This is a genomic window from Marivita lacus (assembly GCF_014637725.1).
Classification (GTDB): Bacteria; Pseudomonadota; Alphaproteobacteria; order Rhodobacterales; family Rhodobacteraceae; genus Marivita; species Marivita lacus.
This window is the reverse complement of record NZ_BMFC01000016.1, coordinates 1-55815: the sequence shown is the minus strand read 5'-3', so window position 1 is coordinate 55815 and position 55815 is coordinate 1. Positions and strand designations below refer to the sequence as shown.

At 61.2% G+C, this 55815-nt stretch carries 59 protein-coding genes (1 of these 59 only partly in view); 10 read left to right on the top strand and 49 right to left on the bottom strand.

Annotated features, from left to right (window positions below; all coding sequences use genetic code 11):
- The 11 genes from IEV82_RS20275 to IEV82_RS20225 form a co-directional block, all read right to left on the bottom strand.
- Nucleotides 1–2796, bottom strand: partial view of a DUF4815 domain-containing protein gene (locus IEV82_RS20275; protein ID WP_188483903.1) — the 5' portion only. 408 nt of this gene lie to the left of the window's left edge; 2796 of the gene's 3204 nt are visible here — the first part of the coding sequence; its start codon is at nt 2794–2796; its stop codon lies beyond the left edge, outside the window.
- A 15-nt stretch (nt 2797–2811) separates the two neighbouring features.
- A complete protein-coding gene (locus IEV82_RS20270; RefSeq protein WP_188483902.1) occupies nt 2812–3507 on the bottom strand; it encodes a BW3TFN family phage tail fiber component in 696 nt (231 codons plus the stop codon).
- A gap of 12 nt (nt 3508–3519) precedes the next feature.
- Nucleotides 3520–4986: a phage tail protein gene (locus tag IEV82_RS20265; protein ID WP_188483901.1), complete on the bottom strand. Its 1467-nt coding sequence runs from the start codon at nt 4984–4986 to the stop codon at nt 3520–3522.
- A complete protein-coding gene (locus IEV82_RS20260) occupies nt 4983–5837 on the bottom strand; it encodes a baseplate assembly protein (RefSeq protein ID WP_188483900.1) in 855 nt (284 codons plus the stop codon). The genes IEV82_RS20265 and IEV82_RS20260 overlap by 4 nt, the downstream gene beginning before the upstream one ends.
- Nucleotides 5834–6256, bottom strand: a complete 423-nt coding sequence (locus IEV82_RS20255; RefSeq protein ID WP_188483899.1) for a GPW/gp25 family protein — start codon at nt 6254–6256, stop codon at nt 5834–5836. Before IEV82_RS20255 ends, IEV82_RS20260 begins: the two co-directional genes overlap by 4 nt.
- Nucleotides 6257–6544: 288 nt before the next feature.
- Complete coding sequence (locus IEV82_RS20250) at nt 6545–6838, bottom strand: hypothetical protein (protein ID WP_188483898.1); 294 nt, start codon at nt 6836–6838, stop codon at nt 6545–6547.
- A gap of 74 nt (nt 6839–6912) precedes the next feature.
- Entirely contained in the window at nt 6913–7212 is a 300-nt protein-coding gene (locus tag IEV82_RS20245) for a PAAR domain-containing protein (protein ID WP_188483897.1), read from the bottom strand.
- An 11-nt stretch (nt 7213–7223) separates the two neighbouring features.
- Nucleotides 7224–7736, bottom strand: a complete 513-nt coding sequence (locus IEV82_RS20240; RefSeq protein ID WP_229747938.1) for a phage baseplate assembly protein V — start codon at nt 7734–7736, stop codon at nt 7224–7226.
- Nucleotides 7736–8530: a hypothetical protein gene (locus IEV82_RS20235; RefSeq protein ID WP_188483896.1), complete on the bottom strand. Its 795-nt coding sequence runs from the start codon at nt 8528–8530 to the stop codon at nt 7736–7738. Before IEV82_RS20235 ends, IEV82_RS20240 begins: the two co-directional genes overlap by 1 nt.
- Nucleotides 8527–8940: a hypothetical protein gene (locus IEV82_RS20230; protein WP_188483895.1), complete on the bottom strand. Its 414-nt coding sequence runs from the start codon at nt 8938–8940 to the stop codon at nt 8527–8529. Before IEV82_RS20230 ends, IEV82_RS20235 begins: the two co-directional genes overlap by 4 nt.
- Before the next feature lie 336 nt (nt 8941–9276).
- Complete coding sequence (locus IEV82_RS20225) at nt 9277–10308, bottom strand: major capsid protein (RefSeq protein WP_229747937.1); 1032 nt, start codon at nt 10306–10308, stop codon at nt 9277–9279.
- Between the two features lie 87 nt (nt 10309–10395).
- On the opposite strand from IEV82_RS20225, the gene IEV82_RS20220 reads away from it, so the two are divergent.
- Together IEV82_RS20220 and IEV82_RS20215 are read left to right on the top strand one after the other, a co-directional pair.
- Nucleotides 10396–10650, top strand: a complete 255-nt coding sequence (locus tag IEV82_RS20220) for a type II toxin-antitoxin system HicA family toxin (RefSeq protein WP_188483894.1) — start codon at nt 10396–10398, stop codon at nt 10648–10650.
- The gene (locus IEV82_RS20215; RefSeq protein ID WP_188483893.1) at nt 10647–10979 is read left to right on the top strand and encodes a type II toxin-antitoxin system HicB family antitoxin; all 333 of its coding nucleotides are present in this window, start codon (nt 10647–10649) and stop codon (nt 10977–10979) included. The genes IEV82_RS20220 and IEV82_RS20215 overlap by 4 nt, the downstream gene beginning before the upstream one ends.
- Here the strand turns inward: IEV82_RS20215 and IEV82_RS20210 are convergent, their stop codons facing one another.
- The 23 genes from IEV82_RS20210 to IEV82_RS20100 form a co-directional block, all read right to left on the bottom strand.
- Entirely contained in the window at nt 10980–11351 is a 372-nt protein-coding gene (locus IEV82_RS20210) for a head decoration protein (RefSeq protein WP_188483892.1), read from the bottom strand. It lies immediately after the preceding gene.
- A gap of 16 nt (nt 11352–11367) precedes the next feature.
- A complete protein-coding gene (locus IEV82_RS20205) occupies nt 11368–12744 on the bottom strand; it encodes a S49 family peptidase (RefSeq protein WP_188483891.1) in 1377 nt (458 codons plus the stop codon).
- Complete coding sequence (locus IEV82_RS20200) at nt 12741–13001, bottom strand: hypothetical protein (RefSeq protein WP_188483890.1); 261 nt, start codon at nt 12999–13001, stop codon at nt 12741–12743. The genes IEV82_RS20205 and IEV82_RS20200 overlap by 4 nt, the downstream gene beginning before the upstream one ends.
- Nucleotides 12998–14605 (bottom strand): phage portal protein, encoded by a 1608-nt coding sequence (locus IEV82_RS20195; RefSeq protein WP_188483889.1) that lies wholly within the window; start codon nt 14603–14605, stop codon nt 12998–13000. The genes IEV82_RS20200 and IEV82_RS20195 overlap by 4 nt, the downstream gene beginning before the upstream one ends.
- A 1443-nt stretch (nt 14606–16048) precedes the next feature.
- Nucleotides 16049–18304, bottom strand: coding sequence for a PAS domain-containing sensor histidine kinase (locus IEV82_RS20190; RefSeq protein WP_229747936.1), 2256 nt, complete (start codon nt 18302–18304; stop codon nt 16049–16051).
- Between the two features lie 249 nt (nt 18305–18553).
- Nucleotides 18554–20608 carry a terminase gpA endonuclease subunit gene (locus IEV82_RS20185; RefSeq protein ID WP_188483888.1) on the bottom strand — a complete coding sequence of 685 codons (2055 nt, stop codon included), beginning with the start codon at nt 20606–20608 and terminating at the stop codon, nt 18554–18556.
- Nucleotides 20514–21011, bottom strand: coding sequence for a hypothetical protein (locus tag IEV82_RS20180; protein WP_188483887.1), 498 nt, complete (start codon nt 21009–21011; stop codon nt 20514–20516). The genes IEV82_RS20185 and IEV82_RS20180 overlap by 95 nt, the downstream gene beginning before the upstream one ends.
- 104 nt (nt 21012–21115) lie before the next feature.
- Complete coding sequence (locus IEV82_RS20175) at nt 21116–21511, bottom strand: hypothetical protein (RefSeq protein WP_188483886.1); 396 nt, start codon at nt 21509–21511, stop codon at nt 21116–21118.
- A 95-nt stretch (nt 21512–21606) separates the two neighbouring features.
- The gene (locus IEV82_RS20170) at nt 21607–21816 is read right to left on the bottom strand and encodes a hypothetical protein (protein ID WP_188483885.1); all 210 of its coding nucleotides are present in this window, start codon (nt 21814–21816) and stop codon (nt 21607–21609) included.
- 35 nt (nt 21817–21851) lie between these two features.
- On the bottom strand, nt 21852–22073 hold the full coding sequence (locus IEV82_RS20165) for a hypothetical protein (RefSeq protein ID WP_188483884.1): 222 nt from the start codon (nt 22071–22073) through the stop codon (nt 21852–21854).
- Nucleotides 22074–22166: 93 nt separating this feature from the next.
- Nucleotides 22167–22373, bottom strand: coding sequence for a hypothetical protein (locus IEV82_RS20160; RefSeq protein WP_188483883.1), 207 nt, complete (start codon nt 22371–22373; stop codon nt 22167–22169).
- Nucleotides 22374–22495: 122 nt separating this feature from the next.
- The gene (locus IEV82_RS20155; protein WP_188483882.1) at nt 22496–22696 is read right to left on the bottom strand and encodes a hypothetical protein; all 201 of its coding nucleotides are present in this window, start codon (nt 22694–22696) and stop codon (nt 22496–22498) included.
- Nucleotides 22697–22740: 44 nt separating this feature from the next.
- The gene (locus IEV82_RS20150; protein WP_188483881.1) at nt 22741–23064 is read right to left on the bottom strand and encodes a hypothetical protein; all 324 of its coding nucleotides are present in this window, start codon (nt 23062–23064) and stop codon (nt 22741–22743) included.
- A gap of 107 nt (nt 23065–23171) precedes the next feature.
- On the bottom strand, nt 23172–23438 hold the full coding sequence (locus IEV82_RS20145) for a hypothetical protein (protein WP_188483880.1): 267 nt from the start codon (nt 23436–23438) through the stop codon (nt 23172–23174).
- 198 nt (nt 23439–23636) lie between these two features.
- A complete protein-coding gene (locus IEV82_RS20140; protein ID WP_188483879.1) occupies nt 23637–24962 on the bottom strand; it encodes a site-specific DNA-methyltransferase in 1326 nt (441 codons plus the stop codon).
- Between the two features lie 569 nt (nt 24963–25531).
- Nucleotides 25532–26098, bottom strand: coding sequence for a hypothetical protein (locus tag IEV82_RS20135; protein WP_188483878.1), 567 nt, complete (start codon nt 26096–26098; stop codon nt 25532–25534).
- A 165-nt stretch (nt 26099–26263) separates the two neighbouring features.
- Nucleotides 26264–26857, bottom strand: coding sequence for a YeeE/YedE thiosulfate transporter family protein (locus tag IEV82_RS20130; RefSeq protein ID WP_188483877.1), 594 nt, complete (start codon nt 26855–26857; stop codon nt 26264–26266).
- A 3-nt stretch (nt 26858–26860) separates the two neighbouring features.
- Entirely contained in the window at nt 26861–27409 is a 549-nt protein-coding gene (locus tag IEV82_RS20125; RefSeq protein WP_188483876.1) for a YeeE/YedE thiosulfate transporter family protein, read from the bottom strand.
- 197 nt (nt 27410–27606) lie between these two features.
- The gene (locus IEV82_RS20120) at nt 27607–27885 is read right to left on the bottom strand and encodes a hypothetical protein (protein ID WP_188483875.1); all 279 of its coding nucleotides are present in this window, start codon (nt 27883–27885) and stop codon (nt 27607–27609) included.
- A 32-nt stretch (nt 27886–27917) separates the two neighbouring features.
- Nucleotides 27918–28673 carry a hypothetical protein gene (locus IEV82_RS20115; RefSeq protein WP_188483874.1) on the bottom strand — a complete coding sequence of 252 codons (756 nt, stop codon included), beginning with the start codon at nt 28671–28673 and terminating at the stop codon, nt 27918–27920.
- Nucleotides 28674–28889: 216 nt separating this feature from the next.
- A complete protein-coding gene (locus tag IEV82_RS20110; protein WP_188483873.1) occupies nt 28890–29108 on the bottom strand; it encodes a WGR domain-containing protein in 219 nt (72 codons plus the stop codon).
- A 152-nt stretch (nt 29109–29260) separates the two neighbouring features.
- Nucleotides 29261–29431, bottom strand: a complete 171-nt coding sequence (locus tag IEV82_RS20105) for a hypothetical protein (protein WP_188483872.1) — start codon at nt 29429–29431, stop codon at nt 29261–29263.
- Nucleotides 29432–29690: 259 nt separating this feature from the next.
- A complete protein-coding gene (locus tag IEV82_RS20100; protein WP_188483871.1) occupies nt 29691–30230 on the bottom strand; it encodes a hypothetical protein in 540 nt (179 codons plus the stop codon).
- A 140-nt stretch (nt 30231–30370) separates the two neighbouring features.
- Between IEV82_RS20100 and IEV82_RS20095 the strand changes: the two genes are divergently transcribed.
- Nucleotides 30371–30919: a DUF3489 domain-containing protein gene (locus IEV82_RS20095; protein WP_188483870.1), complete on the top strand. Its 549-nt coding sequence runs from the start codon at nt 30371–30373 to the stop codon at nt 30917–30919.
- A 9-nt stretch (nt 30920–30928) separates the two neighbouring features.
- Here the strand turns inward: IEV82_RS20095 and IEV82_RS20090 are convergent, their stop codons facing one another.
- From IEV82_RS20090 to katG, 8 genes are all read right to left on the bottom strand, one after another.
- The gene (locus IEV82_RS20090; protein ID WP_188483869.1) at nt 30929–31138 is read right to left on the bottom strand and encodes a DUF7220 family protein; all 210 of its coding nucleotides are present in this window, start codon (nt 31136–31138) and stop codon (nt 30929–30931) included.
- A gap of 585 nt (nt 31139–31723) precedes the next feature.
- On the bottom strand, nt 31724–32419 hold the full coding sequence (locus IEV82_RS20085; protein ID WP_188483868.1) for an ATP-binding cassette domain-containing protein: 696 nt from the start codon (nt 32417–32419) through the stop codon (nt 31724–31726).
- Between the two features lie 10 nt (nt 32420–32429).
- Nucleotides 32430–33602, bottom strand: a complete 1173-nt coding sequence (locus IEV82_RS20080; RefSeq protein WP_188483867.1) for an FtsX-like permease family protein — start codon at nt 33600–33602, stop codon at nt 32430–32432.
- Nucleotides 33599–34813, bottom strand: a complete 1215-nt coding sequence (locus tag IEV82_RS20075) for an HlyD family efflux transporter periplasmic adaptor subunit (protein ID WP_188483866.1) — start codon at nt 34811–34813, stop codon at nt 33599–33601. Before IEV82_RS20075 ends, IEV82_RS20080 begins: the two co-directional genes overlap by 4 nt.
- A 75-nt stretch (nt 34814–34888) precedes the next feature.
- Nucleotides 34889–35380, bottom strand: coding sequence for a cytochrome b (locus IEV82_RS20070; protein WP_188483865.1), 492 nt, complete (start codon nt 35378–35380; stop codon nt 34889–34891).
- A 66-nt stretch (nt 35381–35446) separates the two neighbouring features.
- The gene (locus tag IEV82_RS20065) at nt 35447–35848 is read right to left on the bottom strand and encodes a hypothetical protein (RefSeq protein ID WP_188483864.1); all 402 of its coding nucleotides are present in this window, start codon (nt 35846–35848) and stop codon (nt 35447–35449) included.
- A 5-nt stretch (nt 35849–35853) separates the two neighbouring features.
- On the bottom strand, nt 35854–36864 hold the full coding sequence (locus tag IEV82_RS20060) for a cytochrome-c peroxidase (RefSeq protein ID WP_188483922.1): 1011 nt from the start codon (nt 36862–36864) through the stop codon (nt 35854–35856).
- 193 nt (nt 36865–37057) lie between these two features.
- A complete protein-coding gene (gene katG / locus IEV82_RS20055) occupies nt 37058–39226 on the bottom strand; it encodes a catalase/peroxidase HPI (protein ID WP_188483863.1) in 2169 nt (722 codons plus the stop codon).
- A 121-nt stretch (nt 39227–39347) separates the two neighbouring features.
- On the opposite strand from katG, the gene IEV82_RS20050 reads away from it, so the two are divergent.
- Nucleotides 39348–40304 carry a hydrogen peroxide-inducible genes activator gene (locus tag IEV82_RS20050; protein ID WP_229747935.1) on the top strand — a complete coding sequence of 319 codons (957 nt, stop codon included), beginning with the start codon at nt 39348–39350 and terminating at the stop codon, nt 40302–40304.
- Here IEV82_RS20050 and IEV82_RS20045 read toward each other — a convergent pair.
- The 6 genes from IEV82_RS20045 to IEV82_RS20020 all read right to left on the bottom strand — a co-directional run bounded on the left by IEV82_RS20045 (nt 40301) and on the right by IEV82_RS20020 (nt 44589).
- Nucleotides 40301–41173 carry an MBL fold metallo-hydrolase gene (locus IEV82_RS20045; protein ID WP_188483862.1) on the bottom strand — a complete coding sequence of 291 codons (873 nt, stop codon included), beginning with the start codon at nt 41171–41173 and terminating at the stop codon, nt 40301–40303. The two genes, IEV82_RS20050 and IEV82_RS20045, sit on opposite strands and share 4 nt — an antisense overlap.
- A 750-nt stretch (nt 41174–41923) precedes the next feature.
- The gene (locus IEV82_RS20040) at nt 41924–42586 is read right to left on the bottom strand and encodes a hypothetical protein (RefSeq protein ID WP_188483861.1); all 663 of its coding nucleotides are present in this window, start codon (nt 42584–42586) and stop codon (nt 41924–41926) included.
- Nucleotides 42583–43632 (bottom strand): helix-turn-helix domain-containing protein, encoded by a 1050-nt coding sequence (locus IEV82_RS20035; protein ID WP_188483860.1) that lies wholly within the window; start codon nt 43630–43632, stop codon nt 42583–42585. The genes IEV82_RS20040 and IEV82_RS20035 overlap by 4 nt, the downstream gene beginning before the upstream one ends.
- Nucleotides 43629–44066 carry a VRR-NUC domain-containing protein gene (locus tag IEV82_RS20030; protein WP_188483859.1) on the bottom strand — a complete coding sequence of 146 codons (438 nt, stop codon included), beginning with the start codon at nt 44064–44066 and terminating at the stop codon, nt 43629–43631. Before IEV82_RS20030 ends, IEV82_RS20035 begins: the two co-directional genes overlap by 4 nt.
- Nucleotides 44063–44347, bottom strand: a complete 285-nt coding sequence (locus IEV82_RS20025) for a hypothetical protein (protein WP_188483858.1) — start codon at nt 44345–44347, stop codon at nt 44063–44065. Before IEV82_RS20025 ends, IEV82_RS20030 begins: the two co-directional genes overlap by 4 nt.
- Complete coding sequence (locus IEV82_RS20020) at nt 44344–44589, bottom strand: helix-turn-helix domain-containing protein (protein WP_188483857.1); 246 nt, start codon at nt 44587–44589, stop codon at nt 44344–44346. Before IEV82_RS20020 ends, IEV82_RS20025 begins: the two co-directional genes overlap by 4 nt.
- A 600-nt stretch (nt 44590–45189) precedes the next feature.
- On the opposite strand from IEV82_RS20020, the gene IEV82_RS20015 reads away from it, so the two are divergent.
- The gene (locus IEV82_RS20015) at nt 45190–46455 is read left to right on the top strand and encodes a tyrosine-type recombinase/integrase (protein WP_188483856.1); all 1266 of its coding nucleotides are present in this window, start codon (nt 45190–45192) and stop codon (nt 46453–46455) included.
- Between the two features lie 7 nt (nt 46456–46462).
- Here the strand turns inward: IEV82_RS20015 and IEV82_RS20010 are convergent, their stop codons facing one another.
- Nucleotides 46463–47059: a hypothetical protein gene (locus IEV82_RS20010; RefSeq protein WP_188483855.1), complete on the bottom strand. Its 597-nt coding sequence runs from the start codon at nt 47057–47059 to the stop codon at nt 46463–46465.
- Between the two features lie 218 nt (nt 47060–47277).
- Between IEV82_RS20010 and IEV82_RS20005 the strand changes: the two genes are divergently transcribed.
- The 5 genes from IEV82_RS20005 (at nt 47278) to IEV82_RS19985 (ending at nt 55212) form a co-directional block, all read left to right on the top strand.
- Nucleotides 47278–48270, top strand: a complete 993-nt coding sequence (locus IEV82_RS20005; protein ID WP_188483854.1) for a helix-turn-helix transcriptional regulator — start codon at nt 47278–47280, stop codon at nt 48268–48270.
- Nucleotides 48271–48359: 89 nt separating this feature from the next.
- A complete protein-coding gene (locus IEV82_RS20000; protein ID WP_188483853.1) occupies nt 48360–49673 on the top strand; it encodes a Y-family DNA polymerase in 1314 nt (437 codons plus the stop codon).
- 82 nt (nt 49674–49755) lie between these two features.
- Nucleotides 49756–51840, top strand: a complete 2085-nt coding sequence (locus tag IEV82_RS19995) for a Y4lR C-terminal helical domain-containing protein (protein ID WP_188483852.1) — start codon at nt 49756–49758, stop codon at nt 51838–51840.
- Between the two features lie 404 nt (nt 51841–52244).
- Nucleotides 52245–54344, top strand: coding sequence for an AAA family ATPase (locus tag IEV82_RS19990; RefSeq protein ID WP_188483851.1), 2100 nt, complete (start codon nt 52245–52247; stop codon nt 54342–54344).
- Between the two features lies 1 nt (nt 54345).
- A complete protein-coding gene (locus tag IEV82_RS19985) occupies nt 54346–55212 on the top strand; it encodes a hypothetical protein (protein WP_188483850.1) in 867 nt (288 codons plus the stop codon).
- Nucleotides 55213–55815 lie beyond the last annotated feature (603 nt).

Below are 55815 nucleotides of genomic sequence, written 5' to 3'. Positions count from 1 at the left end.
CGCCAGATTGAGCGCAGCACCTTCCGTCATGCGGAACACCTGGCCACCGCTGTCGCGCAGCACGAAGGTCACATCGGTCTCGGACGACATGCGCTCCACACCCGCCAGCGCGATGAAGTCGGTGCTCTCCGAGACCGTGATCTCCCCAAGCGCCACCGTCCGCGTCGTCTCGGTGAACCTTGCCGCCAGCAGCCGGAACTTCAGGTCCCGCTCCTGATGCGGGGTCCAGGTCGAGGCGTTGGAGGAGGACAGCAGCACGCCGATCCGGTAGGGCTGCGCCGTCACCCAGGTTTCCGTCTCGGCGTCATACTTGCCCAGCTCCGCCACCCGCAGGGCGTGGTCCGGATCGTCGGTCAGAAACACCAGCGCGTATTCGCGACCCGCCCGCAGCAAGGTCGGGTCAAACGCCACCCGGGTCGGCCCACCCAGAGTGACCGTCGCCATGTCGACCTCGCTCGAGGTCACGACAGTGTCGTTCGGAAACCCGACCGTGGTCTCGCGGATTTGCACGATCGTGGGCGCATCTGCGCTACCGATCGCGTCGAACCAGACGTCAAGCCCCGCCACCACCGTGTCTACATCCAGCACAAGCGTCTGCGCCAGCGGGTCCCACCGGCGGGGAGGCCGCGGTGGCGGAGGTGGCGGCGGCGGGCTCCAGCGCACCGTCCGCCGCGTCGTGACACTGCGGAAGGTGTTGGTGATGATCGTCCCGTTGGCGGTATATGTGCTTTCGCCGAACGATCCGGCCTCGCCCAGAAAGGTCACGCTCTTGGACCCGGTGGGCACGCCGGGCGGGATCGTGAAGGCGGAAATGAGCACACCGGCTCTGTCTGCCACGGGTGCAGGGTCTGGCGTCACGTCGAGCCCGTCGAATTCCACCCGCAGCAGCGCCTCGTTCGGGTCCATGCCGCGCAGCGTGACGCCAACGGAGCGTTGGCGGATGTCCAGCGCGGCGCGCGAGGTCGAGGACACAAGCTCGGTGCTGGTGGAGACCGACGTGCGGGACAAGCGCCCCGAGCCCGAGGTGAAGGCCCGGGTGATGGCGGAGGTCCATTGCGTCTCGACACGGGTCCAGTTGTCCACCGATGGCACCAGCGTGACCGCCGCCGGCACCGGCTCGAAGTTCATGTACGGGTTGATCTTCATCGCCCGCGTGCTGGCCAGCTGCTCAAGCACCGGTGTCAGCTCATAGGCGAGCGTCCACGTCGCCGAAGCTCCCTCTGGCGGTTCCTGAACCGCTGCCGTGATCGGCAGGGTCAGCTCGCCCCACAGCACCGCCGCGCTTTGCGGGATGCCCTGATCGCGCAGGTCGTCGTCGAGGAACGGGTCGACAAACACCCCGAGCTTGGAGGTGGGGTCGGTGATGTTGGCGTCATTGCGCAGCCGTTCGATGGCCACGAGCTGGAACAGGCCGCTGATCTGGCGTTGCATTGCGGCAAGGTCCGCAAAGGGCACGGCCCGGGTCGCGGTGTTGCGCACCAGTGGCACCCGGTCGGCAAACCAATCCAGCGCCACCTCCGCCAGAGGCAGCACGCTGCCCGGCAGCTGCGGGGGCTGCGGGTTGAGGGTCTGCGAGACGCCGCGCACCCGCGAGAGCTGACCGCCCGCGCTCATCACCAGCGCATCGATGCGCGGCAGCTTGTAGGCATAGTCGATGAACACCGTGGTCCCGGTCACGGCACCCGAGACGGTCACGGTCTCATCCGTCACAGCATCCGGGGCGATGCTGTCGATGTAGCGATAGGTGACCGAATAGGTCGACCCGGGGGCAGGCTCCGCGCCGCCCGGCGACCAGTCGATCCGCCCAGCCGAGACCACGTAATCCACCCCTTGCGTATAGGCGGTGCCGCCTTGTGACACGCTGAGGACCGCAACCACCGTGCTGTTCGCAAGCGGGTCCGATGCTCCGGTGAAGGCGCCATGGGTGACGGTCTCGGGGGTCTCGCGGGTGATGGTGACGTCCGTGACCTCGGCGATGGGGGCGAGATTGACCGGGATCACCGCGGTGCCGGTGCCGTCATCGGCAAAGCCATGCGGCTCGGCATTGACCCGGCGCAGGTCCGGATCGACGGCCCAGCGGAGACGTGTGGATTGCGGGCGCTCGACCTTGAGACCCCCGACATTGCCGACACCTTCGGCGAGCGAGAAGACGTACTCCGCCGCCGCATCGTCGCGGGTCAGATAGGTGAGCTCCAAGCCCGTGGCGACATAGGAGCCATTTGCCTCGCGGTCATAGCGGGCCACGGTTTGCAGCACCGCGTCGAGCTCGGGAGGCTGGATTTTGCTGTCCAGAGAGCCGTTCGTGACAGTATAGATTGCATGGAAGGCCCCGGTGCCGCCGTCGTTCTGCGTGCCGCTGTCCCAGCCCCAGAGGATCTGCTCCTTGCGACGTGCGGCGCCGGGTTCCTGATAGTTGCGGGTGCCCAGGGCCGGATCGCGCAGGGCCGGGTCCTCGAGCTCGGTGAGGATGGTCTCGACAAAGCGCACGCCGAGAGCGACCGTCCGGTCCACCGGGATGACGAAGCGGGCGCCACCAACAGGGCGCGCCGCGCCGCGCAGGTAGACGATGCCGGAGGCCAGGTTGACCTCACCTGTGGCGGGATCGACGGAGACGTCGCCATCGCGGATCAGGTCGCCTTCCTTGAAGATGGCGTCGCCGATCCTGGCGAGGCGGTCCGCGAGCCAGGTCTGGACTTCGTTCAGCTCGCGGCTTTGCAGGCCGTCGCCGGCGCGGAACATCAGCTCGGCATAGCCGGAGGCCGAATTGTAGAGATTGTAATAGCGGTCAAGCGCCACGGGTGGGCCTCCTGATTAGAACGTGACCACGAACTCGAAGGTCTCGCGGGTCGAGGGTTGGCGGATGATCGGGACGGTGTTCTGCACGATCAGCAGGATGCCGGGGTCGGTGATGGCGGCCGGCTCAAAATACCGCAGCCCCGCCGGGAGGGCGGGATCGGTGATGGTGCCCACAAAGAGGCCTTGCTCGCGGATCACCGCATCGGGGGCGTCCTCGAACTCGAAGCGCACCCGCACGAAAAGGTGGTTGGTGGGTGTGGCGGAGAGCGTGAAGCGGCCGGTGGGGGCGACAATCGCGCCTGCATCATCTGCAACCACGAAGGCCACTTCGTCCACCGCGCGGCGGCCGAGCTCACCCAGCAGGCCTGTCTGCGTCACATCGGGCGGGGGCGTGTCGATGGTGTAGCCTGCGCGTACCGTTGCCTCCGTGGGGATACCGCCAGTGACAATCCGCGTGACACGGCCGGTCGAGCTGTCCACCGTGTAATCTGTCCCGGCCGAATAGGTCGTGATCCCATCCGCAGAGGCAAGCGCCACGCCTGAGACGTAAGCGTGAGGCAACTGCAGCACATCGTTTGCGCCAAACGTCAGGGCCCCCTGCGGGGCGGTGCTGTCCCAGGCGGTGTTGCCTGTGCCCCAGGCAAGGTGGAGCGGGCGCTGGCGGATTGCGTCCGCCAGGGCTGCGCGCCCCGAGCGCGTCATGATAGCCATTAGGCCTCCTCGTCAGTCTGTGTTGGGTGTGTCCGTGCGGTGCATGGTCCCGACGAGGACCTGCACCTCGGACCAGGGCTGGTCGACGTAAGTGAGCGGCAGCCAGAACTGCCCGGCGTAAGTTGTGTCTCCGGTCACTTCACTGAACCGGATGGGAGACGCCGCCGGATCATAGACCTCAGGCAGCAGTGCCCGAGACGGATTGGTGGGCGTCAGAGCGAGACCGTCGCCCACCGCTCGCGCATCAGCTCGCAACACTTGAGCCGGTGTAAACCGCTCCGGATCGGCGACCCGCGCGTCCGCGCGCACTGCGTCGCGCACGCGCACCGCCAGCTCATAGGTCTCGGCAGCAAGCGCCCGCGAGGGCTGAGCGTACCAAACCGGCGGTAAAATCCGCCGCGTTTCCGAAAGGCGATAAACCTGTGATCGGCCGCCGATGACTTGGTACCGAACCGTGTTGCGCCATCTGAATGTGGCGTGCGGCAATGGCACGAGCGCAGACGCGACGGCCCTGCGTTCGAACATCTCCGTGCGCTGGATGCGCCGCACCTCGGACGGAGCGCCGGAGACCGCAGCCTCCTCGGAGAGCCGCCTGCGCCCCTCGTAGAACACCCAATCCACCGGGGGTGTTCGGCTGTTGGTATCCCCGAGGCGCATTCCCTCCGAAAGCACCATCTGCGCCCGCTGGAACCTGCGCACAGGCTCGAAGTCGGCAGGCTCGTCCGGAACCCCGTCGGTGTTGGCCAGCGTGAACAGGTGCGCGTGATAGATGAACGGGTTGGGAGTAGCCCGGTCATCGTCGAGCACGCTGTCCGACAGAACAAACCGACCCGGCAGGAACGCGCGCCTGACATGATCGACGAATATCCCTGCATGTGTCCGCATCTCCGGCGCGGGCACAGTCGCGGGAAACACGCGCCCAAACGACAGGCGCGTCTGCCCGTCTGTGTGACGCACGCCGCTGTAATCGCTGAGCAGTCCGTCACCGAGCCGCGTGTCGTCCAGCTTGATCCGCCGCAGGTCGTAGCCGTGAAAGATGCGCGCCAGCCGTGATCGCGCCGGTGCCGACAGGCGCGCCAGGGCGATGAGATCGTCGATGTCCTCAAGCGGTGGCACCGCATTCGTGTCGATCTGAAACGCGGCGAAGTGCTGCCCGGGCTCCTCCTGGAAGACCTGAACCCCGTCCAGATCGCGCCACGAGAAGGCAAGGCGCAAGGCCTCTGGCGTCCCGCGCAAGCGCTGCCAGCGCATACCCTCCCGCAGCGCCCGTTGCGGATCGCTCAGATACGGAAGGATGTCTCCCAGGCCGTACTCCCAGATCAGCCAGGGCACAAACGGATCGAAGCCGTCGAGCTTGGCCCGGGCGTTGGGCCGGATGGCCGGGGCGCGGGCATCCAGCGCCGTCGCGGCCTCCATCGCGCGCTCAAATGTGGTGGCACCCGGCGGGAGTAAAGATGGGTCTACTGACGGCTCTGTCATCGGTCACGCCCGCCGAACGTGATCTCGACGGCACCGAGGGCAACGCACTGCTCGGCACTGATCACCGTGTCGGTCGCAGGCGCTGTCAAATGCACCCGCTGCACCCCTGAAGGGTGGAGCTGTGCGTTGATCCAGGACCGGGTCAAATCCCAGCCAAGCCCGCGCGCCGCCGCAAAGCGCGCTGGGAAGTCGACGCGCAGCTGCTCGATCACCTGAGCGGGGGTGTCGGGATAGAGAAAAACCGTGGCGGCCACATCCACGGGCACGATGCTGGCCGAGACCACCTCGACCGTGTCGGTCAACACGCGCACATCATCGCGCAGCACAATTGCCCGCACAGCCGTGAGCAGGTCCTCGGACGACGCCCCGTCGTCCTCGGCCGAGAGCACGGCAATCCGCACGATGCCCGCGCTTGGGGAGGAGACAGCTGCGTCGGAGACCCGCTCGTCCGCCGTCAGGGCCCAGTACCGGTAATGCGCGGCACCTCCCGCATTGGACCAGCCCTGGATGCGCTGTTGCACCCGCAGGCGCAGCGCGGTGTCGGTCTCGTCCGTCAGGCGGGTAACGCCGTAGAAGCTGGCGAGATGATCAAGGTCGGTGGTCCCCGCAAAGGCCAGCAGGTTGGCACGTGCCGCGTCATTGACCCGTTGCCGCAGCAAGAGCTCGCGATAGGCGCAGACCTCGAGCAGCTTGCGCGCGGGCTCGCTTTGCAGGTCGATCACCGGCGCGATCGGCGGAAAGCGCGCAACCAGATCGTCGCGCATCGCCCGCAGGATGACCTCGAAGTCCAGCTCCTCGATGACGCCCGGAGCCGGAAGAGAGGACAGGTCGATCGTGCTGATGGTGCTCATGCCGTTCCCTTGTCTGCAACCGCGAGACCGACCTCGTCGGCGTCAATGACCAGGCTGCGCAAACCGGCGGAGGTGGGATCGCCCAGCAGGGCCCGGGGGCGGTATTCGCCAGAGATCGACAGGCGCACAACCCCGTTCTGGCTGACATCCTTCAGTCCAATCTCCGTCACCTTGAACCGGGGCTCCCATTGCTCGATCGCCGAGGTGAAGGCCGCAAGAAACAGCGGTACCTCCGATCTGTTGATCTGCCGCCCGAGCAGAGTGGGCACAAACGAGCCGTACCATTCGCGCATGACGCGCGCGCCAAACCGCGTCGTGAAGATGTCCTGCAGGGACTGCACCACATGCGACCAGCCCATGAGCGTACCGCCCGTGGCCGCGTTCAGGCCAACTGAGGGGTTGTTGTGATTTGGCACCATGCCGATGTGTCCCATTGACCGAAGACTGGACGTTCATCAGAAGCCGCTGCCGCAGGTGCAACGCGACTCGAGTGAAACGATCACAATGAAAAAATGCATGTATTGCGGTGGCACCTTCCGCGAGACCGATGAGACCTGCCCGAACTGCGAAGAACCCACAGCACCGATCCTGCGAAAGAAACCGGCTCCAAGGGAACTCGTGTTCCAGACCACGCGGACAAAGCAAGACGGTAAGGCAGACACAGCTGACAAAGACGGCGGCTGAGGACTGCAGGGTTGCAGCCCTGATTACATACCGCGCTCTTTGCTGTTTTTGGCGAGGCCATCACCGGTCTTGGGGTCTGCTGTCGCTTGGCGTTGCGCTGCCGCAGGCAGCGCACTCCCATCATCGGGTTTGTCCCCGGTCGACGCATCTGCGGTGCGCTCAGGCGCATCGGTGATCATGTCCAGTGGCCATAGCGTGCCAAGCCGAACCTCGTGCTCGGCCTGTTTCTCGGTCAGCGTCAGCACCGTGCCGACGCCGGTATTGTTGGTCCCGGCGACAAAACGCCCGGCTGTCTCGGTGATTGCGTAGCGTGGCATGTGATGTCCTTTCTTGTCTTTCATTGCGGGGAATTTTTGGAGCTGCAGCTTCCAACTCAGAGCTCAGTGACCAGTCATGCGCCGGCAAAAACATCCGGCGATCCGCCGGTGATGGCGCCTGCGTCGATGGCGTCACCGACGCGGGCAATTGAAATTCCGTTGACGAACACCGTGGCACTGCCGCGTGTGATCGGAACCGTGTGCGGGAGGCACAGTTTCCCGACGAGGCGCGTGTGCGACGCGGAGGGGTCGCCGCGGCGCGACACCCGGATGCCGTTGGCAAAGACGTTTCCGCTCCCGCCCGCAATCGTGCTCGCCCCGTCACAAGGGTGGCCCGTTGCAAACGGGTCCCCGATCCGCGCCACTGCTGGCATCTGCGCCTCCGTCAGTTGAGATCGATGCGCGCGCCCGTGATCTTCACGCCCGCATCTGTCATCTCGATGCTGCTGCCGCCCGTGGAGAGCGTGACCTTTGCCGAGCTCAGCTCGAACCGCGTGCCGCCCACATCGACCCGCACCAGATCATCCGCCAGCGTCATGCGGACATTGCCATAGGTCACGACATTCTCGTCGCCCGCCGTGGACGGGCTTGGGTTGCCGCTGTGATGGGTCAGAGGCAGCGCCACCGCCTGCTGGAAATCCCCGCTGGGGGACAGTGCCGTGAGCTGTTGGCCCACCGTGGGGGGCGTGTGCACGCGCAGCGCCCCCGAGAATTGCGCATAGGGCACCCAAGGCGACAGGAACCGCCCCTCAGCCCCATGGGCCGGGCCGAGGTCCAGCCGGACGCGCTGGCGCTCGGGATCTACCTCCGCCACCGTGCCGTGGCGCAGGACACCCGCAAACCGCCGCTCCAGCTCGGCCACGCGGGAGACCAGCTCGACCAATTCGCGCACCGCCATCAGGGCGCGTCCTCGGTCACGGTGACCAAACCAGCGCCGGTGCTGATTGCGCCCATGATAAACGCGACCGGGTCCACCAAAGACGCGTCCCCCGCGCCAAGCCCGAGCCCGTCCGAGACCTCGAGCGGGACACCCAGTGCGTGCGCTGCGCGACGCCACTCGGGGACAAGCGTGCCCTCGATCTCCGCGCGGATCAGGCGCGCCAGCCCGGCCATTGCCGGATCAGCCTCCATCATTGAGAGCACCTCTGCCCATACCCCGGAGTGAGGCAGCGGCGCGCCGCCAACCGGCGCGTCGATCAGATCACATGTCAGCACAAGCTGGCGGGCTGCAAAGCGCACACCGTTCTCGGACGAGGCGCCCCGGCGCGAGAGACGCTGATGGACCCGTGGCACCAGCGCCATCCACACGCGCGCCCACGGCGTGTCGTCCCACGTCAACGCCGAGACCACCTGATGCTCCATGATATCCAGCGTCAGCTCCATCCCCTCGTCGGTATGGGGAATGGCAATCGTGATCTGATCCCCCTGACCATCCTCGGCCGGCACCTCGACCCGGGCGGCAATGGCAAGCTCGATCACCAGATCACAGCGATGCGTGCCGCTGCCGAGATCGCGCCCGCTCACCTCCAGCGCATGCTCATCCGTGGTCAGCACCAGCAGCGGCAAACGCTGCTCGGCGATTGTCTGGTCAATCGGGTCCACCGCGCTGTCGAACACCCGCGCGCCCGCCAGTGTCCTGTCCCGCAGCGCGCGCGCCGCCGCAAGGCGCATGGCCAGTCGTGTCAGGCTCATGGCGTCTCGTCCTCCAGAACCAGGATCAGGGTCAGGTCCCCCATGTCCGACGGGTGGACCTGAGAGAGTGCATAGACCGGTGCACCCGCGCGCCCGGTCAGCGTCAGGGCGTCGCCCTTTTGGGGACGCTCCACGAGTGACTGAACCGTCTCCGCTGAAAGCCAGAACTCGGCACTCTGCGACACGATGCGCGTGCCGCCGGAAAACGCACCCCCCGCAGAACCGCCCTTGAGAGGGGCCTCTGCGGGCCCCGCCGAGAACACACCCGTCACGGTGGCAACCTGGCGGGACGGATCCTCTGCGCGTTCGGCATAGGGCATTGATGCGCGCGGTCGCAGGACAGCGACCTCCCCAAAGGCCGCGTCAATCGCACCGGAGACCTGTGCGTCCAGATCGTTGAAGAGGGTCATTCTCGGTCCTTTCCGTCTTCCCATCCCAAACCGCATCCCGAGTCGCCGCCCGGCCCCGCATCGCGGTGTAAGGCAAGCGTTATTGCGCTCACAGAATCTGTGGATAAATCTGTGGAGCCAGCGGTATAGAACAGGCTAAGGCCCCGTTATCTGGGGCCTTTCATCAAAATGCCTAAAAAACAGGCAATTCATAACACATTGATTTTGCGCTGCATTTTATCAGCGCGGCAAGCCTGCAATCAAAAGCGTCCGTTTTCAACCTTTGGGTGTCAAGGGTGAATAACCTTGACGTGGCATCATGTGCTGCGCTGCGGCAAGTGTCAGAGATATCTGACATCACGTCCGCTTGCCCGGGATCAGCACCCGCGGGCGGGTGCAGTATTGCAGCGCGTTCATCTGGAACTCGAGGTTCACGCCTTTGCCGTTCTGCATCTCCCATTGCTTGCCGTAGAGGCGCTGACCCGGGGTGTTCACGGTCTCGATGTAATCGGCCGGGGCATAGACCGTGCGGAAGAGGCCGGGGACGCCCATGGGCACGAGGTGGCACTTGTCGGTCTCGATGCCGACATTCTGACCGCCGCGATAGTTCATCCAGGTGATGCCGCCGAACTCGAAGGCGCCGTAGATGCCGGACGAGCCCGAATTGATATACGCGTTGCGCAAGCTCGCCGCGTCGGCATAGCCCTTGTAGGTCTCGCGCACTTCCGGGTGGGCGATCAGGTCATCGAAGAAGGCATCCCCGCACAGGGCCATGATGCCGGTATAGGGCAGACCGTCCAGAATGGCGGCCATCTGGCGAATGACCCCGGCGCATCTCTTGCGCAGCGCGCCGTCGGTGGCACTGGCATTGTCGAGGTCGAAGTCCACCACCGCCTGCTGGCTTTCGCCGAATTCGGTGAAGTAGTCAAAAAGCACGGAGCCGTCCGCGTCGAGCAGCTGACCGGTCTTGAGGATGTTGAGCCGGTGGTATTCCTCGGTCAGCGCGAAGAACTGGCTGGCCTCTGCGGCGCGATCCGCGATCTTCTGCTGCAGCCGCTCGACGGCGACTTCCTGACCGAAGGCGCGCACCTGCTGGACCTCGTCGGCATAGATGGCATCGTCCACCTGGAAGTGGGGCACCTTGAGCATGCGCATGGCGCGCTTTGATTTGTCGAAGGTCTGGCCAGGACCGCCCCTTGGGCTGGCGGAGACCAGCATGCGGTTCTGTTCCTTGTCCTTCTCGATGGCGATATCCAGCGTGTCGATGCTGGTGGTCTGAAACAGCCCCATCTGTCCGATGCGGGACGGGGTGTACTTGATCTCACGAAGCGCGTCCGTGAGGCGCATGACGCTGAAGGCGTCCTGACTGAAGATGTTGAGGATCGACATGGGGGGTCCTTTACTTTTTATGGCGTAATCCGTCGCTGCAATCGGCAAAATGCTTGCAGTTTATGCTAGCGCGCATATAATCCGGTCATGAATAGCAAGCACCGCAAAATCTTGGCTGCCGTTTTTACAGACCCGGTGTCGGGCACGATCGAGTGGATGGCGGTTGAGGGGTTGCTGCTTGCTGCAGGTGCGCAGCGGATTGAGGGGCGTGGTTCGCGCGTCAGGTTTGAGAAAGATGGCGAGATCGCCACGTTTCACCGTCCGCATCCGGGCAAGGAAGCGAAACGGTATCAGGTACGAGACGCCCGTGAGTTTCTGGAGCGCATCAAGGTGACACCATGACCAACAGCATGACGTACAAAGGCTATGCGGCACGCATCGTTTACGACGATGATGACAAACTTTTCGTAGGCCATATTGCGGGGATCACAGACCGGATCGGCTTTCATGCCGACACCGTCGAAGACCTGCGGAATGCGTTTCACGAAGCTGTAGATGATTATCTGGAAACCTGCCGGAAGATCGGGAAAGATCCGCAGAAAGCGTATTCGGGCAAGATGATGTTCCGCGTCAGCCCAGAAGTGCACCGCAAAGCCGTTCTTGCGGCCGAGCTTGAAGGCAAAAGCCTGAACCAGTGGGCAGAAGATGTCTTGTCACGAGCGACTGGTTGATCAGCGCACGATGATGCCGACCGAGGCGAGGTCAGCTTGGGCAGCAGCCTTTTCGGCGGCCTGATCACGGTCGGGGTGCCAGGTCAGGATTTTACCGTTCACCTCAGCGTCCCGGGTGATGGCGGCAATCGCAACATCACGCGTGGTGGCATCACAGCCATAGAGCGCAATGGCCACTGCGGTCTGGCTGCCATCGGTGGCGCCCACAGCGCTGGCGAAGTATTTGCCGCTTGCCGTGATTTTACCCAGCACCGTGCCTGGCGCGATTATGCCAGCGCCGCTGGCGATGGTGATGCTGTCCCGCGAGCGCTGGCCATTGGCCTCGGTCATCAGGAATTCGCCGGGATGCCGGCCTTCGGTGAGAACTGTCATGGTCTTGATCTCCTATTCAGCCGAACCGCGCATTGGCATTGGTGACGGCTTTGGCCCAGCCGGCGATGCTGCGCTCGGCGCGATTGTGGAACTCTGCCGGGGTTTCCGCCCCGAGCTCAGCTTCCTGTGCAGCGCGATCCGCAATCGACGCTGACATACTGGCCTTCGGCGACGCCGCGAGGACCTTCGCCGCATCCGCGACGCTCATCTCGGTCTCGAGCGCCAGTACGCGGGCTTGTGCCTCCCGGCCTTCGGCCTCGGGTGATGTCAGGATCGTGGCAATGCGCGCCGTGGCCTCAGCTTTGCCAGCGGTGACACCAGCGGCATGGGCGTCCGTCCGCGCCGTATCCACGGCAGATTGCAGATCAGCGGGACTGATGGCACCGGCAGCCTGTTCTGCGCCGGCGAAGCTGGCGGACACGGGCGTTCCACTGCTTAAAGCTGTGTTTTGTGAAGTCTTGGTCATGGGTCCTCCCTTTCTCTGGGGACGTGCCCCGGAGGGCGGTTGTGCAGAGGTGGCGATCACCTCGTCGAGGCTCGCCACACGGTCGGCGAGGCCTTGGGCAATGGCATCGGTGCCGAGATAGGTGCGGGCTTCCGTCGCCCGGATCGCGTCGGCGCTGATCTGGCCTGCACGCCCTTCGGCGACCAACCCGACAAACTGGTCATAAATCTTCATCACCTCCGCCTGCAGGTCAGCGCGCACGGCGTCCGAGAGCGGTCCAAACGGATGGCCGTCCACCTTATGCGCGCCCGCGTGAATGAGCGTCGGCTTGACGCCGCGGTCTTCAAGTTCCCCCGAGCGATCAAAATGGGTCAGCACCACGCCGATCGATCCGACCATCGAGGTCGGCGAGACAATGACCTCACTGGCCGCGCTGGCAATGCCATAGGCGGCAGAAGCAGCGACATCATTGACGAAGGCCAAGACCGGTTTGGTCTGGTTGATCGCACTCACCAGTCTGGCTGTCGCAAACATGCCCGTGGCCTCGCCACCGGGGCTGTCGATGTCGAGCAGGATCGCCCGAACTTCCGGATCAGCTCGTGCTTCCCTCAGCTGCGCTGCAATGCCCTCGTAAGACACGAGTCCCGAACTGGCCCCAATCCAAGCGCCGCGGTTCACTAGACTGCCGACGATTGGCAGGATCGCCACGCCGTTTTCCACGCGCAGCGACCCCACGCTGCCATTGTCGCGGCGATATGTGCCAACGAAGCGGTTCGACTGCGGGTCTGGCGCCGTCAAAGGCGCGATGCCGATCCGCCCCTGCAGCACATGCAGGATCAGATCGACCTTGTCCGGATGCAGCAGCAGCGGCCGGTTCAGAACCCGGCTCGCGATCTGGGCAAGCGACGGTCCTGCGTGGCTTTGAAGGATGTCCGGTGGTTCGGTCATCTCATCCCTCCTGCAGAAAGTGCAAATCGACGCGGGCCGTGGCCCTGCAGCTTGGCACACTCCTGTTCAAAACCCCGAATGACCGTCAGGAGCCGGGCGGGATGCGCGCTGTGATACCGCACCGACCGTTCCACCCCGTTCGATCCGGCCCGGAAACGCACCTCCATGGCGCCTTGGCCCGCAACAAGCCGGACATAGACCTGCCGCAAGCTGGCCGCCGCCGCGCAGGGGTCAGCCTCATCAATGTGGATCGTCATGTCTCAGCCTCATCGCCGTCGTCTGCCGCACCCGGACCACCGCCCTGCGCCCCCATCATCTGCGGCTGGGGAAGACCATATTCGGCCCGCAAGGCCCGTTCCTGCGCCAGCTGCTGGTAGACATCGTCCACATCGGCCCCAAGATCGGTGCAGATCATCGCATCCGACATCACGCCGAGCCGCTTCCAGACCTCATGCGCCTTGGCTTTCTTCAGATCGTCCGCCTGCGGCCGCGGATCGCCACGCCACTCCGCCCGGCACGCCGCCGTGCGGTTGGCCATGAACCCTGCCACACCCCCCGGAAACGGCACGCCGCCCGCTTCGATTTCTTCTTCGAGCCAGGCTTCATAAATTGGCTGGCAGAACGGCGCCATGATGCTGCGCCGCCGTGCTTTCGTGATCGCGAAGATCTCCGTCGTCGCCGCCTGCAGCGAGGAATAGGTCGCCCCCACATTGTCGCCTGTGGCGCTTTCATAGGTCAGCCCAAGGCACCGAGCGAGTTCCCGCAGCAGATGCATCGAGAAGGCCGCGTATTCCGAAGATGGCTGGTTGGCAGTGTGGAACTTCAGTTCCTGACCCGGGAACAGATGCGCCAGCCGGCCATTGATCCCGACATCCAGCGTGCTGTCGTCATAATACCCCGCCACCATCTCGATATAGGCCTCCATCGGCGACACACCCTGCGCCAGCATCTGCGCCTGCTCCTGCGGGGTCAGCAGACCCGCCAGCACCTGCTCGGTCGGCTCGTCCGAGGTGATCGTCACCGCAAAGAGCGTCTGCACGATCGCCGCCATCAGCGTGGCATCCGCCAACTGGTCGAACTGCCGCGCCACCTGCAGTGCCGGAACCAGCGGCGAGATGCCCCGATGCGTGCCCGGCGCACCCTCGAAGACATGGATCACCCGCGGGCGTCCCGCCCGGTCCCGCGCCCGCACGTCATATTCCACATCATGACGAAACAGGTCCTTGCGGATCGCCCTGTAGCCCACCGGCATGCCGTCAGCATCCGTGTAGACCCCGTTGATCAGTCGTCGCAGGCTTTCGGTCTTGCGCGACAGCCGCTGCGGCGGCAGCAGACGCACTTTCGTGCCGTAGCGGTTCCACGGGCGTTTGCGCCAGGGCAGCTCCGCGAGGATTTCCCCGGTCACCAGCCAGGACCGAAACGCCGCCGCCTGCATCTGGCCAAACGTGCGCAGGCCCTGAATGTCGCATTCCTGTGCGCTGCGGGCCCAGAGCTCGAACCGCCGCTCCACCGTCTTGGCCCAATCGGACGCCTCCGCAGGCGTCATGCCGAAGGTCTCGTTCTCCGGCAGGGCCTTCAGCTGCAGCCCCGTGCCCACGGTATTGGCCACACATTGCTCCATGGCACCGGCCAGCCAGCCGCTGTTGTGCAGCAGATCCTTGACCCGTGCCGCTGCATCGTCCCAGGCCTCGCCGATATCGTCCTGCGCCTCCCGCAGCGCAGGCTTCCACCCCGCAAAGGTCACACCCCGACCGCCGCGCATGTATTTGCCCGAGGGTCGGAGGAGTGGGGCGTCTGGGGGCATCAGGGCAGGTGGCAAGGCCTTGGAGAACAGGCCACGAAGCTTTGACTTCACGAACATGTGAATTACCTCTCTCACGCTGCTGGAGCGCGCGAACACGAAGCGTCACTGCAGGGCGTCGCTGCCGCCGCAGGTTTGGGAGGACTGTGCCGCTGGCGGCGACGCATCCAGCACGGTTGAATTTGATCTTTTGGCACGGTCTCGTCAGCGCGATCTACCCACAGCGGCTGACCTGCACCTGTTCTGCGCCAACCGCGCGCCGTTGCCTCCGCGTTCCTGATGCGTTGAAGGCAGCGGCTTCAACACAGTTTCTTCTTGTATTTTTTAGAGTTCGTTTTTTAACTGATTGCGCAGCCTCAGATTTTGGCGATGAGAGGCTGCATGTGCTGTATGTCGTGCGTTCCCATCATACGACAGAAAGCACGGGCAGCGTCCTCAAACGCTCCGTGTTGGTCTGGTTGATCCAAACAGAGGGCGCTGCCAAAACCTTGCCCCTGTTTCTCCAAGCGTAATACCGGTATTCATGTGCGCGTCCATTGAACATGCCATGATTTTTGCGGTCTATCTTTCCCCGTAGTGGGGGATACGTGACGATACCGAGCTGCATCCGCCCCGGTTGCTGTGAAGTTCTAAGGCACGCGCATCAACAGGGGTATTGGCAGCGTCCTCCTTTCAGTCATTAGCTCTCCTCGTTGGAGGACGCTGCCACCCTGCGCGGTGGCCTGCCGCGCTGCGCTCTGTGCATTCGGCTTCTCTTGAGCCGGCGCTGGCGCTATTTATTCAGCCTGCTGCCGTGGCGCGCAAATCGCGCCCGCAGCGCGCCGCCGCCTCCGCGACCTGGGGTACCATGCGATGTTGGCGGCGGCGCAGCCATGAAAGTGACAATTTGGTCACTATCAAAAGAGAGTGCCTGCTCAGCTCAGCCAAGGTTGTCGGCAGGTTTTGCTGAATCAATTGCATGGCCTACGATTGCAGTGCTGCTGAGGCGCTATGTTCGCGCTGGCGGCGCGCCGTCACCTCCACTTTCTTGGGCGACATGTGGATCGGTGGCGGCGCATCAGATACCTCAAACAATATTCATCGTTCTTGCAGTCTGCGCCGCGTCTCGGCTTTACATCGCCTCGTAGAGCGAGACTCGTGACGAAACGCGCCTGCATTCGCCTTTGTCGCTGTGTTGTTGGCGCGCGCATCGACACGGGCACCGGCAGCGCCCCCAACCATTTTCTCAATGGTCATTGCCACCACTCGGGGCGCTGCCACCACGCGCGGTGATCCGCCGCGCTACGCTGACTGCTTTTCAACTTTCCTGGTTCCGTCGTCGTAGCGGCTGGATCACCTTGGTGCCGCGGCACGCAGCCGCCTCCGTTATTGTTGGGCGACTTTCGTTGAGTGCGACGGCGCAGCCTCAAAAGTGACAATCAAGTCAGTCTCTATGGATGGCGCCGGTCCAACTTGCAGCCGGGTGACGCAAGATTTTTCTTGGCTCTCCAGCTGGGATTTTTCCTACTGCACTCCTGCCGCATAAGCGATTGCCTGAGCGGGGGACTTTGTCAGCGGCCACAAGATATGGAAGGTGGCGCCCCGTCGAGGCATCGTTTGCAATGCGATCCCTCCGCCCACGTCGCGCACGATTTCCGCGATGAGCGCGAGCCCCAGCCCTGTACCCTGTCCCCCCTTGGTCGTGAAATATGGCATCCATATCTTTTCCCGAATATCCGCTTCGATACCGGGTCCGGTATCAGAGATGATGAGATGGGCGAAGGGGGCGTCAGGGACCTGCCCCACATCCAGCGTCACGCCCTCTGGCGCTTCGCTGCCCTGTGATAGGGCGAAGCGGATCGTTCCCTTTTCGTGCCCAATGGCATCACGCGCGTTCAGGCCAAGGTTCAAGAGAACCTGTGTGAGACGCAACGGATCGACCAACGTCATCATAGGCTGGTCGGGCAGATCGCTTTCGACGCTCAGAAGCCGCGGCGCACCGAGCGCTGTGAGTTTCGTTGCATTGCGAACGATGTCCACGAAGTCCACTTCTTCGAGGGTCGAAGTCCCGGCAACATAACCCTGCAAGGGTTCCAGAAGGTTCACCATTTGGCGAGCTGCGCGGTGGATTTCGGCTCGGACATCAATGGTCGCTAGGACGGCTGCGTCAGCGGATGCCGGATCGGACAGATGCAAGATCAAAGCCAGCAGGTTCGAAAAATCATGCGTCAAACCAGCAACCAGAAGATTTATGGCTTCCTGTCTTTGAGCCAATTCCACCTTTTCCTGTAGCGCCCGCTGGTCTCTGGCGAGCGCCTTGATCGCCGAGATGTCTCTGCTGACATGCACAATCTTGCCGTCGGGCATTTCCGTCATGCTGAGGGCCTGTTCGAACAGGCTCCCATCAAGACGCGTAGCGATCACCTCGCCCCGCCAATGCTGTTCGGATCGAAGGCTGGGGAAAGCCTCCGCCGCGAGGTCTGCGGCTGCCGATCGATCATAGAGCCGATGCCACGGGTGTCCGAGGAGGTCGGTTTGGTTTTTGGCACGAAACAGACTGAGAAGGGCCGGATTGGCATCAATTATGCACCCCGATCCGTCGGTGATCATGATCGCATCGGCCGACGCCTCGACGGCGGCCGCGCGCAGACCCAACTCGGCTTCGAGCGCTTTGCGTGCGCTGATATCAAGAAGCACACCAGCTATCTGACGCACCCGGCCTTCTGGATCTCGATCTGCGACGCCCCCGCGACCCAGAACCCAGATCCACTGACCGTTCCTGTGACGCATGCGATACTCGATTTCAAACCGATCTGCCGTGCCTGCAATACAGTCATTGAACCCTGACACAGCTTTTTGCACGTCGTCAGGATGTACGAGCGCGCGCCAGTCCTCGAAACCGATTGTGCCCATTGTGTCTGGGTCGTAGCCGAGCATCTCAGCCCAATAAACGTTTGTGGAGCTTTCCCCAGTCACCAAGTCAAGCGACCATAAGCCAACCCTTGAGCCCAGCTCCACTTCTTCGAGTCGGCGCTGCGCCGTCTTCAGACTTGTGATGTCGATCAGAACGTTAACGCGATCCCCGTCTTCTGTCGCCCGGTCCACGACCCGGAACCAGCGGCGGTCGCGCATCCGTATTTCTGTCTCAAAGACTGGATCGCGCCGCTTTCGAAGCCGCTCGGAGAGCCATGCGGTTTGTGCTTCCTCGGACATTTCGAGAGCACCATTCGCAAGGTCCTGTCGCAGGACATCTTCAAACCGCATGCCCGGAACCACGACGACCTCGGACCCTGACCCAATATGCAAGTTGGAGTAGAGTGTGTTGCACAGAACAAGACGATCTTCAGCATCGAAATACGCAACTGGGTCGGGAATAGCCTCGATTGCGTTCGCGAGGCGACGGCGGACCTTGCTGAGCTCTGTACGTGGAGCGAGAGGCCCAGCTTCATAGCTGACGACCAGTTCCTCCAGGCGACCATCATCAGCCTTCCGGACCGAAATCCGGCGCAAATACCCCTCTCCAGCAGGGTCGCCGATACTGCGTGTCTGCACATGGCCGCGCTCCAATGCAGCTCTGCAGTCAAGCGGGAGATCGGGATCGGCTTCAATCAGAGCCTTTGAAGCCTCGACGGGCAGGCCAACGGTATCTGTTGACGGCCGAAACGCTGGGGTGGACTCCGTGTGTGAAACGAACCGCAACTCGAGGTCGCGCGACAAAATCAGGATAAGCACTGCAAACGCCCATTCTTTCAGGTGGTCTTTTCCTGTCCTGTGCAACAATTGAAATTGTCTTTCCACTGACCTGGATGAAAGACAGGAATGTGAATCCTTTTGGGGGAGAATTTAAGTTATTCGATTTACCTAAATCATTTTGCGCTTCCCGAACATGGGCACGTGGCAGACATCACCGGCAGCGCCCCCAACCATTTTCTCAATGGTTATTGCCACCACTCGGGGCGCTGCCACCTCGCGCGGTAATCCGCCGCGCTGCACGATCCCTATAACACCTTCCCTGTTCCGTCTTCGCAGCTATTTGTTCAGCCTGCTGCCGTGGCGCGCAAATCGCGCCCGCAGCGCGCCGCCGCCTCCGCGGTCTCTCAAAGCTTGCGATGTTGGCGGCGGCGCTTGGACTTCCCCGCCATCAACCCGGGTCCCATCATGTCCCCCTGGCACCGCCGCCTCGCGCTTAGGTGCCCGCTCCACCCCCTCGGGAATGCGCTGCACATTCATCGTGTAGCCGATGGCTGCGCAGAGCGCCTCGCAGTCGAGATAGTGGTTGTGACGCGACCGTTTCACCCAGACCGGCTTGCCCTCGATCACCACCCTGGCCTCCGAGGTCAGCTGCTTGCAATACTCCTCCGTGATCGCCTCATGCACATGAAACGCCCCCGGCTGATCCGCCGGTGTGCGGATGCGCGACATCACCAGCGACTTGAAGAAGTCGGTCGACAGCGTCACCAGATCGATCGAATAGAGCGCCTTTTTCCCGTCCGGCTTCACCTCGATCTTCGACACCCGGTAGGGCGGGCTCTGCTGATCCCGCCCCTTGGTGGGCGAACAGAGCCAGCTGTAGCGGCGGCAGAATTCGTAGACCTTGTGCTCATTGCCCAGCTCTGGCTTGTCGGGCCGGAAGCCTGAGTCGATGAACACCTTCTCGATCTGCAGCCCACCAAGCTGTGTCAGCATCAGATCGGCCAGACCCGACCAGACGTCATCGTCCTCCGTCGGACCGTAGAGCTGGCCATTGTCGATCAACCACGATGTCCCCCGCGCGCCAAAGGCCCGGATCACATAGACGAGGCTGAACTTCTGCACATCGACACCCATCACGAGCCGCAGCCCACCCGCGGGCACATCCCCGGGCCGGTAGGGCTGCCGCCGCTCCAGGATCTCCTGCCAGTCCGGCACATCCCCCGAGGCTGTCATGGCATGGCATTCGCCAAAGCCTGCGTTCATCGCCGTCTGGATGCGACCATGATCGCCGGAGTGCAGCGCCGTGAGATAGGTCTCCGCCCGCTGGCCCCAGGTCACGAAGGGTGAGCAGAGCCCAGAGGTCCACATCGACAGCGTGGCGCTGTCTGCCGGCGCGCCCGTGACATGCGCCGCGTCATCCTTGAGCGCCACCTGCTGGCCGGGTGCGACCATCGCGCCCCGGGCATTCATCCAGACCTTGTCGGTCTCCACATGCTGCGCGCCGCAGCGCGGACATTCCAGCGTTGCGGCCTGCTTGGCCTGCGCGGGGCTGGCCGTCTTCGGCCAGCGCAGCTGCTTGAAGCGCGGGATGAAGTAGTCCGCGCAGGACCGGCAGGGCCAGGCCCAATGGTGCCGCGTGCCCTCCTGCCAGAGCTTCCAGATCGGGCTTTCCAGATCCTCCGGGCTGGACCGCGCCCAGAACTCCAGACCGCTGGCGTCATCCGGCTCGATTTCCACAAGGCCGCGCGCCGGTGTGCTGGTGATCGCGGTGACAAAATCGGCGTAGGTCTCGCCCCGCGCCTCCACCAGACCCAGCACATCCCCTTGGCCTTTCACATTGGCCATCATCTCGTCGTATTCATCGATCAGCGCCAGCGCCGCCGGGTCGGACTTCAGCGCCGTGGACGAGCCCGCATGCGCAAGGCGCAGCCGCACACCGGCCACATGCTTCAGCGTCTTCTTCATCCGCCGGCCGCGCACCACCTTGCCCGCCAGCGTCTCCGCCTCATCCAGCAGGCTCATCAGCCGTGGCTCGAACTGGTCGGTCAGGAACTCTTTCGTCGGCCCGACATAGAGGATCGGTGCTGGCTTCTGATCGAGCCGCGCCCCGATGATGTCCAGCATGCTGTCGGTCTTGCCCGACTGCGCCGAGGTCACCGCCACCACCCGGCGGTAGCCGCCGCGATGAACCGCCGAGGACCACGGGATCATGTAGGGCGTCAGTCCCGGGTCCCGCGGTCCGGGAATGCCGGCCGTCTCGGGATACACCCGGTGGGCTGCCGCCCAGGCCGCAGGGTCACGCTTCTCGCTCGGCCTCCAGATCGCCGCGACCAGCGCCCAGAGCTGCGCCCGCTTTGTCCGCGCCACCGGCAATGCGCTGGAGGGAACCATCAATCACCTCTTCAAGCACCCGTCGCGCCTCCATGTCGCGCGTGTAGCGCGCTGCCAATCCCGCAAGTTCGGCGCGGACAAGGGCGGCCATTTCGCCAATGACCGCTCGGGCATCCTCCATGGCGATCAACTCGCGACTGCGTTCCTGAATGCGCAGTTCGATCTCACGGGTGCGCGCCTCCGAGGCGCGTGTGGCGGCCGCGGCTTTGTTGTTCTTGGTGATCTGGTCTTCGTAATAGGCCAAGGCACCGCGGATGACGGCCACCAGCGTGTATTCGCCGCGATTGGCGCGCTCGATATATCCGGCCTTGACCAAGCCCTGCACCCAGCGGTCGGAGCGCCCCAGCAAGGCCGCCGCTTGGGAGACGGTGATGGTCTGGCCGCGGGGGCGGGACGTGGACATGGGTCAAATCCTTCGGCAGACACGCATGTTAAATCGCATGACATGAGGGCGGCCGCGCCACAGCTCGTGACGCGGCCTGTGGCGCAGGGCGCCAATCGTGAGTGTCAGATGTCGGTTTCTGCCAGAATGGCGTAATGGGTGACCCAGCCATCGAGATGGGGCAGGCCTTCGGGGATGCCGTGGCTAGCCTCGGTCTGGGCGGAGATGCCCCGGCGCTGCCATTTGTCGATCGTGGCCTCGAGGGCGGCCTTGGTGTTGGTCTCGCCAGAGCGCAGGGCGTCGATGACCTCATCGGCAAAGTGACGTCCCATCTTGCTGTCGAGGAAGTCGCGGATGCCGATCATCTCGGCTTCGCCGTGGGCATTGATCGCCTCGGCAATGAGGGTGCTGGCAAGTGTCCAGAAGGTAGCGCTGGTGCAGTCGCGCAGCGGGCAGGTCGTGACGGTGCCGTAAAACCCATAGGCGGTGTTCTGGCTGGGCAGAATGGTGCGGTTGGTCATATGGGCGTCTCCCTGTGTTCATAGCGCGCGCAATGCGGGCCTTCTACGGACCCAAGCCCGGACCAGCCGGGCAGGGGGGCGTCATTACAGCGGGATTAATCGATCCAGAATTGAGTGGGGCTGATGGCGTAAAGGCGCAGCCTGTCGTCGTTAACCTCGATCCAGTATTCATGCGTGGTATGCCCCGGACCGAAAGGGCAGGCGGGTAGTGACGTGCCTTTGTACTTTGTCCGATAGAAGGTTTTGCCTTCCGCAGTGATCGTGTCCGGCATGTGAGCGGCGGGCGTGTCGATGGTGTTGGTCATGGCCTTCTCCCGTTGGTGACCTGCGCGTGGCGCGATCAGGACCACGCAAACTCGATGCTCTTGAAGTCCTGTTTCTCGAACCCGTCGGCCTCAAAGGCGTCAAAGATGTCCTGCGGGGTCCGGTTGGTGTCGAAGTAGAACCCGCCCAGCAGGTGTTTTGCGGTTTTGGCCTCGGTTTCGAGAAGGATGCAGCCAAGAGCGCGGTCGACGCTGTCCGTGGCGGCGCGCGGGTCTGCAAAGCGGATGGTGACTTCCATGACGGTGTCTCCTGTTTCTGACAGCCGCGTGCATCGCGGGCCTTCTACCGCCGCGAGCCCGGAGGGTCCGGGCTGTTGGGGGCGCGCCGCGGGTCAGGCGGCCGTGTGGGTCTGGATGCAGATCTCAGCGAGGTAGTCCCGCAGGGGGGTGTTCACCGTGAGTTCGGCGAGCATCTCCGTGATCGGCATGTCCGCCTTCTTGGCGAAGACCTCGACGGCGGTGGGCAGAACGATGAGCGCCTCGGGTGGCATGCGCATCTGCGCCGCGATGGGGGCGAGGGCTTCAGGTGTCAGCGTCATGTCAGGTCCTCCAAGTTTGGGAGCCGTTTCCGGCGAAGGACCAACAAGTTCGCTCTGTTGAGCCCGATAGTGTAGCGAATTCAGCCTCATATGATTGCTGTTTTGTGCGGGCGATTGTTCGATCAGAGCACATCGAACCAGCGCATGGCGGTTTGAAGCAGGTGATCGTAATCGCCTGCGGTGGCCTCGGTGACGAAGGCGTTGATCTCGCTGTCCCGCAACCCGGCCTCGCGGGCCGCTTTGCGGCAGCGCCCGAGGACGGCAAAGGCGTTGCCATCCTCGCCGGTGAGCGGAACGGTGATGTGCGGATGTTTGGGGGTCATGGTGATGTCAGCCTTTCCAAGGGTGTGATTGGTCTGTGCGCCTGTCATGGGCGAGCGGTCTGCGGCACCAACCGCAGCCATGTTGCGCGGCCATTGCCTTGCACAAGCCAGTATCCTTCGCCGGTCTCGTCCCGGGTCAGCCAGCCTTTGGGGATGGCGCCGAGCGCGTCGCCAATCGGGTATCCGCGCAGCCAGACAACGTTGCCGGCAGCGTTGTTGTTGACCCTGTCAGGCCCCTCGTTGCGCGTGCGCAGCTCGAGCAGGGCGCCCTCGGCACAGATCACGTCGCCGATCTGCAGCGCGTGTGTGGTCACGCTCTCGTAGGTGTCGCCCTCAATTATTACGGTGTTCGGTGTGTGGGTGGTCACGTCGGTGCCCTCCGTTGGGGTGGCCCCGCGACAGCGTGGCCTTCTACCTCCGCAAGCCCGGACGAGCCGGGCTGTTGGTGGACCCGGAGGCCCGGTTACAGCGCGTCTTACTGCGCTTCGTTTTTCCACATCGGGCTGTGGCCGCGGTCCTTCGCATGGGCGATGGCCGCCTCCACTGTCTCGAAGCTGGGGGCTTTCCACATCATGGGGTCGTTGGTTTCAGGGTCGCTGAATGCCCTCTGCCCCAGGATGGCAGCGCGGTCTGCGGGGACCTGTTCGCAGATGTCTGTGGGGATCGGCCCGACAAAGCCAAAGCGACCGGACGGGAATTGAATGATGTGCAGGCTGACCTGTGTGCCAGTGATGCCAAGCATGGGTATCTCCTCGCTGTTGCGTCGCGCCGCGCAGATCGCGCCGCTGCTACTGCCGCAAGCCCGGAGGTGCCGGGCCGACGCGGAGGAGGGGATGCCGTCAAAGGCTGTTTCGGCACACAGAATTGATCGTTTCGCAGTGTCTATCCACGATAATCGGGGGCAGAAGATGGCTTTCTCTCCGACCACTTTGTCATGATCTTACCTGGGGTCGTCGTCGGCTTCGCTGTCGGTTTTTTCATTGGTACTGGCCGCCGCGCCAGACCTTGCCCCGAACGCCTGTCCGGTGCTTTCCAACACGGCGACCTCTCCGGTGAAGTCCTGCCAGCGTGTGACGGCGACATCGATATAGGCCGGGTTCAATTCGAGACCCAAACAGACCCGTCCGGTCATCTCCGCGGCAATCAGCGTAGTGCCTGATCCCATGAAGGGCTCGTAGACGGCCTGACCCGGGCTCGAGTTGTTCTCGATCGGTCGACGCATGCAGGCCACCGGCTTCTGGGTGCCGTGGATGGTGCTGGCATCCTGATCCTTGCTGGAGATGTGCCACAGGGTTGTCTGCTTGCGATCCCCCGCCCAATGACCCTTGCCGGAGGTGCGGACCGCGTACCAGCACGGCTCGTGCTGCCAGTGATAATCGCCGCGGCTGAGCACAAGCCGCTCCTTGGCCCAGATGATCTGGGAGCGGATCGCAAACCCGCAGGCCTCAAGGCTCTCGGCCACGGTTGCGGCGTGCAAGGCGCCGTGCCAGACATAGGCCACATCCCCGGGAAAGAGCGCCCAGGCCTCGCGCCAATCGGCCCGGTCGTCATTCAGCACCTTGCCCGTCCGCTTGGTCTTGGCAGCACCTGCGGTATTCCGCCAACCGGGATCATACGCCACCCCGTAGGGCGGATCGGTGCACATGAGCAGAGGTTTGACGCCTCGCAGCAGCTTTTCGACATCCGTCGGTACAGTGCTGTCACCGCAGAGCAGGCGATGTGCGCCGAGGATCCACACATCGCCCGGCCGTGTCACAGGAGTTTCGGGCACGTCCGGTACATCGTCCGGATCGGTCAAGCCGCCTGTGGTCTCCACTAAGGCGTCTGGCAGCATCTCTGCCAGGTCGTCCGCGCTGAAGCCGATCATCCCGAAATCCTCGATCCCGAACTCCGACCGCAGGTCCTCGATCTCCAGGCGCAGCATCTCCGGGTCCCACTCGGCGATCTCGGCCAACCGGTTGTCCGCCAGCGTGTAGAGCCGTCGGTCTTCTTCCGTCCAGCCACGGGCCACCATCACCGGAACTTCGTCCAGTCCCAGCTGTGCCGCCGCCATCAGTCGCCCGTGACCCGCGATGATCGTGCCATCCTCCGCCACCAGCATCGGGATGGTGAACCCGAACCGTTGCATGGACGCTGCGATCTGGTCGATCTGGTCCGCCGGGTGCTGCCGCGCATTACGTGCATAGGGCACGAGATCGGCGACCTGCCACATCTCGACCTGCGCCGCGGGCCAGGCCCGGGCGGTGTGTTCTGCATCAGCTGTCATCTGAGACCTGCTCTTTGGGTGCGAAAGGTGTGCCGGCGAACCGAAACGGGGCCGGAGTTGGGTTAATCAATCTGGGGTAGTGCTACGCCAAACCTGCGACTGATCAAGCGGGTATTCGATGCCAAAAACAGGCTGTTTTGCAGCGCCGGCTGTTCGCTAAACCGACGCCTAAGTCGTTGAAATCATTCGGTCAGACCTCCTCTGAACCGAACAAGATCGCGGTTTCAATTTGCGAACCCAGCGGGGGGCATTTCGGTAATTCGAGACCTAAACCATTGAAATCCTTGCATCGGACCCCCTTTGAAACGAAGCGAAATGGATTTTTCAAAAAATAAAAAACACGAAAATCCCGCGAGGCGGCGGCCCCGCATGAGATCAATCCCCCGGAAGGGACCCAAGGGGTGGGGGGCTGGAGGCCGCGGCTGGCCGACGCCGCGCCGGGTCGGGCGGGGCTAGTGAAATTGCCAACCGGACGGATGTCGGTGATCGGGAGCTGTGCGTTCATGTTCGAGGGTGCTTCCGGTGGAGCGACGCCTCGGAAGTTAACAGGGCGTGTTTCGTATGGAATTTTAGTCGGCTTTGGTGGCGTTTTGCGCTTTTTTACCCCGGAGTTCCCTAAGTAAGTTAAACACCAAAAGGGCATCAGATATCTGATAAAAACCACTGGGCCGCTTGATCGCGGTTCTTTTGCGCGATCTATGCTCCTTGAAGATAACCGTTCCCAGCGCACCCGGTTCAATCCGGAGAACGTTCATCTCCTCAACCGGATAGATGTCCAGACTTTTCTTCCACAAGCCTGAAGTCGCGATGTAAGCATTTTTGCTTGTCAACGTGTACCACGTTCTTCGGCGTCGGTAGGCGTCGATAAGGATGTGACCACCTGCCATTTGCAGTCCGAATAGAAGAAATGGCAGCGCGAAAAGCGGAAAAAGATATGCGAGGATTGGCGCGCCCGGCCGAGCGACTGCCACTAAGGTACCGCCCATCCAGGTCAGGGAGAAAAAGGATATTGCGATCCCAAAGATCGTCAAAAAGCTTAGGGCATCAGAAAAGATGATTTGACCACCAGGCTTGCCGCTCCAGAGGATTTCCTCATCGGGTTCCAGAAAGTTGTCCCAGGCCAGATCAACGGTCATCTGATAGTCTCCTGCTCATCGCGGGTTTAGTCACACGTCACAGGTTGGAAAGCCCGTGACGCGTTACAATCTATGATAGCCGAGTTATGTACAAGATATTGAAGTCGACACGAAAGAACGCCCCGACTGAGGTCGGGGCGTTCTTTGATTAAATCATTGCTTCGATCACTCTGCGGGCACTTCTACCGACTGTCGCTCTCCGACAAGGCTGTCCGGCAGGACGAAGGCCACCAATACGAAAACGGCGCCGAGAACGATGCCCAGAAGGTCACCTGACATCGCCATTAGGCCATCATATGACGCTCCCGGCACCGAGCCCAGGGTCACCTTGCCGCCTGCAAAATCGTCGAGAAGGCCAGACGCCTTCCACGCTGGATAGGTCGCCATATACGCCGCTGCCCCGAGCAAACCGCCCGCGATGAAAAAGAGTGCGTCCTTGCGCCCTGAGGCCGCTGCGCAGACACCGGTGCCGGGGCAATATCCCGACGCCGCCCAGCCTGCGCCAAGCATCAAACCGCCAATGAAGACGCCGACATAAGCCGCCTTGACCGACATGTGGCCGACATCGACGAGACTAAGCATCTGGCCGCCGAACATCATGATTGACCCCGTACCGATAGCCAGAAGAATGGTCTTCATAAGGTGCAGCCGCCGCAATGTCAGCATGCCGCCGATCCAGTTGGGGTTGGTGGCTCCGATCCGGTCCAGGACCGCCCCGAAGGCCGCACCGATCACGATTGCAAGAAGAATGGAGGTCATGTCTCAGCCCTTTTTGTACATCAGCATGGCGGTGGGAATGGCGGCGGCAAACGCGCCAGCGGCAAAGATATAGCCCGACAGCGCGGTCTGCATCATCCCGGACATCATGTGCCCCGACGTGCAGCCCCCCGCCAATCGCGCGCCATAGAGCACGATGAACCCGCCCAGAAAGGCCACCGCATAACGCGCTACCGGCGTGTCACCGAAATTGGCGCGCCAGATCTCGGGAGCGGCCCGTTCCGCGGCGTCGATGCCGCCTCGAAGGCGTGCGGACAGGAAGGCACCAAGAGCCATCGCGAGGACAAACACAAAGCTATAGTTCAGCGGGTTGGCCGCGTTGCCTGCATATTTCCCACCTGACTTCGCCATATAGGCGTTGGTCGAGGTGTAAGCCTCGTCGGTCTTGGTTATGAAATCTGGGGATACCATGTCTGCAACGACACCGTTCAAGATCACGAATTGCGTAGATACCCCGATGGGCTTGACCAGCAGCACGGCGGCGAAAAACACCAGCCCGAGCAGCAGCCCCCCGAGTTTCCAATTGAGTACCATCTTTTGAGCTCCTTCATATTCTCGATTCAGAATATCAAGGGAGTGCATACGATGACTTGACCTATATCAAGGGTATTCGACAATCTTGACCAACCATAAGAATTCGCCTTGGACGTGTATTATTTGAGGTTTTTTGACACCTGACTGAACTGGTCGGTTGATCGTAAGGTCGTGAAAGCGAGACCTCAAAATGCCCGTCAGCCGAAGGGCTCAAGCAGCATTCGGAGCCGTCTTGTGGCTTCTGCCAGCACGTTTGGCTGCGCGGCCTCGAATGCCGCGCGTGTGGCGTCCTGGACCATCTCCTTCGGGATGGATGGGCCGAACATCTTCTTGATCGGGAACCTGGCCTTGCCCTCACGGACAAAGGCGTTGTTGCCGAGGGAGCCGACGAGGAATGCGCTCTCAAATCGCTGCCACCGGCCCCAGGGTTTGCCGCGGACGCCGTAACCGAACTGCCTTGGGCTGAAATACGACAAGCCCACGGCATCACTTGTTCTGGTCTATTGCATTATCGCGTAGACGGAACCATTTCGCGCTCGCCATCCGCGGTTGTTGTCATCTCAAGTATGGTCATGGGATCCGAATTCAGATTGATCAGGATACGATCGCCGTTACCGATCGTGATCACTTCAAGAACCCTGTCGGTCTCGCGGCTGGGCGTGGGGACAGGACTTGGCTGCGGGCTTGGGATAAGCTCCGGTTCTTTCTGCGGACCTTGATCATGTTCTGGCGTCGGTGCAGGTTCTGGCACTGGGCTAAAGGGCAGCTCTGGCAGTGGTTCAGGCGGATTTCGAGAAACTGTCCGCGTTTCAGCATCGCTGCCGGCAGATTGGGTGACATACACGTCCCATTCCATGGGCCTTCCATCAATTTCGAAACGGACGACGTTGTGTCCTGGGCGCGCATCAACGATTAGTTGAACCAGTTCCGCGTCGCCGATCTCGGCACTCGAGACCGGCTCGCCATCGACCAGAACGTAAGCCCGGCCAGGTGCTCTGTCCGAGCCATCAATGGCGATAATCTGGATCAAGCTTGGCGTCGTAAGTTTGACGAGAATGCAGTCTGAAAAAACCGGGCCGCCTGTAGCTCGGTGGACATTGGAGAACTGGATGTCATCAACAGAGCTCGCTTGTTTTGGCTCGCCGTGATGGGCGCTCATCGTGCAAAATCTGGAAGTCTCGTTGGCAGCGTAGTCGAGAGACGATTGACAGCCCGCCAACCCCAAGAAAACAAAGACGACCGCACCGAACCTATAGGGTTTCATTCGCTGGCACCTTTGTGATTTCCGGTGTTATTTTATGATCTTACGGCCCAGCGCGCATGTAATGCAATATGTCCCGGTCAACGGAAAGGGGTTTGGGCAACTCCTGTGTTATTGTGATCGTTCAGAAAGCTAGACAGCCGCTCCACTTGGGCATGCAGCATCAACGCGCCCCGATTGCAGAGTTTCGAACGCTGCAATCACCTGCCGGAACGCTTCTCACTCGTAGCCCGCCATGGCTTTCTCCATGTGAGCGACAAAACGTGCCTGCTTGGCTTGCGTCTCTGTTTTGAACCACTCGGTACGCGTTTCACCTGGCTCGTCGACGTTGCCCCAATGGTGGACCAAAGACCAATCTCCGAAAAGACCAGGAATAATTTCCAAGCGGTAAAACTTCGCGGCGCGACCAGTTCTGTTGTACCAAGTCAGGTCAATCATACGCACCACAACTGGATTAGGGAGGACAGGCTATCTCGTTTACAGCCACGGCCCTTTTCTCTGCAAGTCTTGCCGAGGTGTAAATATAGAAGCCACGCTGCATCGCAGTGACACTGAGTGAATTTAATTACGAGTTTTTGTATATTTTTATATCAAAAAAATATTATGGCTTTCGCAAGATAACCAAGGAGGCCAAAGAACGTCATTCCGAAAATATTGTAATACAAGTCGTGGCCTGCAAAACGCTCTATTGTGAATGCAACAAAAGCCCAGATGATCAAGCCTAAACCGACAAAGAAGCTCGCAATTACGATATCAACCATGTGCTCAGTCCCAAAATCGATGACCCAATAGGCCTATTTCACCTCGCTGAATAAGATCCCACAAAGGTATTCAAAATTCAAGGCCTTCACGGTCGGTGCGCAGTTCGTCAAAACTTTGGTCGTCGTTGACTGACAAAAGAGACAGAGCCCAAGGCATTGCCTGGGCTCCAAGCATAAATTGCTCCCACGCCGACTGACTCCAGTACAAGTTGTTTTTGGTTTGTTCACCCAGAATTTGACAGCCCAGTGCTCACGCTGATCAGACTTTCGACGTTACCAGCAATCCGATCTGTCGTGTGGCCTCGGCCAGCACGTTTGGCTGCGCGGCCTCGAAGGCGGCGAGTGTGGCGTCCTGTACCATCTCCTTCGGGATGGATGGGCCGAACATCTTCTTTATCGGGAACCTGGCCTTGCCCTCACGGACAAAGGCATTGTTGCCGAGGGAGCCGACGAGGAACGCGCTCTCAAAGCGCTGCCACCGGCCCCAGGGCTTGGCGCGGACCCCGTAGCCGAACTGCCGTGGGCTGAAATGCGACAGACCGAGGTAATCCCCACGCGCCTCGATCGTGTAGGTCAGGTTTGCAAAGGTTGACCGGATCGTGCGTGTCTCGCGGTTGATCAGCGCGGCTTTTGCGCCGGTCTGCTTGCGCAGGGCACGGTGCACTTGCGTGCGGACCTTGTTGCCCTCGGAGTTGAGCGCGCGGTTAAAGGCGCGCGTGGCTGCCTGTTCGCCCACCCGGTGGATCGCCGCTTCGAAATGCACACGGGTCTGGTCGAGATCGCGCAGGATCACGTTCATGGGCCACCTTTATCGAGTTGATTGTCATCGGTGTCAGAGCGACACCAGTCATGCTGCATCGCGCCAGGCCCGCCCAACTGCGGGCTCCATCCGGTAGAAGGCGGCGCGCGACGCGCTGTCCCTCACGACCGGAGGACACGATGCTGAAACTCACCGATACCCAAAACCTGATCCTCAGTCGCGCGGCGACACGCCCGGGCAATCTGGCCATGCCGCTGCCCGAGGGTCTGCATGGCGCTGCCGCCAAGAAGGTGGTCACGATGATGACTGACCGCGGCTGGATTGAGGAGGTCGATGCAGACCTGCGCAAGGGCGAGCTGCTCTGGCGCGAGACAGGCGATGGTCATGGCACCACCTTGGTAGCCACCGCGTCCGGACTTGAAGCCATCGGCATTGAGCCCCTTGTGGCGCAGGTTACCGCAGCCGTTCGAAAAGCCCGCACGCAGAAGGTCGCGCCCGGCTCGTCTGACACTCCCGCCCAGCGCGCCGGCACCAAGCAGGCTCAGGTGATCGAGATGCTGCAACGCCCCGACGGCGCGTCCCTCAAGGAGATCGTTGCGGCCACGGCGTGGTTGCCGCACACGGCGCGTGCGGTGATTTCGTCCGCTCTGAAGAAACGTCTTGGTCTCCCAGTCACATCGCAGAAAGAACAGGGCAGGGGAACCGTGTACAGGTTGCCGCCTGCGTGACGGTATCAATTATCGCCAACGTTCAAACACACGGCGCAGCGCGTAGCCGCGGATCAATGAGACGCCGACAAAGGCTGCGCCGATGGCAAGGTTGTCCTTTAGACTCGCGGTTAACCCAAACCATGGAAACACGATCATCTGTGTCAGCACGGCCAGCGCGTAGCCAACGACGACGTTGGTCAACGCCTCAAGCAGCGACAAGCGGGGAGACTGGGGCATGGGTTGGTCTCAGGATGAAGTTGGTTGTGGCGCGTTTACGGGCGAGCTGACGTGGTGCCCAGCGCGCGACCGTGTATTCAAAGAAAAAGCACCCGAGTGAACTTTTATCCAGGCGCAACTCCTCGATGATTAAGGGGTACGTCAAGGGGGGCAGCTTGTAAACCCTCAATGTGAATCGGAGTCACTTTTTTTTGTGCGGTGACTTGCGTCCCGTCACTGGAAAGCTGTGCGGGCGAAAAGGGCGAAAAGTATGAATTCGCTGTATCCGCGAAGCCACAATGTCAAACACATGAAAGCGGCCATTCAGGGCTCAGGTTCAACGCCTCACCATGCTGCACGAGGCACTAACCTGAGCTATGCGCAAGTTGCTGACCATGTAAAACCGCAAACTATGGTGGCCATTCAAAACATACCCCGGCCCAGAGCGGACGGTCGGGGAAAGAAAGGCGTTGACGGTCAGGGATTAAAACCGAACATTTTGCGAACCGCTCAGACCTAATGGCTGCAAAAGATTTCGCGCTATCATCAGAGTCGCAGGCTCTTACGCAGGGCAAGCATCGCCGGGCACCCGCGGCCAAGCGTCACTCAACACTGTCCCGACACCGAAACGATCCGCCCATCCTCCAGCGTCAGGATACGGTCTGCGCGGTCAAGAATTCGATTGTCGTGGGTCACAAGCAGCGTGGTCGTGCCGCGCGCGGCCCCCATGCGTTTGAGCAGGTCGACCACATCGGCAGCGCTATCCTTGTCGAGGGCCGCAGTCGGCTCATCGGCGAGTACCAGCGCTGGGTTGCCGACCAGCGCACGGGCAACCGCGACGCGCTGTTTCTGGCCACCCGACAAGTTCGCAGGGAGGTAGTTGATCCGGTCCGATAGCCCAACAAGTCCCAGCGCATGCGCCGCTGCCTGTTGGGCCACATCATCGGGAATGCCACCGCTGACCTGCACCCCCATGACCACATTCTGTTGCGCGGTCAGGCTTTCATGCAGGTTATGGGCCTGGAAGATGAACCCCAGTCGCTGGCGCAGATGGGACAGCTCCTCGGCTCCCGCACCATGCAATTCTTGGTTCAGAAGCCTGGCCGACCCCTCCTGTACCGACCGCAGACAGCCGATCAGCGTCAGAAGCGTGGTCTTTCCTGACCCCGACGGCCCCATCAGCACGGTGAAACTGCCGCGCGGCAGGCGCAGGTCGATGTCGAACATCGCCTGCTTGCGCGCGTCCCCGGTTCCGAACCAATGGTTCAGGCCGCGGACATCGACAGCGGGATCATCACTCATGTGCGCCCCCTCAGAACAGATCAGCGGGATCGGCTGCCGCCAGACGCCGCGTGGCGATTGCCCCCGACAGGGCCGAGAACACCACAGTGCCCAGGAACACTGTCACCGCCATGCCCGGTGTCATGGTCAGTGGCAGAGTCGTGACCGCGCCCATCAGCATCAGGATACCCGTTCCGATCAGCACCCCCGGCACGAAGCCGAACAGCCCCAGCACCAGTGCCTCCTCCAGAACGATGCCTAGGAAGAAGCGCGACCCGTATCCCATGGCCTTGAAGGTCGCGTACTCGCGGAGATGGTCGGCTACGTCGGCAGACAGGACTTGGTAGACGATCACAATGCCCACCAACACTCCGATCAGCACCCCGAAGCCGAAGATCACCCCCGTCGGGCGTTGGGTCTGCTGATACCGCAAATCCTCCTGCGCCGCGTCGGCAAAGCTGCGGATGCGCAGGGACTGGTCCGAGATCAGGCCGCGCAACCGCGTGACAGTCGCGGCCACATCGGAACCGGGGCGCAGGCGCAAGAGGATGTGATCGGGCGCGGCGGAAGTGCGCGCTGGAAACAGCGACAGGAAGGTCTGATCGGACATCAACATGAACCCGTCGCCGCCAAATCCGCCACCGCCCGCGAATGTCGCCATCGCGGTCAGGGTGCGGCCTTGTGCCTCGAAGCGCAGCGGCGTTTGAGGGCGGATCGCCGCCGCTTCCTCGGGCGGCAGGCCACGAGCCAATCGGTCGAGGATAACCGCGCCCGGCACCTGCAACAGGTCCTGATCGTCGGTCAAGCCGGGTGCCACGAAACCGGCATGGGCCGGATCGATGCCGAAGCTGGTGAAGGAAATGCTGGTGCCGCCCCTGTCCCAGAGCACGTTGCTTACAAACAGCCCCATACCGTCTGCAACATCCGGGTCGGCCAAGGCCTGCAACATCCACTGCCGCGCGACGTTGCCGCCCTCGGAGAGGGCATTGGCATCCCCCGCCGAGATCATGATGTCCGCCTGAAAGAACTCGTAGGGTTTCAGCGTCGCGGCCCCCATGGAATTCATCAGGCCAAGCTGCACGAAGACAAGGACATTGGCGAAGGCCACGCCCGCCAGTGCTGCAGCGAACCGCCCCCGCTTGTGGGTCAGCTGCAGCCAGCCGATAGGCAGGCGGCCGAACAAGCGTTGAAGCAGGCGCGTCATTCCGTGGCCCGCGTGGCAGCGCCGGTATCGATCCGCGCAACCGCTTCGAGGTTGGTGTAGCGTTCGGCCACGGCAGAAGATTCAGCATCCAGCGCCACCAAAACCCTGATCACGCGCGCATCCGAATTGGCCGCCGCATCATCCGAGATCAGCCCCTGCCGCCCGACGGTAAGGCCGATGCTGTCGACCGCCCCGCGCAGGGATCGACCCAGCGCATCGGCCACGATCTCCACCGGCTGGCCGGGGGTGACGGAAACAATTCGATCCTGCCATATCTCGACCTCTGCCATCATCTGGCCCGTGTTGCCCATCTCCATGATCCCCTCTGCAGGTGGGCGCTGGCCAGGGGTGGCATGAATGTCCAAAATCGTGCCTGCGATGGGCGCGCGCACTTCGGCCCGACCCAGATCCATCCGCGCACGGGCAAGTTCCGCTTCTGCGGCGGCCACGTTGCGGACGGCGACCACGACATCGGGTTGCTCGTCAAGCGCCAGCGAAGTAAAGCGCGCCAGCGTTGCCTCGGTACGAGCAACGGCCTGCGCAGCCTCGGTTGCGCGCGATCGCGCCGCATCCAGCGTCGCGGTGGTAGACACGCCTCGCTCGGTCAGCGCCTGTGTCCGCTCGAGGGTTGCAGTCGCTTCCGCCGCACTCGCTCGGGCCTGATCGAGACTGGCCTGTGCCTCGGCGCGGCTCGCTTCGATGGCGCTTCGGGTCTGCATCAGGGTCGCTTGCCGCACGGCAAGGTTCGCTTCGGCCTGCAAGACGGCGCCTTCCAGGGCCTGCGTGTTGTCGAGCCGTGCGAGCGTGTCGCCACGCGCGACTGTGTCACCGATGGCCACGAGGATCTCTGCCACCCGCGCATCCCCTGCGCCATAGGGCGCCGCGACCACAGCCACATCCCCACGCGGCATGATCCGGGCCAACCCGACCACATCGGAGGGCAGAAGAGTTTCTGCCATCTGGGGCGGCATCTCGATCTCGGGCGGAAGCGCGATCGGGCTTTCCGCGCCACCACCAGGTTGCAGGCCGGTCAGAGCATAGAAGCGTTGCAGCCCGGGGGGTTGGAAATACATGCCGATCACGGCGCCAGAGAACATCAGCGCCGGGATCAACAGGACCAGCAAGAACCGTTTGCGAAAGATCCGCCGTTTTGGCGGCTTTTCGGGCCGGAGCAAGTCGATGGGCAGGGTGGGATCGTCGGTCTGGGTCATGCCCGTCTTCCTGGATTATGCGCCACGGTCGGGCACTGCGGGGCCCGCCCTTTCGGGTCGTGGATGTGTCAGTGCTCAGACGCCGGGGCGGATCATCCGGCTCATCACGTTGTTCTTCAGCACGATGCGGTGGAACGGCACCGCCAGCACATGCAGCGCGATCATCGCCAAAAGCACAATTTTCAGCACATTATGCGCCTGCGCGGCGGCGGTAATGTCGCCGATCCACATCATTCCGCCTGTCACCGACATGGCGGCCAGCACCGCGTAGAACCCCCAATGTGCGACATGGCTCAGCGTCTTGAGGGGGCCCGGCTCATTCTCCGGCGCGGGCGGCACACCCCGGGTGAAACGCAGGGCAAGACGCCAGAGCACGAAGGAGAGGATCAGCATACCCCCCGCGACATGGGCGAAGACAAGCGGCGAGAAGGCAATTTCCTGCCCCTGCGTATAAGCCTCCCAAGCTGACGCAATGCTGTCCTTGAAGATGTATTGCCCGGCCACGAGCACGGTTACAATCCAATGAAGGCCGATCTGGGTCGCGGAATATCCGGATGTCTGTTTCATGGTATGTCCGTTGAGTTGTGAAGGAGCCGAGTTCGGCATTCCGCACTCGGCTCCTTTTTCGAAAACTTAATCCGCCTCCGTGGCGGCGTCGTTGACATGCATCAAGCGCATCCGTGCGATCACCTTTGCGGGGAACGCCATTGCATCGCCGCTGTTGTCTCCGTTCGCGTAGACGTCCAGCATGGTGAAGGGGCGCTCAGCCATGCCGAGCATCACTTGGGCAAAGATGGTCGCGAATTCATCCGGTAAGTGTGCGACGTTGCCATCTGCATCGTGCTGGGCCAGTAGCACAGAAAGCCCGGCTCCAAGTTCGGCGTTTGACACGCTCCCATCAGCATCCGTATCGAATGACTGGTCGACCGGGCTTTCGCTTAGGTCGCCCATGTCCATGGCATCGTGAGTCCCACGCATCATCATGCCCGGGCCACCATGCGTCATATGCAGGCCGGTGATCTCGGTTGGTTCCAATGAGATCACTCCACTATGACCTCGCCAGTGGGGCGGGGCGTTGAAGCAGTCTCGGCCGGGAGAACCGGGTAGGTGACCTCTGGAACCTCACCAGTCAGAGCACCGAGGAACGCAACGATATCGGTTACCTCCTCTTCGGACAGTTCCGCGCCCAGTTGGGATTCGGCCATGATCTCGACAGCGACCTTCAGGTCCCAGACCACGCCGGAGTGGAAATAAGGAGCTGTCACAGCAATGTTGCGCAGTGGCGATGCGCGGAAGACGTATTCGTCCCCGACCGTCTCGGTCACCGCGAAGCGACCTTTATCGCCCTCAGGCAGAATCTCGGCACCGGGCTTTTCGATCAGCCCGAATGGATAATAGCCATTCCCTCCCAAGTTTACGCCGGAATGGCAAGACGCGCAGCCCGCGTTAAGAAACGCGCTCAGCCCGCGCACCTCCTGCTCGGTCATCGCCGCGTCGTTCCCGTTTAGCCAGGCGTCAAACGGCGCAGGCGTGATCAGCGTCGCCTCGTAGGCCTCGATTGCCCGGGCAAAGTTGTCGAAAGTCACCGGGTCGTCATCCTCAGGGAACGATGCGCGGAACCACTCTTGATACTGGGGCATAGAGTTCAGTGTCGCGATCACGTTGACAGGCGTGTTCGCCATCTCGACCCCAGCCTGGACCGGTCCCTTCGCCTGCTCGGCGAGATCCGGAGCGCGTCCGTCCCAGAACTGCGCTTCGTTGAACACGGAGTTCAGCACCGTGGGAGAGTTGCGCGGCCCTTTCTGCCAGCCGTGACCGATTGAGGTAGGCATGTTGTCGTCCCCGCCGGTCGCAAGATTATGGCAGGAGTTACAGGAGAAGACGCCGGACGCGGACATGCGCGGGTCGAAGAACAGCGCCTTGCCGAGATCGACCTTCTCAGGGGTCACGATATTGTCGTTCAGGGCAGGGACGGTAGAAGGCAAAGGCGAGAACATCTCAAGAGCGAACTCACGGAGCTCCTCGTTCGCCAAGCCCTGGCTTGCCATCATCACGGCGATTACGGTCAGTGCGGTTCCTGTCTTGAATCTCATTCCTAGTTTCCTTCAGTAGTGTCTTGGCTGTCGCGCGCGAGATCATCGCACGATCAGCGCGACAAATAATTGATCTGAATCAGATGCTTTCGAATTTGAAGAACAGAAATGACCTGGGCGACATGAAGCCGCCCAGGAACATTTGTCCTGTTCAGCGCAGGTCGAACCGGTCCGCGTTCATCACTTTGGACCAGGCGGCGACGAAGTCCTCGACGAACCGCTCGGTCCCGTCCCGTTGCGCGTAGACCTCGGCATAAGCGCGCAGGATCGAGTTCGACCCGAACACCAGATCGACCCGCGTCGCGGTCCAGCGGACCTGGCCGCTCGCCCGGTCTCGCAGCACGTAGAACCCGTCTTCGATTGGCGCCCAGCTCAGACGCATATCGGTGAGGGTCACGAAGAAGTCGGTGCTGAGCGCGCCAGGCTGGTCCGTGAAGTTGCCATGTTCGGTCCCGCCATGATTGGTCCCCATCACCCGCATCCCACCGATCAGAGCGGTCATCTCAGGTGCGGAGAGCCCCATCAGCTGGGCCCGGTCCAGAAGCAGCTCCTCGGGGCTGACGACGTAGTCCTTCTTCACCCAGTTCCGGAACCCGTCATGGATCGGCTCGAGCACGTCGAAGGATGGGGCGTCGGTCATCTGGTCCGTGGCGTCGCCGCGTCCCGGTGCGAAGGGCACCGTGACCGGAACACCCGCCGCCGCAGCCGCCTGTTCGACCCCAACATTGCCACCCAGAACGATCAGGTCAGCGACGCTGGCCCCGGCACGCGCTGCGATCGGTTCCAGCACTGACAGGACACGGGCCAGCCGTTCAGGCTCGTTGCCCTCCCAGTCCTTCTGGGGCGCAAGGCGGATGCGCGCTCCGTTTGCGCCACCCCGCAGGTCCGAGCCGCGGAAAGTGCGAGCGCTGTCCCAGGCGGTGGCCACCAGATCGGCGGTGCTCAGACCGCTCGCGGCGATCTCGACCTTCACCGCGTCTACGTCCCAGCCGGTCGGGCCCTGCGGGACAGGGTCCTGCCAGATCAGGTCTTCGGACGGCACGTCCGGGCCGACATAGCGGGATTTCGGACCCATGTCGCGATGTGTGAGCTTGAACCAGGCGCGGGCAAACACCTCCGAGAAGTGGTCCGGGTCCTTGTAGAACCGCTCCGAGATCTCGCGATAGACCGGGTCCTTGATCATCGCCATATCGGCGTCGGTCATGATCGGGTTGTAGCGGATGGACGGGTCCTCAACGTCGACTGGCCGGTCCTCTTCCTTGATGTCGACCGGCTCCCATTGCCATGCGCCGGCGGGAGACTTCTTCAGCTCCCAGTCATAGGTGAAGAGGAGGTAGAAATACCCGTTGTCCCACTTGGTGGGATGCGTGGTCCAGGCCCCCTCGATCCCGCTGGTGACCGTGTTCCGGCCGATCCCGCGGCTGGTGTGGTTGTTCCAGCCCAAGCCCTGCTCGGTCACGTCCGCGGCTTCCGGGTCCGCACCCAGAAGGGCCGCGTCGCCGTTGCCGTGGCACTTGCCCACGGTGTGACCGCCAGCGGTCAGCGCGACCGTCTCCTCGTCATCCATTGCCATCCGGGCGAAGGTCTCGCGGACCTGGCCCGCGGTCTTGATCGGATCGGGCTGCCCGTTCACCCCTTCCGGGTTCACATAGATCAGGCCCATCTGGACGGCCGCGAGCGGATTCTCCATGGTCGAGGGATCATCCAGATCGCCGTAGCGGGCGTCGGACGGGGCCAGCCACTCCTTCTCGGCGCCCCAGTAGGTGTCCTTCTCCGGATGCCAGATGTCTTCGCGACCAAAAGCGAAGCCGAAGGTCTCGAGCCCCATCGACTCGTAGGCCACGGTTCCGGCAAGGATGATCAGGTCGGCCCAGCTGACCTGGTTGCCATATTTCTGCTTCAAGGGCCAAAGCAGGCGCCGCGCCTTGTCGAGGTTCACGTTGTCGGGCCAGGAGTTCAGTGGCGCAAAGCGCTGGTTCCCGGTCCCGCCACCGCCGCGGCCGTCCGCGATCCGGTAGGAACCGGCCGCGTGCCAGGCCATCCGGATCATCAGCCCACCATAGTGGCCCCAGTCGGCAGGCCACCAGTCCTGGCTGTCCGTCATCAGCGCGTGGACGTCAGCCTTCAGCGCGTCCACATCGAGCCCCTTGAGGGCCTCGCGGTAGTCGAATCCTTTCAGAGGGTTTGTCTTCGTGTCGTGCTGGTGCAGAATGTCGAGGTTAATCGCGTTCGGCCACCATTTCATGTTGTCGCTGCCGACGGCGCTGTTGGCGCCGTGCATGACGGGGCATTTCCCGCTGCTGTGAGGGTTTCCGTCCATCGTTCTGGTCCTTTCGGGATCGTTGCGTCAGGTCCCGGTCCGTCCCGGGTTGCTCCACTCTTACCCCGCAGAGGGCCCATGATGAATTCAATTGGTTCTATATGTATGATAGAGTAGATCAATGAATGAGCTGGCAGTCATAAAGGGCGGCACCATGATCACGCTTCGACAGATGAGCTTCCTCGTCGCGATCGCGGAGGAGATGAACTTCACCCGGGCCGCGGCCCGATGCCACGTCACCCAGCCGACGCTGAGCGCGGGGCTGCGGGAGCTGGAGGCGCGTCTGGGGGTGAAGCTGGTCGAGCGGACCAGTCGGTCGCTTCTCCTCACCGAGGTGGGCGAAGGGGTCATCGACGAAGCGCGCAAGCTTCTGGACGGCGCGCGCCGGATCGAGACGCTGGCCCAGGCGCATCTCAACCCCGAAGAAGGGGACCTGCGGCTTGGCGCGATCCCGACCATCGGACCCTACCTGCTGCCGCGAGCGATCCCAGAGATCCGGGTCACCTTCCCGCAGTTGCGCGTCTTCATGCGGGAGGAGATGACCGAGAGTCTGCTCGAAGGGGTCGAGAGCGGGCGGCTGGACCTTGCGCTGATCGCGCTGCCGTTCGAGACCGGGGCGCTGGCGACGGCGCCACTCTTCTCTGATGGCTATCACCTCGCTACACCGGCTAGCCTGCCGCTTGACGAGGCGCGGCGCGATCTGGACCTGCTGCTGCTTGAGCGCGGTCACTGTCTACAGCGCCATGCGCTGGCGGCGGTCGATGCGTCGGCGTTCCGGCGCAACGCGCATTTCGAGGCGACAAGCCTACCCACGCTGATCGCAATGGTGGGCGAGGGTTTGGGGATGACCCTTCTGCCCGACCTCGCGGTTCGGACAGGGGTGGCCGAGGGGCAGGGGGTCAGGCTGACGTCGTTGCCAGACGCCTGCCCACGCCGGGTGGCGCTGGTCTGGCGCCGGACTACTTCGCGCGCCGAGATCTTTCGCAAGCTCGGGGAAGTCCTGCGCCGCTGTGCTCGAGGGGGCATGTCCGTGGACGCGGATGAGCGGGAGCTGCACGCTCCCGCCCCGACGGTTTAGCGCGGGTCGAACTGGTCGAGCGGGATCTTCAGGTAGGAGCGCCCGTTCGCTTCGGCCTCCGGCACGCGACCACCCCGAATGTTGACCTGCAACGCGGCCAGCATCAGCCGCGGGAGCGGCAGGGTCGCGTCGCGCGCATTCCGGACCTTGCGGAAGTCCTCCTCCGTGGGATCGGAGGCGAAATGCACGTTAGAGGCGCGATGCTCGGCAACCGTCGCCTCGCAGAGCGGCTCGCGGCCGTTCGGAGCGTAGTCATGCCCCACGAAGATCCGGGTCTCTTCCGGAAGGGACAGGATCCGCTGGATCGACTGGTAAAGGTCGTGCGAGGACCCTCCCGGGAAATCCGCGCGCGAGCTGCCGCTATCTGGCATCATCAGCGTGTCATGCACGAAGGCGGCGTCCCCGGCGACATAAGTCACTGAGGCGAGCGTGTGGCCCGGTGAGAACAGGACCAGAACTGGAACTTTCCCTACCATGAACAGGTCCCCGTCTGCGAAGAGCCGATCCCATTGCGACCCGTCCTCGGGCAAGTCACCGAGGTGGTAGATCTCCTTCCAGAGTTTCTGGACCCCGACCACGCGCTCCCCGATCCCGGTGCGCGCGCCCTCCAGCCGGGCTGCGAGCCAGGACGCGGCGGAGAAGTGATCGGCATGGGGGTGCGTGTCGAGCACCCACTCGACCTCGATGCCAGTCTCCTGAACGTAGTCGAGGATGCGCTGTGCGTTATGCGTCCGGGTCGCGCCCGAGAGAGGGTCGAAATCGAGGACCGGGTCCACGATCGCGCCCTTCATCGTGTTGGGGTCGTGGAAGACGTATTGCCAGCTACCGGTGGGTTTATCCCAGAAAGAAGTGACGATCGGGTTGGTCATAGCGGGTCTCCTTCAAGTCGTGGCGCCATCTGGCGCTGCCTCGTGGGAGATAGGGAGTGACTGGGAATTAGTAAAATTGATAGATTTATTGAATGTGAAAGATTTTTTCTATAGATTGCGCATCTGCAAATTACCGCTTTGTTTTTCCAATGCAATGTCCGCAAATTGTTACAGTCTGAAAGTTTGGGTGGCTGCTTTTTGAACAGCTCCGGCGGTAGCTCGTGTCTGTTTGCACGTTCAACGAGGACGCGTCGAAATAAAACCTATCACCTCAATTTTTAACACTAAAGTGGTATTGATGATGGAACGAGCGTGCTTCTAGGCTGTTCTCATAATACGTGGCGTGGAGGCATGAATGAGCAAGGTTTTGGTAGCTGGAATGATGCTCCTATACGCAACGCTGTTCTTTGGGTTGATTCATACTCTAGTCAGCTGACCTGTGCGAAGTTTTCGGTCGATTTATATAGACTCTGGTGTACAATTATTGTGAGGAATTAGTCTCGTGGGTGCAATGCGGCAGCAAGGCGACATGAGAAAATCACCCTCCTGCCGGAAAAACCAGGGACCGACCCGCCTATAAAAAAGCGCTCACTTGCCGCCGCCCCATGTCGACCTTGGTCCATCTCGCAAGCCTTTAAAAAGGTGTGCCGAGTGAATAGCCGGGGCGACAATCGAACTGGAGTGGGCAATTTTATCGAATATCGTAAGCCATCATTGATCAACTTGATCGAGTTTTCCCAATTACTGCGCTCACTTCCCCCATGGCCGACATTTCGGCATCACGCCTGTAACCTCAACCTCTCGCAGCAACCCCACGGCCTGCAGTCCGTCACGCAAGTACTCCAGCGCCTGCCACCAGTCGTGATACGCGCGTCGCGCGGCATTGATCTGCTCTGGATAGGGCCGCCACATGACGGGGCACGCCAGGACCTCAACGGTTCGCCATTTTCCGCGGGACCAGACACGCTCGGTGCCAACAACGATTGTGACAGCTTTTGGTCCATGCTGGTTTTCACGGACGTCCTGCGGCACACAGCGCGGCACGGCCCCTCGCATCCAGTCTGGCGTCATCCCAGCGCGGGCGAGCTCTGCCACACGAATGGCCATGCGCTTGCCGCCGTGACTGTCGGGGAGCCCCGCGACAATCGCAGCGATGACCTCGGCGTCGGGATGGGTGTAGCTGCCCAACTTGTAGCGCCCGCCGTCGACAGCGGTGCCAAGGACGGCGCGCTGCGCCAGCACGTGTTCCAATCCGAAGCTGCGGGGTTCCCCATCATCGGTCTCAGGCTCAGGCAGTTCGAGCTGGGCTTGCTCAACCCGGAAGGTCCATTCAAGGGCCTGCTGGATGCTCAAGCTGCGCTTGGCGCGGGCGCCTGCGCCGGAGCGGCCGTGCAGGCTTTGATCGTGTTTCACTGGATGTTCCTTTCGCGCAGGCGCTGGGTGGTGACGAGGCCGCGGTTCAGCATCTGATCGCGCATGGCGTTGGTGATGGCGTTCGAGGGCAGGTAGCGGTCCGAGTTGACCCAATCGGCGTAGAAGGCGGGTGGATCGGCGCTGGGCGGCTTGGCCGTGCACGCGGTGACGGCCTTTGCCGAGACCCGTCGGGGTGTACCTGCAGCCTCCGCCTTGCGCCGGGCTGCACGCTGCATGACGCGGTCCAGCGCCTTGGGCCCATCCGGCGGGGCAGGGTGGATGTCCCGAGAGGCCGCTGCCGCCGCAACGACCTGCGCCTCGGTCAGACCAAGTTCGATCTGCCAGCGCCGGACGTGTTCCTGGGGCGGCCAGCCTTGCCACCAGCCGGGCAGGGCGCCGCTGGGATCGAAGCCCAGCGCCGTGAGCAGCGCGCAAAAAAAATCGTCACCGATACTCGCGCGCGCCTGCGCGCCCTCCTCCTCCTTTACTGGTTTACTTAAAGGTTCCCTTACAGGGTTAGTGTCCCATTTTGAGACACGGGAATCGCCATTTTTGAGACACGGGTTTGCGCCAAAATGAGACACGGGCCCGTGTCCCGGTTCGAGACACGGCGGAGCCGGGGTGGGAGGCTGTACACCCGTGCACTGCATGGCGGTGTCGCCTGTAGTCCCGTGTCCCAAATCGAGACACGGGGTTTCTAGCGGCGCTGCAGGTGGATGTGACGGGGTTTCGGCCCCGCCAACAGGACCTGGCGTGCCCTTGGTCAGGCCGGTGAACTCGAAGCCGAGCAGATACCGGGTCGGGCGCTGCTGGCCGGTTTTCGTGTCGATGATCGGCACTCGGCGGATCAGACCACGGGCCTCAAGATCGTCGAGATGCCGGTTCAGCGTGGCGCGGCCGATCTCGCAATCCAGGGCCAAGCGCTCCTGCGTTGGGAAACACCCAAAGTCGGGATTGTAGCGATCGCACAGATGCCAGAGGACAATCTTCGTTGTGGGCTTCAGCCCGCGCTGCTGGATCGCCCAATTGGTGGCGGCGTGGCTCATGACGACGCCCTCCCGGAACAAGGTCGAGACCCGGAGACGCCCAGCGCCGGGCTGCCGACAGCGCCGACCACCCGTGTGGTGAGCCCGTGATCCGCCAGTGCGCCCAGCGCGTCATCCAAGGAGCGCACCAGTGCCCAGCCAAACCCTTGCGCCTGCACCGCGTCGCGAAACGCCTGCTGCGCCGGGCTCAGCTGCCCCTTGCGGGATTTGAGCTCGAGAAACAGCACACGGCCATCACACAGCACCACCAGATCGGCAAAGCCGGGATGCACCCCCATGCCGGTCAGGATGGCCTGGCGCTTGGCGCCCCGAGGCCCGGCCTGCGCAACCTCGTTGGCGCTATGATGCACAATCGCCCCCTTGGGCAGGACGACCCGCAAGGCGCTGACCACAGCGCGCTGCAGGTCCGCCTCCGGTGTTCCGCGCGTCTTCATCGCCGGTCCTCCGGATCGGCCCAGGCAGGGCGGCCCCGGCCATGGGCTTTACCACCCAGAACGACCAGCAGGATGCGGGCATCCTCGCGCTCCTCGGGCGTCTGGCCATGCTGGACCAGCACATTGCAGGCCAGCCGGACCATGTGGTCGGAATGGTGCACCACATCGGCCACCACGATGCGGGCCTCGCGTAGGCGCTCGTCGATCCAGTCCTGGCGGCTGTCATCGCGCGCGCCGCGCCGGCGGCGGCTTTGCGCACGGAAGGGCAGGGGAAGGCTCATCGGCGGGCCCTCCGCGCATGAGAAGGCGATGCTTCCTGCTGTAAGAGCCACTCCTGCACAGCGTCGCGGCGATAATAGATTTTCCGGCCGGCCCGGACACAAGGCGGTCCAAACCGCAGCTTTTCCCAGCGATGCAGGGTCTCCACGGTGACATCAAGTTCCAGCGCGAGGTCGAGACGGCTGATCCAGCCGCTCAGCACGCGCAGTTTGCTGGGTCCAGGGGACGTCATGGTTTCTGTCATCTGATTTCTCCTGTTCGGCGCCCAACACGGGCGCAGGTCAGGACGTCAGAAACGCAGACAGAAAGGGGTGGCGGGAAGGCAGCGACCGGCGGCGAAACGCCAAACCCTTGCCGGTCATTGATATCATTGAGCTTTTCGGCTTTCTGTTCAGGCGTGACTCATTGTGCGCCAAGAATTTGAGGCTCGGAAAATCACTCTGCGCCGATCATGAAGCGCTAATCCGCCCTCGATTTACAAGAATTCAGCGTGTTTTCAGGTGATTGACTGATATTGAAACGGATTGGCCAAACCGGCAAGGGGTCAGACCCCTTGCCGGTCATTGATTTTAAACGAAATTTACAGATTTCGAGCCGCCTAATGGATGGATTGGCCGGTTGAGCCGTCCAATCATCGCTTTTTGGCGACGATCGTCGGCCGGATTTTTATTCAGCTGACTGCAGTTCAGGCATCAGCGAACGCATTTTGTTCAATAATTTCAATGATCGGCAGGCTTTTAGCATTTCGCTGCCGGTCGCTGCCTAGACGCCGGTCTGTCGCGCATGATCCGCTTGATACCTCTGAATATCTACGCCTGTGTCCCAGGCGGAAGGAGCTGTGAACATGGTGAACCGACTGCGCTTGACCGAAAAATTGGTACGTGACCTGATGCCCGACGTGGATCGCGCGTATCAAATCTTTGACACGGATGTACGGGGGCTCTCCATTCGGGTGATGCCCTCTGGCGAGCGATCTTTCGCGTTGGACTACCGTTTTGCGGGGCGGCAACGCAGAATGACAATCGGGCGTTGGCCGGAATGGAGCGTGACTGCGGTTCGAGACCGTGCCCGCGAATTGCGCCGACTGATCGACGCAGGGACTGATCCGCTTGACGAACGGGGAGCACTGCGCGAGGCACCAAGGTTCAAGGATTTGATCGATCGGTATCTCGCCGAGCATGCGTCGACCCTGACGCCACTGAGCGCATCGGATCACAAATCTTTCCTGTCCAAACTGGTGGCGCCACATTGGGGCAACAAGCTTGTGGCAGAGATCTCCCCACAGGATGTTGCCTCGCTGCTCAATTTGATCGCAGAGGGCAGGGCCCGGCCTTCCAAGGCAAAGCCCAATAACCGGGCGCGCAACTTGCAGGGTAGAAAGCCCACCCCGGTTCGGGCCAATCGGATTGGGGAAGTCCTGCGAAAAATGTTCAATCTCGCCATCCAATGGGGCTGGCGTACAGACAATCCCGCACAAGGGTTCAAGAAACGCGTTGAAACCGCCCGCGAACGCTTTTTGTCGCACGAGGAGATTGCGAGGCTTGCGGATGTCTTGGACGCGGCCGAAGATCAGCGGGCTGCCAGCATTATCCGGTTGTGCATGCTGACGGGTGCGCGCGTTGGTGAGGTGCGGCAAGCCCGGTTTGAGCAGTTCAATCTTGAACTTGGTATCTGGTCAAAACCTGCAGCCACCACCAAACAGCGTAAAGTCCACAGGGTGCCGATTTCGGCGGATGTGGCAGCCATCGTGCGGCAGCGGTCAGGCAGTGTGCCCAGAGGCAATCCGTGGCTGTTTCCCGGCGATGTACCGGGCCAACCTGTCAAAGAAATCCGCCGCTTCTGGATCATGGTCCAGCGAGAGGCAGACCTGCCAGGAGTTCGGATTCATGATTTGCGTCATACATTCGCATCGCTTCTGGTCAGCGGTGGAGCCTCGCTGGAAATGATCGGCAAGCTGCTCGGGCACAGTCAGATGCAAACCACTCTGCGGTACGCGCATCTGATGGACTCGCCGTTGCGTGCCGGTGTCGATGCTGTGGCGGGCATGGTCAGACCACGCCCCAAGATCGTGCACAACGCTGACGCAGAGCCGAAAACCAAGCGTGCCTGAAAGACACTCAGGTCTTGCCTCGCAAAGCGCGCCAGAATGGGCGCAAGCGACGACGGATGGTGCTCTCATCGGGGACATCCCCATTCTCCGCGACTTCAACGAACCAGTCCTGCAACTCCGCGATGAGTTCCGCCTGGGTCTCGGGCAGGCCGTTTTCATGCACGCGTTTGAGTAAGGCGACATACATCCCCTCCCAGTCATAAGGGGAAATGCCACCAGTGCCACCACTGATCCGCCGAAGGAGATCGTAATCGTCTTCAAACTGCCGGACTTCTTTGCCGCTGATCAGCAGATCGGCAATCGACACTTCGACGCCGTCGCTGGGATCCGTGACATAGCACCATTCGCCCAAATCCTCCGGCTTGATCCGCTGGAGCTTGATCACAGTAGGCCCGGTACCGCTGCGGCGAAAGAAGGGCAGCATGTCCATGGGGGAAATGGTGATCTTGCCCGACACCATTTCGGTGCCGCAGATGGCCAGGGGAATGCCGGTGACGATCTCCAGCTTGCCTTCGCTGGCCCAACCGCCAATGTCGGCGATGGTGCAGCCCCATCGCGACGCGGTTTCGTGCAGGGTGAAGAACGCTCGTGGTGGTAGTGCCATATACGCCCAGTCTCCTTTTGCGTTTACATGGTCACGCACGAGACGCCTGTTGCGCGCCGTGCGGGCAGCTTTGAGGGACAAAACGGCAAGACTTGATCGGTTGCCCGGTGCAGGGGTGACCTGCGTTACGGCATTGATCGAACTCTGTGTTCGGCGAATCGCCCTCATATCGACTATACCGCAGCCACTACGTCAGAAACTGTCGGGGTTGTGCGCTTATGTCGTTTCAGAAAGCAAAGGACTTGCTGAAGCTTGCCAGCATGGCGGCCAGCCGGCACCGAGGTATCAGCGTGCAGGAGATCGCAAAGGAATTCTCTGTCAACGAACGAACCGCCCAGCGCATGGTCCAAGCTCTGAAAGATGTGTTTCCAACCGTATCGCATATGACAGACAGCGACCGGCGGCGAAGATGGAAGGTGCGCGAGACCAGCAAGCTTGGGATGCCGGGTCTTTACGATCATGAACTTGTTGCGCTGGAAATGAGTATTCGGCGGGCAGAGCGGGAGGGGGCGCAGTCCGAAAAGGACGCTTTATGTGGGCTGCGCGATCGCCTGATGGCGACCTTGCCGCCTATCCATGCGCGCCGCGCAGAGGTCGATGCTGAGACACTTCTGGAGGCGCGCGGTTATGCGTGCAGGCCAGGTCCCCGGGTGAAGACCTCCGAGGGAATGTTGAAAAATATTGCTGGGGCGATCAGAGGGCCCTATCGACTGACGCTGATGTATCAAGGTGAACGAGACCCTGAACCGAAACATCGTATCATCGAGCCTTATGGCCTGTTGTTTGGCACGCGCCACTACTTGATTGGGCGGGATATCGCGAAAGATGACCGGTTTCGTCGCTTCCGCTTGGATCGCATGTCCGATGTGGAAATCACCGTCCAGTGGTTTGAAAAGGACAACGACTTCGACTTGCGGACCTATGCGGAACAGTCTTTCAGCTCCTTCCATTCCGATGCAGAGTTCACGCGGATCGTGTGGCGATTTTCAGCGGCTGCAGCGGCGGCTGCGCGCGAGTTTGAGTTTCATCCCAAGCAAGAATTGATCGACCAAGGCGATGGGTCACTTCTTGTCATTTTTGACGCCAGCGGTCTCGTTGAAATGGCGTGGCACCTGGCCAAGTGGGGAGATGCGGTAGACGTCATAGAGCCCGCTGCTCTGCGCGATATGGTGTCCGCCTATCGCACCTCGCCAATCAAAGTGCGGCCATGACCAGCGACACGTCGAATAATTTGAGCTCCGATGACATTGGCGCCGCATGCGATGGCAGGGCGGGCGAGATGTCGACACAGGACACATCCATGAACGATGCGACGCCGAAGATCGAACGGCTCTATCTCGATTTCGACAGTTTCTTTGCGTCGGCCGAACAGCACTTCAACGCAGAGCTGCGCGGCCGGCCCCTTGGCGTCGTACCACTGGACTCGCCGCATACCAGTTGCATCGCAGTCAGCCGCGAAGCCAAGGCGCGCGGTGTGAAGTCTGGAGCGACGATCCGTGCTGCCCGCCAAGTAATCCCCGACATGGTGTTCGTGATCGCACGGCATGACGCGTATGTCCGGTTGCACAAACGCATCCTTGCCGTCATCGGCACCATCTTACCGGTCGAGCGCGTTCGGTCCATCGACGAGGTTGTCTGCCATTTGACGCCGAGCGAGGCGGCGCAAGGAAAATCACTTGCGGATCGCATCAAGACCGCACTAGCAGGTGCGTTCAGCCCAGCGCTGACATGCTCCATCGGCATGGCCCCAACCGAGTTGCTCGCCAAGATTGGTGCTGAAATTAACAAGCCAGACGGGTTTGTCCTGATCAGGGCAGAGGACCTCCCGGGGTGCCTGTCACATCTTGACCTCCGGGATCTGCCCGGCATCTCGAAAGGCATTGGCGCGCGCCTTGCGGCCGCGGGAGTAGAGGACATTGACGCTTTGTGGCGGCTGGCACCGAAACAGGCGCGGAAAATCTGGGGTAATGTCGAAGGCGAACGATTCTGGAATGAACTCCACGGCATCCACGCCGAGCGACCCGAAACCAAGAAAAGCATGTACGGCCATGGCCGTGTGCTGCCCCGAGACTCCCGCACGCCTGACAAGGTGGAACCCTGTGCCCGCCAACTTCTGCTGAGTGCCACCCGCCGACTGCGAAGAGACAACCTGCGAGCGACGGAGCTGACCCTGGGGTTTCGGGGCGGACGGGGTGCCGAGGATGGTCGATGGAATTGGCGCGATACATTCCCGGCAGCTCGGGACGACCGTACCTTCATGCGCGCTCTGTCGGAGGGGCTTCATGAGGCCCGCCGGACGCTGCGCTTCTCGCCGCAAGCAGTCAGCGTGACGATACACGGAGTGGTCTCCGATGCGGAGATCACAGGTGACCTTTTTGGCGGCACACTGGAGGCCGGGTCAGACACCGCCTCGCGAGAAAAATGGGAGACGGTCAGTGACCTGATGGACACTCTTCGCAAATCACACGGTGCCAAGGCCTTATCCCTGGGCGTGCAAGACGAGGTCTTCGGTGGCTATGTCGGGGCGAAGATTGCCTTTGGTCGCATCCCGGACGAGGCTGATTTCAGCGAGGCGGCAACAGCGGACGAGGATACGCACTTCCTGTCCTTTTGAAGTGGATTCGGGTGGACAGGCACATCGCTGTTCATAAAAAGGAGGCCCGGGAAATAGAGGCGCTGGGTTGTAAAAGGTGGTGATGGAAATGATCGAGGCCTGTCTGATGGACCGTCCGACGACGGATAACCAGAGAAGCACGTTGCTTTGGGTAAATCGGTGGGCTTTACCGCTGTCGAATGATGCTGACGCTGTTCTGGGCCTTGTCGATGCGCTCTCAGCAGACGAGTCCGGATGCGCCGACGATTGCCTTATTCTGCTATCACGCGTCTTGGACGAGGCACGTATGAATATTGAAAATGACGAGCGCGGGGCGGCTGATTTTTTTGAGGTGCTGGCCGCGGGATTGGTAGAACGCGCTGATGCAGATGAGCTTGATGCTGGAAACTGCTTTGGAATTTCTCAGGCTTACCTCCGTGCTGGGCTGACGCCTCCCGATCAGTTGCGCAGCGCAACAGATGCCTTTGTGGATGTATTTGCGACAGGTGAACCCGTTGAACTGCCGGATGTCGGGGAGCTTGTGGACGAGCTGGTTCCAGATGGTTCGACACCCTTTGAAATGTATACCGGGCTCAGAGAGATGCTCGGCGCCATGCAGTCTGAGGTGACAACGACAATCCTGACTCAGATGATTGGTCAGGGCGCTCCGCGCATGAGTACGGTGGGGCGGTATTTTCTGCTCGATCCTGTGGCCGAGATGCGCGACGCGGCCATCAGGGGATTCGAACTTCTGGTGGAACATGCCAAGATAGACGCGGCTTTGTTGTCCGATTTCATCCGGGTTCGTAACTGGATCCCGAATGGGCGGGCGCTGGATAAACTGATCAATACTGTGCTGCGACGGGAGCCCTCTGGGGGCACTGTTCCGCAACCCTGGCAGCTTCATCGGGTGATGACGTCTCTTCCTGATGGGACCGGTTCACAAAGTATTATCGGCATCTGCAGCCGCGGTAACACACGCGCCGTGGCCGCGGTCATGATCAAGGCCGGGCACGGGATCAAGGATGCGTATGTCATCCCCTGTGCCAGCAGAAATGATCAAAAAATGATGGTTGAACAGATCGAACACGCCATGGCGATGTATGATGTGTCACCGTCCTATCTCGCCTGCGCCTTTGGAGTCGCGCTTGGAGATGGGCTAGAGCGGGGTAGGGTGACGGCACCGGGGTTTCTGGATGTCGCGCCAATGTTCGGCGTGAGCGACGTGACGCCACAATCTGGTGCGCATGACGCTATGCTGGCCGCGATTGATCCCCTCGGAGAGCTTGCTGCGCTGTCGGCCAATCGCCGCAGCCGGTTGATTGGCAAGAGTCGGGACTGGTTCTCCGAGTATGACATCACGAGCAGCTGGTTTATGTCCGATGCAAGTTTGATGGCCGCGCTGGAACAAGCTCGGACGGAAGCGTCTGCCAAGAAAATTGTAGCAGGGCACCTTGAGATAAAGCGTGAATTCTGGGCAAAACTCTTTGCCCGCTCCGCGCTGATCCTGAGTCATGACAGCACCGCGGCACCTGATGCCTGGTTGAGCTTTGCCGCTGTCGCACAAGCGATCGACTCTGGACGGGAAACCAAGAAGATACCCGTGTTCGAGGATATTCTCGAGCATACGCTCTTCGTCGCGGCGGAGCGCGCGATGGAAGACCTCGAAGCCGAAGGTGCCTGGGACGACGAAGAGGTTGGACCGGCAGCGATCGCGCCGGAGCAAAAAGGTGAACTGGCCAAGTTGCTCAAGGGCAGTCAGCTCAAGCCAGATCAGATTGACGGGTATTTGACCGCCGTTCTGATCGCCCCGGAATTCATGTCACCAAACGCATGGCTCATGCCGCTGATGCAGGGGGTCGAGGTGAAGGGACAGGGGTCCATCCAGCGCATTTTGGACATCATCATGGTGAGATTCGGTGCGCTGAACGAAGCCGTCCTCCTTGGTGAAATCGGCAGCGATCTGCGAGACCTTCCCACTAAGCAGTTTCAGGCATGGGCCGAGGGATTTGCGCAAGCTGTCGATGGCGTAAAGGGCGCATGGCCAAAACGATCCATAAGCCGTGATGACAAGCAAGTCGTCGACATGATCCGCGGCGCCGCTACCGAGGATCTCACACCAACCCTCAAGCCGCTCCTGCCCAGCTGGTTGCAAGCGACTGCACTTAAATGGCGGGAGGATGTGTGATGAGCACGATGTTGGGGCCGCTGTCGGCCAACTCTCGCCATTCGCAGCGAACGCGGCTAATGATCGCTGCCAGCTCTTCCACGACATTCGTGTCCCGCGCAGCGTCCGACCAAACTCCGCCGTGAAGGGATTTGTTGAGCAAATCACGAATTTCCACAAAGTGCAGAGCCTCGGTTTCGAGCGTCGATCAATTAACTTTGTTGCATACAACTTGAGCAAAGTCGGTGCATCGCCCGCCCCTCTCAACAAGTCATGAACTTGCCGGACGCTTTCAATACCGGAAAGATTGAGTAATAAGTATTTTCAACGATGCGGTGTTTCGTAACAACGCTGACGGCTTTTGAATGAGCGATGATCAAGAGCCAAACTTGTGCTTCTGCTTAGCCCTTTGAGAGGACTGAATTATGCGTAGGCTTGTCCGCCCCGAACCGCCTGATTGGTGGCAAGAGTTTGCCAGCAAAGGAGAGGCTGAGTTACGCCACCTGATAGATGAGGACCCTTCGGGGCTTGGGCTCACAAGTCGTTTTTTCCGAAGGCGTCTCCTTCGACGAAACAAAGAGATTAGGCAGATCTTCGCAGCGTGTTCGGAGGGAGCCTGCCATACCTGCGGTTCGCCGGTGACTGGTGTATCGGATGGCGACCTGGAGCATTTCCGCCCCAAGTTCAATGCAGGCAATGCACGAAAAGACCGTAGCTCGCCTCGCCACTATTGGTGGCTAACCTACGATTGGGATAACCTTCAACTACTCTGCCCAATCTGCAATCGCTACAAGGCCAGTCTTTTCCCGATCAAAGGCGAACGCGCCGCCGAGGAAAGCCGAGGCGCCAAACTCGAAGCTGAAGGTGCCCTACTTCTTAACCCTTTCATCGACGACCCTGCCGAACACCTCACGCTAATGGAAGATGGTATATTCATCGCAAAAACCGAGCGCGGAAAGACTACGGTCGAGGTATATCAACTCAACCGAACCGAGCTGGTCTCAAATCGCAAGCAGTTATACCGTCACTATCTTCAGATCGTTCGCATACTGAGCAAGGCGGAAACATCAGGTGATGTCGATACCCTAAACCAAATCAAAAGCAGCCTGAACCACCTCCAACCTCAACACGCATTGGTGCTCGATTCGGTTCGTGAGACGACACGTTTAGGAGCTGGGCGAAATAGGCGTTCACATAGCCAGCGTGCAAAAAAGGAGCAGGCTACACACGCAGCGATTGCAGTGCCAGAAGAATTTGAGACGACTTGGATTGAGTCAGTCCAGCTGCGTGACTTTGGTCCGATCAGCCAGCTCCGTTTGGCGTTCCCGGATTTTCACTCCGGGCTCGAACCTTGGCTCGGCATCGTTGGCGAAAACGGGGTCGGAAAATCGACTTTTCTTAAAGCGGTGGTACTGGCGCTCGTTGATGCCACAACCGCCAAAAAACTTGTTCCTGATGCCGGCCGCATCCATAACCGTAATTCTCGCAATCGCATGGGTTATGTTGAGATCAAGCTCAGTGATGGACGCAAGCGGCGAGTAACTTTCCGGAGAAATTCACCGGATTTCGAGTTTTCTGGCGCAGAGGTTCGCGTTCCAGTGATTGCGCTCGGTGCCAGCCGTATCTCAAGAACGAAAGGCGCGGCGCGCGCACTGAGTACTTCGGGAGCAGTCGACAACCTTTTTGATCCGGTGCTGCCTCTTGCGGATGCCGAAAGTTGGCTCGCCGACACAAATCTTGTCTCAGCTCGCGATTTCAGAGTGCTCGGGCGAAATCTCAAGGTATTGATGGGTCTACCGGTCACCACAAAAGTCTCGCGTCGAAATGGTGAGATATTCTTCCAGCGTAATGGCTCAAGGCAGAGTCTCGATCAAATGTCCGACGGCTTTCGAACAGTCATTGGGCTCACTACGCATATTATGAAGCATCTTGCCATTGATACACCTGTCATGTCCGAGGCAGAGGGCACAGTGCTTCTAGACGAGCTCGAGCTGCATTTGCATCCGTTGTGGAAGAAGCGGATCGTGACCAAGTTGCGCGAACTCTTCCCGCGCGTACGGTTCGTGATCACCACTCACGACCCTCTGTGCCTGCGGGGCCTCGCACCTGACGAGAGCTATGTTTTCCGTCTGAATCCCGCAAGCGAGGAGATCGAAGCGACAGCATTGAGCATACTCCCAGGGATGGATGTCGACGATCTGCTCACTGGCGGTTGGTTCGGTCTCGGCACGACCTATGACGAAGAAACCGAGGACATGATAAACGAACTGAGCGTGCTTTCATTGAGAGAGGACGCGCTCAAAGTAAGAGGGGACGCAATCCTTCCTGAGCACGAAAGGGTGCAAATGGAAAAGCTAAGTCAGGATCTACGCGATCGGTTGCGAGGTTTTGCCGCGAGCGAGGGTGAGCGCCAAACTCTTGCCGATGTAGCACGCCGCGGGCTCGCGGCGCCTGACGTGCTTGAAGTGGAAGCCGAAACACTCCAAGCGCGTCTTCGGCAAGCCTTCGGTCGTCTGGAGGAGTAGAGTGTTCCGTTTTGCTGAGCGGCCCGATTCCACCAATTTCGACAACGACGATACGCTTGATAGTGTTCGGGATGAAGTCCGCCGCATCTACGAGGCTGCGCTGCCCGACTTTGTTACCGACGACGACCGGATCGAATTTCCCAAGAAAGTAATGGGGAAGTCCTCTGATCTCTGGAAGGGCTTTAAGAGTGATTTCGCCAAAGCTCAGCATGGGCGTTGCGGATATTGCGATATAAGAGTGGTTGGAACGCAGTATTGTGATGTCGACCATTTCCGCCCTAAGGCGATGGTTCAAGTTCTGGATACGGCAAGTCAAGGAACAGAACAAGATAACGCTTCCAATGTCAGTGATCGAAAGGCGCTTCGAACAATTGGCACCGGCTACTGGTGGGACGCCTATAGCTGGGCAAACTTCCTCCTTTCATGCGAAATCTGCAATCGAACTTGGAAAAGAAACTATTTCCCCGTCGATTGCGACATGGCCCAGCGCTCTCGGCCGCAAGAAAATGCGCTGGAACACGAACTTCTTTTTCATCCATTCAAGGATGAAGAACCAATCAACCACTTTCGTTACGAACTCGACGGACGCATCCGAGGAATTTCCCCAATGGGTGTGGCGACGATCGAGACCGCTGGCCTTTGGCGGCCTTCGCTAGTTGTCCAGCGCAAGAAGCATTTAGCTACACTTGCGAGACTGATTGATGAAATGCGTGCGCCGACGGCGAGCGACGATCTGGTGCGCAGTCATGTGCGCACAATCTTGGAGAAAGGCGCTGACGACGCCCATAATTTCCCTGGGATGACGCGGGTGTTTTGGACGCAGATTTCAGGGGTTAGCTGGGAGGAGCTTGAGCACTTGACGAGATAGGTTCGACAAATTCTCCCAAAGACTGTCGGGCCAGAAACACGCCGCGCTCAGTACGCTCGGCAACGATGGCGGGGTAGCGGGCATTTTCGGAGATCGGTTCAAATGTCCTGTAAAGACCGTTCACACCATTAACCAGAAGGAGCAGAACACAGACCTTAGATAATCAACCGTGTCAACGCCATGTCAACTGACGTACGTCATTTTGAAGCGATCTGTCGGGGTTAATACTTGCGAATGTCTGCCATTTTAATGAATGGAATATTGTGAATTCAAAGACTTGTCGGCTATGCTGTTGATATTCCTAACCAATTGTAATCATTGAATTATGGGCTCATAACCTGAAGGTCACAGGTTCAAATCCTGTCCCCGCAACCATAAATACTACGCTAAATCAAAAGCTTAAATGCCTCCCAATCGGGAGGCTTCTTGCGTTCGCGCGCCACATCAACGCCACATCAACACCCCTCCAGAAAAATCGTAAGGCTACGGTGAGGGCCGTCTGACTTTGGCTACGATCCGATGATAAGTCCGACCTTATGTCCGATTTCATCCACCGACCTCAAATTGAAGTTCTCTCTGCCGCCGATGGCGTTCGCCGTCGGC

Bases quoted from the DNA above. Each gene is read 5' to 3' on its own strand.
- IEV82_RS20270 (WP_188483902.1), bottom strand. From the start codon at position 3,507: ATGGCTATCATGACGCGCTCGGGGCGCGCAGCCCTGGCGGACGCAATC.
- IEV82_RS20265 (WP_188483901.1), bottom strand. From the start codon at position 4,986: ATGACAGAGCCGTCAGTAGACCCATCTTTACTCCCGCCGGGTGCCACC.
- IEV82_RS20260 (WP_188483900.1), bottom strand. From the start codon at position 5,837: ATGAGCACCATCAGCACGATCGACCTGTCCTCTCTTCCGGCTCCGGGC.
- IEV82_RS20255 (WP_188483899.1), bottom strand. From the start codon at position 6,256: ATGGTGCCAAATCACAACAACCCCTCAGTTGGCCTGAACGCGGCCACG.
- IEV82_RS20250 (WP_188483898.1), bottom strand. From the start codon at position 6,838: ATGCCACGCTACGCAATCACCGAGACAGCCGGGCGTTTTGTCGCCGGG.
- IEV82_RS20245 (WP_188483897.1), bottom strand. From the start codon at position 7,212: ATGCCAGCAGTGGCGCGGATCGGGGACCCGTTTGCAACGGGCCACCCT.
- IEV82_RS20240 (WP_229747938.1), bottom strand. From the start codon at position 7,736: ATGGCGGTGCGCGAATTGGTCGAGCTGGTCTCCCGCGTGGCCGAGCTG.
- IEV82_RS20235 (WP_188483896.1), bottom strand. From the start codon at position 8,530: ATGAGCCTGACACGACTGGCCATGCGCCTTGCGGCGGCGCGCGCGCTG.
- IEV82_RS20230 (WP_188483895.1), bottom strand. From the start codon at position 8,940: ATGACCCTCTTCAACGATCTGGACGCACAGGTCTCCGGTGCGATTGAC.
- IEV82_RS20225 (WP_229747937.1), bottom strand. From the start codon at position 10,308: ATGTCGATCCTCAACATCTTCAGTCAGGACGCCTTCAGCGTCATGCGC.
- IEV82_RS20220 (WP_188483894.1), top strand. From the start codon at position 10,396: ATGAATAGCAAGCACCGCAAAATCTTGGCTGCCGTTTTTACAGACCCG.
- IEV82_RS20215 (WP_188483893.1), top strand. From the start codon at position 10,647: ATGACCAACAGCATGACGTACAAAGGCTATGCGGCACGCATCGTTTAC.
- IEV82_RS20210 (WP_188483892.1), bottom strand. From the start codon at position 11,351: ATGACAGTTCTCACCGAAGGCCGGCATCCCGGCGAATTCCTGATGACC.
- IEV82_RS20205 (WP_188483891.1), bottom strand. From the start codon at position 12,744: ATGACCGAACCACCGGACATCCTTCAAAGCCACGCAGGACCGTCGCTT.
- IEV82_RS20200 (WP_188483890.1), bottom strand. From the start codon at position 13,001: ATGACGATCCACATTGATGAGGCTGACCCCTGCGCGGCGGCGGCCAGC.
- IEV82_RS20195 (WP_188483889.1), bottom strand. From the start codon at position 14,605: ATGTTCGTGAAGTCAAAGCTTCGTGGCCTGTTCTCCAAGGCCTTGCCA.
- IEV82_RS20185 (WP_188483888.1), bottom strand. From the start codon at position 20,608: ATGGTTCCCTCCAGCGCATTGCCGGTGGCGCGGACAAAGCGGGCGCAG.
- IEV82_RS20180 (WP_188483887.1), bottom strand. From the start codon at position 21,011: ATGTCCACGTCCCGCCCCCGCGGCCAGACCATCACCGTCTCCCAAGCG.
- IEV82_RS20175 (WP_188483886.1), bottom strand. From the start codon at position 21,511: ATGACCAACCGCACCATTCTGCCCAGCCAGAACACCGCCTATGGGTTT.
- IEV82_RS20170 (WP_188483885.1), bottom strand. From the start codon at position 21,816: ATGACCAACACCATCGACACGCCCGCCGCTCACATGCCGGACACGATC.
- IEV82_RS20165 (WP_188483884.1), bottom strand. From the start codon at position 22,073: ATGGAAGTCACCATCCGCTTTGCAGACCCGCGCGCCGCCACGGACAGC.
- IEV82_RS20160 (WP_188483883.1), bottom strand. From the start codon at position 22,373: ATGACGCTGACACCTGAAGCCCTCGCCCCCATCGCGGCGCAGATGCGC.
- IEV82_RS20155 (WP_188483882.1), bottom strand. From the start codon at position 22,696: ATGACCCCCAAACATCCGCACATCACCGTTCCGCTCACCGGCGAGGAT.
- IEV82_RS20145 (WP_188483880.1), bottom strand. From the start codon at position 23,438: ATGCTTGGCATCACTGGCACACAGGTCAGCCTGCACATCATTCAATTC.
- IEV82_RS20140 (WP_188483879.1), bottom strand. From the start codon at position 24,962: ATGACAGCTGATGCAGAACACACCGCCCGGGCCTGGCCCGCGGCGCAG.
- IEV82_RS20135 (WP_188483878.1), bottom strand. From the start codon at position 26,098: ATGACCGTTGATCTGGCCTGGGACAACTTTCTGGAACCCGATGAGGAA.
- IEV82_RS20130 (WP_188483877.1), bottom strand. From the start codon at position 26,857: ATGACCTCCATTCTTCTTGCAATCGTGATCGGTGCGGCCTTCGGGGCG.
- IEV82_RS20125 (WP_188483876.1), bottom strand. From the start codon at position 27,409: ATGGTACTCAATTGGAAACTCGGGGGGCTGCTGCTCGGGCTGGTGTTT.
- IEV82_RS20115 (WP_188483874.1), bottom strand. From the start codon at position 28,673: ATGAAACCCTATAGGTTCGGTGCGGTCGTCTTTGTTTTCTTGGGGTTG.
- IEV82_RS20110 (WP_188483873.1), bottom strand. From the start codon at position 29,108: ATGATTGACCTGACTTGGTACAACAGAACTGGTCGCGCCGCGAAGTTT.
- IEV82_RS20105 (WP_188483872.1), bottom strand. From the start codon at position 29,431: ATGGTTGATATCGTAATTGCGAGCTTCTTTGTCGGTTTAGGCTTGATC.
- IEV82_RS20100 (WP_188483871.1), bottom strand. From the start codon at position 30,230: ATGAACGTGATCCTGCGCGATCTCGACCAGACCCGTGTGCATTTCGAA.
- IEV82_RS20095 (WP_188483870.1), top strand. From the start codon at position 30,371: ATGCTGAAACTCACCGATACCCAAAACCTGATCCTCAGTCGCGCGGCG.
- IEV82_RS20090 (WP_188483869.1), bottom strand. From the start codon at position 31,138: ATGCCCCAGTCTCCCCGCTTGTCGCTGCTTGAGGCGTTGACCAACGTC.
- IEV82_RS20085 (WP_188483868.1), bottom strand. From the start codon at position 32,419: ATGAGTGATGATCCCGCTGTCGATGTCCGCGGCCTGAACCATTGGTTC.
- IEV82_RS20080 (WP_188483867.1), bottom strand. From the start codon at position 33,602: ATGACGCGCCTGCTTCAACGCTTGTTCGGCCGCCTGCCTATCGGCTGG.
- IEV82_RS20075 (WP_188483866.1), bottom strand. From the start codon at position 34,813: ATGACCCAGACCGACGATCCCACCCTGCCCATCGACTTGCTCCGGCCC.
- IEV82_RS20070 (WP_188483865.1), bottom strand. From the start codon at position 35,380: ATGAAACAGACATCCGGATATTCCGCGACCCAGATCGGCCTTCATTGG.
- IEV82_RS20060 (WP_188483922.1), bottom strand. From the start codon at position 36,864: ATGATGGCAAGCCAGGGCTTGGCGAACGAGGAGCTCCGTGAGTTCGCT.
- katG (WP_188483863.1), bottom strand. From the start codon at position 39,226: ATGGACGGAAACCCTCACAGCAGCGGGAAATGCCCCGTCATGCACGGC.
- IEV82_RS20050 (WP_229747935.1), top strand. From the start codon at position 39,348: ATGAATGAGCTGGCAGTCATAAAGGGCGGCACCATGATCACGCTTCGA.
- IEV82_RS20045 (WP_188483862.1), bottom strand. From the start codon at position 41,173: ATGACCAACCCGATCGTCACTTCTTTCTGGGATAAACCCACCGGTAGC.
- IEV82_RS20035 (WP_188483860.1), bottom strand. From the start codon at position 43,632: ATGAGCCACGCCGCCACCAATTGGGCGATCCAGCAGCGCGGGCTGAAG.
- IEV82_RS20030 (WP_188483859.1), bottom strand. From the start codon at position 44,066: ATGAAGACGCGCGGAACACCGGAGGCGGACCTGCAGCGCGCTGTGGTC.
- IEV82_RS20025 (WP_188483858.1), bottom strand. From the start codon at position 44,347: ATGAGCCTTCCCCTGCCCTTCCGTGCGCAAAGCCGCCGCCGGCGCGGC.
- IEV82_RS20020 (WP_188483857.1), bottom strand. From the start codon at position 44,589: ATGACAGAAACCATGACGTCCCCTGGACCCAGCAAACTGCGCGTGCTG.
- IEV82_RS20015 (WP_188483856.1), top strand. From the start codon at position 45,190: ATGGTGAACCGACTGCGCTTGACCGAAAAATTGGTACGTGACCTGATG.
- IEV82_RS20010 (WP_188483855.1), bottom strand. From the start codon at position 47,059: ATGGCACTACCACCACGAGCGTTCTTCACCCTGCACGAAACCGCGTCG.
- IEV82_RS20005 (WP_188483854.1), top strand. From the start codon at position 47,278: ATGTCGTTTCAGAAAGCAAAGGACTTGCTGAAGCTTGCCAGCATGGCG.
- IEV82_RS20000 (WP_188483853.1), top strand. From the start codon at position 48,360: ATGAACGATGCGACGCCGAAGATCGAACGGCTCTATCTCGATTTCGAC.
- IEV82_RS19995 (WP_188483852.1), top strand. From the start codon at position 49,756: ATGGAAATGATCGAGGCCTGTCTGATGGACCGTCCGACGACGGATAAC.
- IEV82_RS19990 (WP_188483851.1), top strand. From the start codon at position 52,245: ATGCGTAGGCTTGTCCGCCCCGAACCGCCTGATTGGTGGCAAGAGTTT.